Origin of the sequence: Arthrobacter sp. 'calajunan' (assembly GCF_046940185.1) — a bacterium.
GTDB lineage: Bacteria > Actinomycetota > Actinomycetes > Actinomycetales > Micrococcaceae > Glutamicibacter > Glutamicibacter soli.
The window spans coordinates 284,835-342,505 of record NZ_JBKZDY010000001.1 but is presented as its reverse complement, the minus strand read 5'-3'; the positions used below and the strand labels follow the sequence as shown (position 1 = coordinate 342,505).

The following is a 57,671-nucleotide window of genomic DNA, read 5'->3' as shown; positions in this document are numbered from 1 at the left end:
TGTTGATGATGGCGTAGGTGTGGGTTCGTGCGTGAGTGTCGATTCCGATGACGTAATCGTATTTTTCTGCCACGATGGTCATGACGGTTTCGCCTCCTCCAACCAGTTGGTAGCCGTTATGGTTGGCACCGGCGCGGGTGGAGTACTTGGCAGGCGGATCTCTAATGAGTCACACGCCCAGTCAGGGTGTGGACGACCTTGAATCGCACCGGGTTTAATAGAGGCAAGGAAATTGGAAAAGGAACACTTCTCTCTTGCCGATCAAATACACCGACGAACTCAAGACCCGCGCCGTGGACCTTGTGATCCATGCGCAGGCCGATCCAGGCACAGCTAATGGCGCCATCCGACGCGTGGCCAAGGCGCTGGGCCTGAGCAGTGAAACGCTGCGCACTTGGGTGCGCAACTACAAGAACAGCGGCGCGATGACGCCGGCCCAGTCCATTGACCTGGAAGCCGAGAATAAGCGCCTGCGCGCCGAGCTGGCCGAGACCAAGCGGGCCAATGAGATCCTGAAGAGGGCAGCGACTTTCTTCGCGGCGTGAGCTCGTGGTGCCCTTCAAAGTAATTATTGATTTTATCGATCAGCACAAAGACGAGCTCGGGGTCGAGCCGATCATCCGCGCGTTGCAAGGAACCCGCGCGCAGATCGCCGTGAGCTCGTATTATGCTGCGAAGCAACGGCCGCCGTCGGCCCGCAGCGTTCGCGACGAACAGCTACTGCCTAAACTGCGTGCGGTCTATGAGGAGAACTATTCCTGTTACGGGGTACGGAAAATGTGGCATGCCATGAACAACCAGCATGGAGATCAGTTCGGGACGATTGCCCGGTGCACCGTGGAGCGGCTCATGAAGATCACCGGGATCGATGGGGTGCGGCGCAAACGGAAGAAGCCTAAGACCCGTTCAGCGGACCCGGAATCGTGTCCGGTGGATCTGGTGGATCGCCAGTTCACCGCAGCAGCCCCCAATCGGCTCTGGGTCGCTGACATCACCTATGTTCCGACTCACGCGGGGTGGGTCTATGCCATGTTCATTCTTGATGTGTTCAGCCGTGAAATCGTGGGCTGGCAAGTGACCAACCACATGCGGGAATCCTTGGCCAGGGACGCTTTGATGATGGCCTTGGCAAGGCAATACAGGGATGGCGAGGACGTGACCGGCCTCGTGCATCACTCAGATCGTGGGGTGCAATTCCGGCCCATCAGATACGGGCAGGCGTTGGCCGAGTCCAACGCGATCGCTTCGGTGGGTGCCAAGGGCGATTCGTACGATAATGCCATGGCCGAGGCGCTCAATTCGGTCTACGAGGCGGAGCTGATCGACCGGAAGCAATGGTCTGGACAGGTTGAGGTCATGGCCGAGACCTCCAGGTGGGTTGGCTGGTACAACTCCCAGCGGCTGCATTCGGCACTCGGATACAGGCCGCCGGCTCACGTGCATCAACAGTGGACCGAACGGTCGCAGACGGACGTTGCGGCTGCTTAGAAAACCAAGTTAAAGAGTCTCTACAAAACCCGGGGGCGCCTTGCCTCATGTCAATATGCTCGCGAAAACTCACTGCGTGCCTCACCTAAAATGCTCGCGAAAATCCACTCCGCCGGCCCTCGCCCGCAGCTTGGCCCGGGTGATCAACTGGCCTTGCAGCTGGTTGATCCGCCGGGTGATCTGCGCAGGGTTCAACTCTTGATGAACGCCCGCCAGGGCTCGGGCATGGTCCTCATCCATGGCCCCGAGATCCAGTAGCCGCTGATAGGCGGTACGCGGTGCGTCGTAGGTGCGCTTGCTGCGCCCCGAACGGGCCGTGCCGTAGCCATTGGCCTTGACCATGGGCAGCAGGTGGTTCTTGCGCCATCCCACCAGTTCCCAGAGCTCGTTGAGGATCGCCAGTTCCTCAGGTCCCTCGTACCGGTAGCGGAAGGCATGACGGCGCACCCAGTCCCGGTTGCGCTGCTCGACATGCGCGTTGTCGTTGTGCTGGTAGGCCCTGGCCCTGGTCAGGTCGACGTGCTGCTGCTCGGCCCACTCGATCAGCTGGACATTGATGAACTCCCCGCCGTTATCGAAGTCCAACCCGGTCATGGGGTAGGGCAGGGACTGCACCAGTGCCTCGATGCCCGCCACGACGTTGCGGTGGGCCCGGTTCCTCACCGCACAATTCGCGGTCCAGCCGGTGAACACGTCGGTGAGGGTGATCGAATACAGGAACTCGCCCTTGAGGCTGTGCCCGCAGTGGGCGACGGTATCGACTTCGAAGAACCCGGGGGCTTGCTCCATCGGGGTGCCCGACCAGCGGATAGGGATCTCGGAGCGCAGCATCGCCCCGGGCTTGGTGGAGGACAGGGAATCCGCCGGGTAGCGTGCATCGCGCACCGGTTTGAGGTAGCGGTCCATCGTGGCCGCGGACATGTTCAGCAGCTGGTGGCGGACCTCGTCGGTGAGCAGGTCGGCGTGGGTTTTCAGCTTGCCGAACCGTTCGAGGCGTTCGAGTTCATCGGCGATGATCGCCGCGAGGTATTTGCCGCAGGACTCTCCTGCCAGGGTCCAGATCCGGGTCAGGAGGGTAATGGTGGCCGGCTGGTAGGTGCGGGGCCGGCGCTTGGGCAGCGCCACGGGTTTCTTGCCGGTGATCTTGCTGATTTCGGTGGTGACCCGGCGCCGGACGTTGGCCCTGGACCAGCCGGTCGCGGCACAGAGGTTATCCAGGAGGATGCCTTTTTCACGTTTGGTGGCCTTGGCATACTCCAGGGCGAAGCCCGTGGCGATCTGGTGGCGTGTTGTCATCGAGAGCCCCTGTTTCATTTATCCAGCAGAGCGCTGTGCTCGCGGGAGCGCCAGAGGTTTCGCGAGCAAAAATAAGTGAGGCATGGGCCTTGTTTCGCGAGCACTTTTAATGAGTCAACGCGGGGGCTTGACACTGCCCCAGCGATGGTAAACACTGGGGCAGCATACGTTTAATAGAGGTCGATTTACTCTGCCAGGTTAATCTCTCGTGCGACGCTGGCACCGATTGCGGCACCCACAACATCGAGCACACCGTGGGGCAATGCTGAATCGATATTAATCACGGCTAGCGCTTCAGCACGGTTCTCGTCTCGCGAAACCTGCATGCCGGCGATGTTGATGCCCTGCTCGCCCAGCACGTTGCCCAAGGCTCCGACAATGCCAGGTCGGTCGGAGTAGCGGACAACAATCATGTGATCCGAGATTGGAATTTCGATTTCGTGACCATTGATACCCACCAGCTTTTCGATCTGCTTCGGACCGGTGAGAGTTCCCGCTACTGCCAGCTGGGCACCTTCATTGCTTGAGCCCTTGATGGTTAGCTGGTTGCGGTATTCAGGTGAATCCGTGGTCTTGATCAGACGAGTTGCCACACCGCGCTGCTCGGCCAGTACCGGGGCGTTGACGTAGGAAACCTGGTCTGAGACCACGTCCATGAATACGCCCTTGAGTGCGGACAGTTCCAGTGCCTTGACATCCAACTCGGCGATTTCGCCAGCGACAACCACATCGATGCTGGTCAACGATCCGGTGGTGAGCGCGTTGAAGATGCGGCCGAGCTTCTCGATCAGCGGGATGCCCGGGCGGACGTTCTCGTCGATCACGCCGCCAGCGACGTTCACAGCGTCCGGCACGAGTTCACCGGCCAGCGCCAGGCGTACAGACTTAGCGACCGAAACGCCGGCCTTTTCCTGAGCTTCGTCGGTAGATGCGCCCAGGTGCGGGGTGACGGTGACGTTGTCGAATTCGAAGAACGGCAGATCGGTGCTTGGTTCGCTGACGAAGACGTCAATGCCGGCACCGGCAATCTCTTCGTTCTTGAGTGCTTCATACAACGCGTCCTCGTCAACAAGTCCGCCGCGGGCTACGTTGACTACGTAGGCGGTGTTCTTCATCTTGGCGAAGGCGTCCTTGCCGAGCATGCCCAGGGTCTCTGGGGTCTTCGGCATGTGGATGGTGATGAAGTCCGCTTGCGCCAGAAGCTCGTCAAGGGTCACCAAGGTTACGCCAAGCTGCGATGCGCGTGCCGGGGTCACGTACGGGTCGTAGGCGATGATATCCATGCCAAAGCCCTGCAGTCGGGCTGCAACCAGCGCGCCGATGCGGCCAAGGCCGATGATTCCGGCCTTCTTTTCGAACAGTTCCACGCCGGTGAACGAGCTGCGCTTCCATGCACCGCTCTTCAGTGAGGCGTTGGCGGCAGGGATGCGGCGAGCCAGCGACACGATGTGGCCGACGGTGAGTTCGGCTGCCGAGATGATGTTCGAAGTCGGTGCGTTGACGACCATGACGCCAGCTTGGGTTGCAGACTTGATATCCACATTGTCCAAGCCGACACCTGCCCGGGCGATGACCTTCAGGTTCTTGGCTGCTGCGATGGCCTCAGCATCGACCTGAGTGGCGGATCGGACGAGAATGGCATCGACGTCGGCGATAGCTTCGAGCAGCTGGGAGCGGTCTGCTCCGTCGGTCTGACGAATTTCAAAGTCGGGGCCGAGTGCCGCGACGGTTGCAGGCGAGAGCTGTTCGGCCAGAAGTACGATTGGTTTGTTGTCAGACACGGGTGTGGCACCTTTGCGATTTCATTGGGCTGGTGGCTAGCGTGGAGCCCTTCAAGGAAGAACGCCAGTATTCAGACTAGCCCTTTCGCCGGGGTCTTCAGCCTTGAATTCGCGCATGTTACGGAGCAAAGATCCGTTTTGTGAAAGTTTTCACGAACAATCGACACGAGGCGGTATCTTGTTGCACTTGCCCTTACCCAGCCACACTTTCCAATCAACTACGAGTTTCGTCGGACTATTTCGGCGCTGCACTCATAGCGCGTTCAGCAGAAGCGATATCGGTCAGCCACGCGCTGCTGCCATTTGCCCCTTTCCTCATTGGGCACTGCAAACTGGCCAAGAGATTGTTCCATGCTAAGCAAGGAGACTCAGTCTAATGCCGACTCTCCACCCGCGTGAGGCTACTGACCATCACAGACAAGAGGACTTCGGTGGACGAGCTTGCGACAAGTGTCTGATTTCAGGCAACCGTTCAGCTCTCCGCCACACCTGCTGACCGCCGCATAAACGCCGCGCAGGCAATGAGTCGTACGGCTCAGCCGGCGGACGGCACTTCGCCTGCTCTTCGATGCCCAGCATGAACATAGCAGTTTCAGCCGACATGTCCGTGAGGCCGATTGATTGTGCATTTGTGCGCGTATCGGGCGCGGGTGCATGCTAAACGTATACGTACCATTTCGGCGCTGCGCTCTATATTCAGGGAGTAGACCCGCCCCAGAACTTCTCGAGGCCGCGTCACGACAACCGAGAGGGTCCTCCGTGGCTACTCGTCACTCACGGCCCCCTTAGTACCAGGCCTCAGTTGACCATCAGTCTTTGAGTAGCTCGGCCACCAGACATATCTACGTAAGCCAGGACGCATTGAGATGTGAATTGTCTTACCCTTGGAATCCAAAATAGAACGTCTCTTGAGCTTTTCCTGAGCATCTTTGCTAAGGTACTCCCGCACTTCTCAAGTTCTTCGAACGCCACTGGTCAACATTCTTTTCACATCACGCATCAGAGAGCCCATCGTTACCAAATCGTGTTCCTAAAGACTTCAAATCTCGCGATTTTCTGGCTTTAAAACCATCTTTATAACGATTTGCTAACGATATTCATAGCGTGCAACCATGATTCTCGACCGGTGCGAAGTGATCCCCCAATGACTCGTACCTTCCCCGTCCCCCGAGTTTGCAATGCGGATAGACCCGTCGCAGGCTCCTAGCTAGTCCTATGATTTGAGGCTTTCCTTTGACCACGATCGATAACGAGGCCCCCATCTCGCCACGTCGTCCCAGCAAGAAACGCATCGCCCAGACCGTTGCAGCCACCGCCGCCCTGGCCACCGCGTTCGCCGTCGTATCCCCCGTCATTGGCGACACTGCCGCCGCCGATGCAGCCTCGACCTACAAGGTCGGCAAGGCCATTGTTTCCGATTCCATGAGCCGTACCCAGTCCTCCGGTTGGGGCAAGCACTCGTCTTCCGTTTCGTACAGCAGCACCGGCACCGAGTTCTCCGTCAATGGATCCCGTGCGCTGATCGCCCTGCCGGCTTCGGGCAAGACCAAGGCCGTCAATACCAACTACAAGCTGCAGGACGTTGTTTCCACCTACAAGGTGTCAACCAACAAGCTTGCTACCAGCGGTGCCGGCATCTACTCATCGTTGCTTGCCCGAAAGTCCGCAGCTGGTGACTACCGCGCTACCCTTCGCGTCTCACCGCAGGGCGTCTCCTACCTGGAGCTCAGCCGGTGGACCCCTGGCGGAATGAAGCAGCTGAAGACTCCCGTGAAGCTCGGTTTCAAGGTCGCTGCCAACAAGCAGGTCAACGTCAAGCTCGAGGTCACCGGCAAGCCATCGGTCAGCGTTCGTGCCAAGGCCTGGCCGGTCGGAAGCACCGAGCCTACCAGCTGGACCACTGCTGCCACCGATTCCTCCAGCGAGGCACTGACCAGCGCCGGCACCGTCGAGGTCAGCGCCTACCGCGGCAGCAACAGCCCGGTAGCCACTCTCTCCTATGACGACCTGGTCATCTCCCCGATGACTGCCACCACCACGTCGGCCCCAACGACCGTCGCCCCAACCGTCCCGACCACTCCGCCAGCCTCGTCGTCCACCGGCTACGTTGCAGGGTGGGGCAACCCGGTATGGCAGGACGAGTTCAACGGTTCGCTGTCCAAGTGGACCGTGCGTGACGATGCTACCCATGGTGTCCTGTCCTACGACCGGGCCATCATCAAGAAGGAGAACGCCACCACCAAGGATGGCGTGCTGACCATCCGCGGCAAGCGCATGGACAAGCCGGTCGTCAAGAGCGGCACCCGCGCGTTCTCCACCGGATACATCGACAGCATCGGAAAGTTCTCGCAGAAGTACGGCCGCTGGGAAATGCGCGCGAAGCTGCCACTGACCAAGGGCAACTCCAAGGGCATCTGGCCGGCATTCTGGCTGCGCCCGGATGGTGCCAAGACCGGTGGCGAGATCGACATCATGGAGGCCTACGGTACCCCGATCAGTGCCAACACCTCATTCGATCCGTTCAACCGGAGCGAAGGCACGCTGCACTACGACCAGACCGGCAAGAGCAAGACCAACTCGTGGATTCCCGTGACCGACCTTTCCGGCGGCTACCACACCTGGACCTTCGAGTGGACTCCGGAGGGCATGACCTGGCTCTTCGACGGCAAGCCATTCAAGACGGTCAAGCGTGCAGGAAACGCAGCCTACGAGAAGGCTTTCGAAACGGCGGCCAAGTTCCACATTCGCCTGAACACTCAGTACGGCTCCCCTTACTGGGGCATGCCTGACTCGACTACCAAGGACACCGCGGACTTCAAGGTCGACTACGTTCGTGCCTGGGCCTACAAGGGTTAATTCATTTGACCTTCGCCTCAGCTGTCGCACCGGCTTAGCAGCTGCGCGTCGGCTTGCTTGAGTCGCCGCTGCCGCGTGCAGTGCACCGAGTTTTGCTCGGCTGGAAATTCCAGCCGAGCAGAACTCTTTTAACCACCCGGTTCGCGTGTCCAGCACCTGAGGTGGGTCTCCCCCGCTTTCCTCGGCGTGCCGTCCTGTTCACTGCTTGGCCGCCTCTCCCAGCGGGCCGCTGACCTTGGCATACTTAGCCGGCGGCGCGATCCGCCGCCGGGGCTCGGCGCTTGCGGACCCCCTGCATCAGCTGGCTCAGGACTGCTTCCAGCCCGAGCCGCCTGCCAAACTTCACGCACACCAGGACATAGATCGGCAAGGCTACGGCCAGGTGCAGCGCGGCAACAAGGAGGCTCGGCTCGAACAGCACACGCCAGAGCAGCCCACCGGCCCCGAAGATCAGCAGGCTGAGCGCGGCCAGCGGAATCAGCTCGCGCACGGGAGCCCCAAGGCGCAGGGATCGTGCAACCTGCACGGTCGCCAGCGCGCAATCGGTCAGGGCGGCGAGCGACCAGGCGGTGATGGCGCCCATCAGCCCCCACAGCGGAACCAGCCACAGGTTGAACAGCAGGGCAACGGCCAGGGCGCTGAGCTTGTTGCCCAGTTGCCAGCGGCTCTTGCCTCCCATGAGCAGCACGCTCTGCACGCCCCCGGCCGAGACCACCAGCATCATGACCAAGCTGATGACAGCCAGCGGCAACGCTCCCCGGGCGAATCCGGCGCCGAACAGGGAGAGCACGCCTTCCCCGAAGATCGCCAGCGTGAGATAAAAGGGCCAAGCGCACCAGACCAGGAGTTTCGCGGTGTTGCTGAACAAGCGTTTTGCTTCCGCATGATCCCCCACTGCCAGGCACGCGCTGAGCATCGGGCCGGTTACCAGCCGCGCGGTATGCTCCAGCATGACGCCCAGACGCACGCACCGGTTCACCGCGCCGTAGATGCCGGCGGCGGCCGGTCCGAGGAAAACAGCCACCGCAATGACGTCGATCCACTCCAGCAGGGTCTCCACCAGGGCGCTGACGCCCCTGGCCGAGGAAAAGCCCCAGAATTTCCGCACTGGGGTATCAGGTTCCGGCACCGCTTTGGGTCCCGGGGCGGGGTAGTTCTCCGCAGAACTGAAGCGCGTGATGGCCAGCCAGGCCGCCACCCCCGCCAAGGCCGCGGCGAGCAGCACCGGAAGTGCATACGCGGTAGCCAGCTGCAGCAGGCTCCCTCCCAAGGCGATCGCCCAGGCCACCGCGCCCAGGCGCAGTGCCGGCAGCAGCACATTCTGGATGCCGCTGAAGCTGGCCACGCGCCCCATCCCGCGCATGGCGCCAAACCCCAAGTTCATCAGGGCGGCGGGAACCAGCAGCAGCGCCAGGACCTGGATCACCTGGGCCAGCCCCGGGATCCCCAGCGCCTCCTCTAGGGCGGCGGCGGCCAGCCAGAGGACGCCGCCAATCAGTGCCGCGAAGCCCGCGACCGGTATCCCGGCGATGGCCGCGGTACGCCGCAGGTGCTGGGCGGTGCCCACGGCTCGCTGGGCCGCCAGCGTCCGCACGAGCCCCGTATCGGCACCGAGGGTGACGAACACGCTCGCAATGGAGAAGAAGGCCATGATCTGGAAGAAGAGTCCGGCACCTTTTTCACCAATTTGATTGCCCACATAGAGCGTCGTCCCGAACGCAAGCGCCGCACCGCCCAAGACGCTGGCAAAGGTCAGCACCGTGGTGCGTGCCGTGCTTTGCTTCTTCAGGAAAGGACTGCTCGCCAGTGCCCGGTCACTCATGGGCGCCCACGTACCTTTGCCGCAGCAGCACCGTCAGCACGGTCGTCAAGACCGCCAGTTGGAGCACGGAAAGCCCGTAGAACGGGATCAGGCAGATGCCTCCGAGAACCGATGCGTGCAGCCACACATCCGGGACCGTGGATTGGCGCCAGGTACGCAGCAGTCCCCCGGCGAAGAAGTAGAGGAAGAGCGCCAGTCCTACGAACCCGTAGCAGAACATCAGGGTCCAGAGGAATCCCTGCGAGCCCAGCGACACCCCGATGGTGGGGTCGATGCGAGGGGTCCCGTGGCCCAGGATGGGGGCCTGCAGGCTTTGTTCCCATGTCTTCGCGTACAAGGCCAAGCGGCCGCCCGTTGAATCACTGTATTCCTGGCGTCCCAGGATCCCGCTGACGGCTCCACTGGCCACCAGCGCAACTGCCAGGGCGGCAACCCCGGAGAAGATGATGGCGACCATCCGCCAGTGACCGAGCCCCAAATGCCGGAACAGCGCGTAGGCCACGGCGATGGCCAGTCCGACGAACATTCCGCGGTTGCTCGTGGCCACCGCCGGGATGAATGAGAGCGCCAGGATTACTCCGAGGAGCACGGACAGCGCCCGGTGGCGCATCATCGCCATCCGGGCCACGATCACGGGCACGAGCATGGCAAACGCCGCTCCCCAGCTGTTGGCGTAGGGGAAGGGCGCCGCCGGGCGGACGAAGGGCTCCGGAGCGCCCCATGGCCGCTGGACCTCGGCCAGGGCCGGGGTCACGAGGTTGCGGACCAGCTCATTCGAGGTGACGGACCCCGGAAGCACTGATCCCAGCACGGTATTCAGCCTGGTTTCCGGGATCATCAACGCCAGGAAACCGAGCCCGACGATCGCGATCCAGACGATCACCAGGTAGTTGACGATGCGCTCCTTGGGCAAGGAAGATCCGGCGTTCGCCACGTAGAGCATGCTGACGCCGGCCAGCACGATGTCCATGGCACGCAGGCCGAAGCCCATCAGGTCCCCGGCGCCCTGCACATTCACCACTGCCGCAGCCACCCAGATGATGAACAGGAACCACGGTGCCACGCCCGGCAGGATGATGACCCGTTTCGAATTCAACAGGTAGAAGGCCATGATGGTGGCCAGGACCGGCGGCAGGACGGGGACCGCCCCCAGGAACCACCACACCGGGAAGGCCGCAAACAGCGCGAAGATCGGCCAGCGCGGCAGGGCTTGCCGCTGCGCTGTCCCCGGCAGCACCGCTCCCGGCGTTGCCAAAAGTTGCCGATGCGAGGTCAAATGCCTCGGCCCAGCTTCTGCATCTGCCGCACGAGCCACCCGGCGTCGACCAGTCCGGTTGACACAAGCAGCGCCGCATAGGCGCGCAGCTGTTTCCAGTCCCGCCGCAGGGCGCGTCGGGCCCACTTCCGTGCCAGCTGCCGGCGGCCCAGGGCGGCCTGGGCGAACGCGACCTGGCCGGCGATCCGCGCGGTGCCTTGGGGGCTGCGCTCGAATTCCGGGAACTTGGCGAGGATATAGCTCAGCCCGGCAGCGATGTTCTCCCAGCGGCCGGCGAAGAAGGACGGCCGGTCCCACAGCACGCCCACCAGCGGCTGCTGGGTCGAATGGATGTCCCCGAAGCGCGTGGCGCGGATAAGCAGATCGTAGTCCTCGCCGTAACCGGCAGGAAGCTGCTCATCGACCAGCCCTACCCGGCCCACCAGGTCTTCGCGCCGATACAGCATCGTCGAGGGGTGGATGGCCGTGACCCGGGAGCGCAGGAAATTATCGAAGGTCACCTGGACGGGCGGCGTGCGGACAATGTTCGTGCCGTCGGTGCGGATATCGATGCCGCTGGCAATGGCCACCGCCTGCGGCGCCTGCTGCCACGTTGCCATCTGCTGGGCCAGCTTGTCCGGATGCCAGTCATCGTCATCATCGCAGAACCCGATCACGTCCCCCTGGGCGGCCAGGATGCCGGTGTTCCGCCCGCCGGCCAATCCCGGTGTCCGCGCATTGGCCATCGTCACGAGCCTGCGGCCGCGGGGAACCTCGATGTCGCTGAGCGGGTCCACGGAAATCTTGTCGAAGACCACCACGACCTCGATCGGCCCCTCGAAGTTCTGGTCGAGAATCGACCGGACCGCCTTGCGCAGCAGCTCGGGACGGCCGCACGTCGTGATGACCGCGCTGACGGCGGCAACCATGCCGCGTTCCTCCAAAACCTGGCCTGCCTCTTCGCGATGCTGCTTCATTTCCCAAGCCCTTTCAGGTGCATGTATTTCCGGCGCGCCGAGATTCCGGCGAATATCAGTCCAAAGGCGAAAAGGATCGCGTAGCAGGCCAGGAACAGCGCGGGAGATCCCCACAGCACGAAGACCCAGCACATCACACCCGTATCCACGGGAAGGATCATAAAGGACCAGAGCACACCCTTCTGCGCTCCGGCATGCTCCGCGTTCTCGCTCCCGGCCGCCGCTGTGCGGGCCGCGTGGCTGCGGCTCAGCTGCTCGGCTAGGATCTGGCTGGTGAAATGGCCCACCGCCAGCAGCGCGAAGGCCAGGGGCAGGTAGCGCAGCACCGATTCAATCTCGAACGAACGCTGGAATCCCAGGAACACGGCCAGATGCAGGGCCGGGGTGCGGACCGCGTCGACCACATGATCAAGCCATTCCCCGGCGGGGCTGCCGGTGCCGGTGGTCCTGGCCACCTGCCCATCGGCCGAGTCCATGACGTACCCGAGCGCCAGCAGGGCCGCGGCGGCCAGGCCGGTCCCCCAGCCGGCGGGCAGCGCGACCAGCAGCAGCAACCCGGCGGCGCTGGAGCAGGCGCTGGCCAGCGTGACCGCATTCGGCCCCAGGCCCATCGCGACCGCCGCGGCGGCGAAAACCCGTGCGGCCCGGCGGTTGAGCCAGCGCGTATACGCCGGAACCCCGTCACCGAGTTTTTGCGCATGGTCCAACTCGTTCAGGACTTCCCTAAATGATGGGCGGCTTCTGGCAGCCGCCCATGCCTCTCTCGTTCCCACTGTTCCCCCAAAAATCTTTCCAGTGCATCGCTGCCCGGTCAGCTGCGAATCCCTCCGCTGCTAGAGCAGGCCGAGTTCTTCCAGTTCCATCTTCATCACGTCTTGTGCTTCCTCGCCGCTGACCAGCTGAGCTTCGAGCTCGAAGCTGGCATCCGGAGTCGAGGCATAATTCGAATGGACCTCGGCGGCAACCACGTTGGTTCCCTCGTTCAGGGCGCTGGCCGGGACCACGACTTCAAGCGGTGCGTTCAGTGCCGTGCTGGTCCGCGGCGCCGCCGTCGCGTACGTCCGGTTAGTCAGGGCTGTGGTCGGCAGATTCTTCCGCGCTACCTCCACGCCGTTGACATAGACGGCTATGCCGTCATCGGATCTGGTGGTGATCTTCATTTCCTGGACGTCCGCCAGCTCGCTGACCGTGAAGCTCTTGCCAAAGTAGCTGGTCAAGGGCTTGGTCCCGTCCGCGGTCAGCTCGGTCTCGATCGCCGTGCTGCCCCAGCCCAACGGGGCGCGGCCCTGGGCCCACCCGTCCCCGGCGGCAACCGCCGACATCCAGTTCGCCGCGGGAGCCGTCGTTTCGAACCGATAGTTCCAGGTCGCGCCGGGTTCAATCACCATCGCCGGCTCTGCTTCCGGCGGCGCGGCCGGCGGATCGGGCTGCTGCCCCAGATTTCCGGTCAGCTCCAGGTCGAAGGACGAATTCGGGGTGCTGCGGTAATTCGAGTGGACCTCCGCGCTGACGACGTTGTTGCCGTCCTGCACCGCCCAGCCGGGGACGGTGACTTTCACCGAGTTCGCCAGCGCGGTGCTGGTGCTGGGTGAGGTTGTCGCGTACGAGTTGTAGGCGACGGTTCCGGCACCCATATTGGATCGAAGCACTTCGACTCCGTTGAGGTACACCACGATCCCGTCATCGGCCCTGGTCTCGAATTCAAGATTCGCGACCTTGCTTGCGTCTGCGACATTAAAGGACTTGCGCAGGTGATAGGACAGCGGCTTGGTGCCCTCTGCGGTCAGCGTGGTGCCCAGGCCTGTCGTGCCCCATCCCAGCGGCGCCTTGCCCGAGGCCCATGCTGCATCGTTGAAGGCTGCAGTGGTCCAGTTGGCCGGCGGCGCGCTGTTCTCAAACCGGTAGGTCCAGTTCTCGGCTGGCTGGATGTAGTCGATTGATCCCACCGGAACGGTGTCCACCGTCGCCCGGAACACCTTCGAGGAGGCCGAGCGGTTTCCCGCCGCATCCACGGCGCGAACGAAGTACCGGGCATTGTCAACATGATCGAGCTCGATGCTCGTTCCGGTGGTCGTGGCAATCGTGCGGTCCCCACGCAGCACCTGGTACCGGGTCGGCGATCCGCTGGAGGCGGTCCACGACAGGCTGTCCGTGGTCCCGTCGCTCACGGCTTTGGCCGCCCCCGGTGTCCCCGGAGCCGTTGAATCATTCAGCGCAAACCGGGCAAATCCGCCGGACCATTGCCCTGCCCCACCGGTGCGGACCGAGGAAACAAGGTCACCGCCGCTCCAGAGCACCCCGCGGCTGTCCACGAAGTTGCCCCAGATGCCGTAGCCTCCGCGTCCCTTGATCACCGGATTGAACTGCGGCAGGTAGGCCCCGGTGCTGGCATCCCAGATGCCCACCAGGTTGATCTTGTCAGCTATGGTCCAGTTGGGGCCCGGTCCCGGCCACACCGTTCCGTTCGTGTAGTTCCAGTGGCCGCAGTGGCATCCGGCGTAGATCAGGCCGTTGTGGCCGGTCACGTCCTGGAAGTCGCCGCCGGCGCGGGTGATATTGGTGGAGAGCCGCTGGAACGTGGAGGGATTGAAGCTGAACAAGTTGTGCTCGGATCCTCCGAGCCAGACCCGGCCGCCTTCCTCGGCCACCCCGAACTGGAAGTGCGCCGAGGCGCTGGGCGTCCAGTTCCAGGTGTCGACTGCCGCCCCGGAGCTGGTCCGGATTGCGGCCGCCGCATCGGTGGGAACGCCGTTGGATGCTGTGAAGTACCCGGATGCGTAGAGCCGGTTGCCGTCCTTGGACGGAGCCACGTCGAGGACCGTGCCGTTGAAGGCCGGATTCCAGCTGCGGTCGGCCGTCCCGTCCGCCACCGAGACGCGGGCGGCGGATCGCGCGTAGACCGCGCTGGTATTCGTGCCACCGGTCAAGTGCGTGAACGCGCCGCCAATGTAGAGCCATTGGCCTTGCACGCCCAAGGACCTGACGGAGACCGCGCCGCCGGAGATCCGGTTTTCCATGTTCAGGGTCCATGACGTCGAGGAGGCCCCGGTCGCGGGGTTCAGCGCGACAATCCCTGCGGTGGCCTTGCCATTGGCCGAGGTGAACTCGCCGCCGGCCACCAGCAGCCCATTGGGAAGCGCGGCCAATTCCTTGACCTGCCCATTGAGCACGGGCTTGAACCCCGGCAGGAATTCACCGGTGGTCACGTCGAAGGCGGCAATATATGGTTGCTCTACCCGGCCGGTGCCGCCGGAATTCTTCTGCACGTAGCGGAAGTTGCCGCCAACGAACACCGTGTTGCCAACCTGGGCGAACGTTTGGGCCTCGGTGCGCAATTCACCGCTGCCCGAAACCAGCCCGTTTACGCCCCAGACGGTGGGCATGGCCTCGGTCGACTGCATGGAGCGCTGTTCGTACTTCGGCGTGCCGGCGTCGGGAATGGCAGCAAAACCGGCGTCGGCCTGCACCAGCTTGGGCCGCAGGTACATCTGCGTGAAGGGCCGCGCATTGCCCACGCCGGCGGCAGCGGACCACAGGTAGCTGCTGCTCGCCGTTGTGCCGGCAACGGACGAGCCGAAGGCCCATCCCTGGGTCCAGCCCTGCGTTTGCGCCTCGCTTGTGACGACCCTGGAGGTGCCTTGGCCGGAGCCGAAGGATGCGGTGGTGCCGCCGCTGCCCGTGAGGGCGTCGAACTTGTAGCTGGTTACGGGGGTCTCGGATGAGAACGCCCATGTCCAGCGTTCCCGCTTGCTGGTTTGGAATCGGGCTTCCTGCCAGCTGGTGCCTTCGGTATTCACCGCCCGGCGCAACCGGATTCCATCGCTTAGGGTTTGTGCCGATTGGCCATTGAGCAGGCCGTCGATGGTCGTCGAAGACAGCTGCTTGGGCGCGAATGCCGCGGTGCCGGTGACCGCGGAACGCACCTGGGCGGTGGTTCCAAGCCCCTCATACGTCTCCTTCCAGCCTTCACGGCCGCGGCCGACTAGAACCCAGCCACCGCCGTCCGTGACCTGGTCGCAGTAGAACTGCTCGGGCGCGGCCATGGCCGGAGTCTGCAGCCAATAAATACCGGAGTCAGCCGAGGGGTCGACCTTCTTGGCTTCCCAGCAGGACGCTGCGGCATTGAGTTCGCTAGATCCGTCAAAGGTCGGCGTACCGGCGGCTTGTGCCGGTGGGCTGATGACGCTGAGGCTCGCCGCGACAACAGCGGCAATGGTTGCAGCGCAAAAAGGCAAGCGCAGGCCTGCCGGCCGAGCGGATTTCGTTGCACGTTTCATGGTCTCTACCAAATCTAGAATTAGCAGTTGGGATCTTCAGGGAAAAGATGGTCGACTACCAGGAGCTCGCCATCGTGCTCCTGGAGATCGTAGATGTTCACCGCGGTGCGCGTTCCCGGCTTCGTTTTCGCAGTGACCACGAAGCCGTCGGATTCGGTGACCTGGATATCGCTGGAATCGAGGCACATGTAGACCCGATGCGTCAGGACATCGTCAATCATCAGATCCTCGACCTTTGGTTCCCCGACGATCGAGATCTCACCGGATTGCTGCCAGTTGTTGGTGGCATACTCCGTGAACTGGGCTTCAAGCTCGCCCAAGGCGGCGCCCATGGCAATGCCGGTGTAGTCCGGAGGCGTCGGAATGGGCGCCTCCTCGCTCAACATCTTCTTGCCGAAGTTCGGTGACGTCATCTGCGCGGTCTTTTGGATGAATCCGTCGGTCACCGCGTTTTCCTTGGATTCTGTCTTGCGTGATTTCTTCGGCCACGTCTTCGGTGGCTTGTCGTCCTTGCCAGAAACCTTGGAGGGCTTGAGCGATGCCGAGGCCGAACTTGCCGCTCCTGCGTCTGAGGCTGCAGCCTGCCCCGATCGTTCGGAGGAGCCTTCAGCTTCCCCCGTCGATGCCACCGGCGCCTTCGCATTGGGGCTTGCAGATGCGGCGGTGGCCGGATCTGCGGTCGCCTGGGTAGCCGAGGACGTCGGCGACTGCGCGACACATCCCGTCAAGCCGGCCACGAGCAACGTCACGACGCATACGCGCGAGACCTGGAATCTCTGGCTGGTTCTCATGGCTGCAGCCGATTCTGTATTGCGCGCGCATTGCCTGCAAACTTCGCAGCGAAGGACCTCGTCTTGGCCTTGGCGCCATGCCGCGCTCCGGAACCGTGTTCGCCTGCCGGCGTAGCTCTCCTGGAGCGCAACATGCGCCAAGCCTTCTTCACCAGCTGAGGGTTCCGTGGCTCCTGCATCATCTTCCTGATTTCAGCCTCCAGGGATTGGGTGGCGTTCTCCGGATCGCTGATCCTCGGGCATTTCTGGAATTGTTCCGGATTCTGCAATGCCGCTTCAAGGGAGGTGCGCAATTGGTCCTCCGAATGCACGGCGACCGCTTCCCCGTGCAGCTCCATGGTTTGCGTGAAGGCGATCTGGTGCCCGTCAACGACTTCATGCTTTTCCGGCCATCGGGGTACGGCAATAGGCAGTGCTCCAACTTCACGCGCATCCAATATGGATCCGGGCCCGCCCTGGACAATGACCACTTTCGCCCCTGCGTAGAGGTCCAGCAATTCGTCTCGCGACATGCGGCTGATCCCGAGGGCGTTTTTCGGCGCACGGCTGGCTCCGTGTTGTACGAGGCAAGTCGGACGTTCTTCTTGAATCTCCAGCCAGTCATCCACCCAGTCAATGAGCCTGTTGAAGAGGTGGAGATCCGTCCCGACCGAAACGACGATCTCGGGCTGGACACCATCCAAGGTTTGTTGAAGGGGTGTCATAGCAAATGTCCAATGTTCACGGCGTCAGGATAGAAACGCTTTTGCTCATCCCATTGGACGCAGAACAGATCGCTCAACGGGTAGCAGATGGTGCCACTGATCGTGGGCAAAGTAATGCGGTCGAAGCATTCAATATAGACAGTTCTGATTTTCAAGAACTTGCATACGATGAAAAATGGAACGCTGACCCCGGCGCCGTTCGAAATGACCAAATCAGGCCGGCTCCTGCGCAACGTTGGCCACGCGAGCCAAAAGTTCTTGATGGCGTTCACGGCATTTCTGGTCGTCGGAAAGTAGGCCCAGGTGATGTCCTCACCGTCCAATGACGACATCACCTCGGTTTGCTTGAATGTCACCCACTCGCGTTCCTGCTTATCCCACCACGATCTCAATGAGAGTAATTGGGCAAGGTGACCGCCCGGCGATGTCACAAGTAATACTTTCATCTGCTCCCCCTTTGCAGAATTTATGTACGAAAGGTCCTGGACGCCTAAAGTGCGTCTGCTTTTTCCGTGACGCCCATTTCCAGAGAGCCAGGTTTGGAGGGCCTTTCGCTGTGCCCCTTATGCTTTTGCATGAAAACCAGGCAAATTGATTCCTGGTCGATTCCGTCAAAGAACTCCAGACGACGGTTTACCGCTGCCAGCGGCGTCGCCTGATCGACAATCAAGATGATCGAGTCCAGGAAACTGTCGCAGAGCAAAGCGACCCGAGTATCCTGCACAGCAGGTGGAATTCCAATAAGTACGGCATCCATGCCGGTCCACGAGCTTCGTTCGGATGCGTCGGGCCAGCCGCGGTCGAGCATCTCTGGCGGGACAGATGCCAGAGAAAGACTGTGGCTTCGCTGCCCTCTTGCATCCAGGACTCGTGAGAGCAGCGAGCGGATCCGTGCCTCTTGTGTTCTGCCAAGACTCAGCACGCCCATGGCTTTGTTGTGACTTGTCCCCCGTTGCACAGCTCCCATTTGGGATCTGACAATCCACCGCATTCCTTCAAGATCGGATGGATGACGCAACGTCAGCACCGGCCAGCCTGTTGATTGAGCCAAACGCTTCGCATTGCCTGTTTCCCGGCTCAGGCGATCCCTCACAACGGCGGCAATCAATCCCAGCACGAGACCGCCCGCCAAGCCGGCAGCGGCGTATAGTGCCATGCCCGAATAGGATCGATTTTCAGCAGGTTCCGCGAACCCGATAATTCGCCCAGGATTCTCTGCAACCAGCGATAGATCATTGCGTTGATTGATCAAATCCGAGAGTGCCAAATCGGTGGACGAACCGCCATTTCCGGCCTGGGTCAAGCTTTCTATGCGCTTGTCGATGGCCCTGATGTAGGTGTCCGCCACTTGTGCAGCACCCTCGGCGCGGAATTCCAGGTAGGCGGCCGCCAGGGCATTCGCCTTAGCAGCGGCGCGGTCAGGATCCGTATCCACCACGGTGACGGTTAGTACCTGTGATCCCTGAGGCGCTTCGATACTGGCGTTCTCCGTCAGGGACGCCGCGCTGGCGTCTTGCCCCAGATTTTCCGCTGCCCGTCGTGCAACTTCGCCGGAGCTCAGAATGGCGCGTTCGGTGGTGATGTTGATTTGCTGGCTCGCGGTCGCCGACGAAAACGGGTTCGTAGTCAACGGGTTAACGGTAAGTACTGTTTTTGCCGAATAGCTTGTTCCGTTAATTAGTCCGAAGGCCAGTGCTGCAATCACGGTGATTGTCGCGACGATGCACACCGTCTTCCATCGATAGGCGATGCGCCGCCATAAATCCGATAGCAGCAACTGCTGCTCATTTTCTTGCAATGTGTCCCCCAAACACAGCGGTGACGTGGTTTAGCTAAATAAAAAAGCCGTACACACGTTATTTAATTTCCCAAGTGCTTTCCAGCATATGCACCCCTCCCTCGACCAGCACGGGCAGGTAAGTACTCTATTTACACTCGTTTCGTCAGGTGGTGTACTCGACAACACCCTAAATCTCCCTATACACGAGTAGCTGAGTAGTCCCGAGAGGTATCAGGGCAGTCCTCCTGCGTGCACTCCTTTTCCATAAGAACTACGTTTTGACTACTCAAGCGAGGTTAGTGAACTATAGTCCGCTCGCCCCAGTGAATTGGTGAGGGACTGCAACGAAGGACGAGATCCTGGATACGCTTCGCGCACTTTAATCCTGAAATTCTGTATTGACAGAATCGCAATCCCGTGAGTCGTCATGCAGACGAATCGGCATTCGACTAAGCCCTCGCTACCGGATTCCGGCGTTACCTTGCGGGGCCCTTACGGACGCTCAGGATGCCAGCGCCACGGCGAACCATTGCAAGACGTGGAAAAGCCCGATTCTCATCAGGTCCTATCAGGAGTCACTTCGAAGTGTGCTTAAGGCCGCGAACCGTCGTACCTAAGATGTGGCCGCTCCGCGCTACGATTTCAGCTTGCCGGGATGTCGGCGCTGCTCACCGCGTCACTGGCTACGGGCTACCCGCTCAAAGTTTTCCAAAGCCAGACGAAGCTTTGTCGATGACGTGTGCAACGTATACGGAAGGTACTCAATGTCAACGCCAACCTCGTCGAATCGTTCTTCGAGGTCCAGCCCCTTGGGTGTTCCACGCCAGTCATCGCCCTTGAAGAAAACGGTAAACCGAAGCGAGTTCCATGTATCTAGTTTGTCGGGCAGGGTTTCCAAGATTGCTTCGTCGACGAACTCAATACTTTGGACGATCGCCAGCCGCTCATCCTCCGGAATGAATGGATCGATCCCCTTGTTCTCTTTCAGCATCTTGTCGGCCACAACACCAGCAATAAGGTAGTCGCAGCGTTGCTTCGCCTGCCGCAGAATATTCAGGTGCCCAATGTGGAACAGATCATAGGCGCCAGCTGCGTAGCCGACACGCAAGGATTGCGGCCATTGCCTCTCAGGTACCTGGCCGTGAATTGCCGGAACCGCCGTCCTATTGGCGGTGGCGTCCACCGCGGCACTGAACGTCTCACTAGCCGTCCCCACGGCCAGCGAAGTAACAGATTTTTCCAGAAGCTTTCGATCTGGCGCCTTTTTTGGCAAAGATACGCCGCGAACTTCTGCGACCGGATGTCCATCGCCCAATATCGTCATGTGATTTCAATTCCCCCAGGTAACGCTGGGCCAAAAAGCCACAGCAGCTTCCAACCACAGTAGATTTCAGGGGCGAATTTTACATCGGTTTCGAATACTCGAATTTTGCTTCTAAGCCTAATGTTTTCAAAGGGGAAGCACTCTAGGGATTACTCGAAAGTGGGGCCATTCGGGTTTCTCCGCGCGCCGCAAGGCTCCTCTGGTCCATCCAACTGAAATTGCCTATCCCACCCCAGCGGAGTGCACCTCGAGACGTGTGGCCGGATGCTCAATGGGCCCTCTACTGCTTGTCGCTCAGGATCAATGGAGTTCACGAATGAATTCCGTCGAAGACCGCAGTCGCCCCGCCGAGCTACGTTCACGACCTTCAAGTTTCCAAAACCAGAAGGTACCCACAAATGACGTGATCGCGCGGAATGGACGCGGTCGTGCGTGAAATTCCCCTTATGCTGGGATTGCCTCGGAGAATGAATCGTCCCCGGTTTCATGCCGTTCCTATCTGAGGGAATGGAACACCTGCCCAAGCAGTACACCCCTGAAGTCAAGACCCGCGCCGTCGCCTACGTTCTGGACCGGCTAGACCGATACAAGTCCGTCTACGGTGCCTGCCAGGTCCTCGCCCGGAGGCTGAGCATCGGCGCAGAAACCCTGCGCCGCTGGGTCATCCAAGCCCAGGTCGATGCCGGGGACCGCCCCGGCCCGACCAGCGAGGAGCTCGCCGAGATCTAAGGGCTCAAGGCCAAGGTCAAGGACCTGGAAGAGATCAACGAAATCCTCCGGCAGTCAGCGATTTTCTTTAGCTAAGGGAGCTCGACCCTCGCCGGCCCTAGTCACCGAGTTCATCGACCGGCAACGCGAGTGTGGCTACGCAGTCGGGTCCGTTCTGCCAAGCTCTGGGTTTCCAGGGGTTGAAGGTCTCTGCGCGCACTTACCGCGGCTGGAAACAACGCCAACCGGCCTCCCGTGCCATCACCGACGTCCAGATCCTCAACCTCCTGCACGATGTGCAGCAGCCTGATGAAAAGACCGGCAGGCCTAAGCCTGAGGTGCTTTACGGGCGTCGGAAGATGCAGGCTTGGCTGCAGCGCAACGGTTTCCCTGAAATTTCAAAGCACATCGTGGACCGGCTGATGCGCGAGGCCGGAATGAAGGGTATGGTCAGAGGCCGGAGGGCTGCCACCACGATCCGTACCAAGGAGAAGATTCGGGCCAAGGATCTGCTGAACCGCAACTTCTTCACCGAGCACCCGACAAAGCTTCATTGACGTTACCTATGTTCCGAAGAATAGCGGGTTCACCTACGTGTCATTCGTGATCGATCTGTTCTCCAGGCGGCTTCTGTCTTGGGCGACGTCGACCTCGCTGGATACGACGTTTGAGGAGGAAGTTCTCCGGATGGCGTTATGGCAACGCCGGCATGGTTCGAAATCTCGTAAAATCCCTATTCACGGCGTGATAGTTCACAGCGATGTCGGCAGCGAATATACCTCGCAGCGGTACACGCAGACGCTTACTGAGGAAGGGCTGATCCCATCGATCGGCACCATCGGGGATGCGTTCGACAACGCATCTGCTGACACGGTGATGGGGTTGTTCAAGAACGAGGCCGTGGCCAGGGATTCCTCATTTCGTTAAGATCCGTTAGCGACGAAAACAGACGCGGATGACGTGCTCATGGATTGGGTGCCCTGGTACAACCGGGCCCAAGTGCATTCGACCCTCGGCTATCGGAGCCCGATGGAATTTGGGGAACTCTATTATGATGAAAACACCGGCGCACTACCCGATGTTGCCGCTCGAAAATTAGCGGCATGATTTTCCGGGACGATTCATCCAGTGGCAAGTTCCATACTTCACGGAAACGATGGCAGCGACATCGCATCTCATACCGTCGATACTTCCACGACTTGCGCGAATCAATTCCTTGAACTCCATAGCCAAACTCCAATGGAACAAGAAAAATACTCAGTTATTTCCTGATTCCACGTAATTTATGACCTAATGCTTGCATATAACCGTATGCTGGGCATGCCCCGGAGAATTGCTGATTCGGCGGCATCCACGCTCGCGCGTCGTCAGACGCATCATTGGGGGATGAAATGGGCTTTGTCATAGGGATGACACGCCGCTTTATAAAGACACTCAGCCGGACCGCGCGGATCGCCGCGGCGGCTTGTTCTGCTGTGGCACTGGTCGCCATCGGATTGACGGCGGTTCCCGCAGTTGCGGTAACACCCGGTTGCGGCCCGGACGCCAACGCCATCGTCTGCGAGAACTCCAAACCGGGGACGTCCTTCGAAGAATGGGACATCGACGGTGCAGGGGACGATTCGATCCAGGGATTCGCCACCGACATCAGCGTCAACGTGGGCCAGCGCGTCGATTTCAAGATCGACACGAATGCCAGCGCCTACACCATCGACATCTACCGCACCGGCTGGTACCAGGGATTGGGCGCACGCAAGATCACATCCGTCCAGCCCAGCGCGCAGCTCCCCCAGCGACAGCCTGAATGCCTCAGCGATGTCACCACGGAATTGACCGACTGCGGCTCCTGGGCCGTCTCCGCCTCGTGGAACGTCCCGGCTGACGCCGTCTCCGGCGTCTATCTGGCCAAGCTCACCCGCAACGACACCAGCGGGTCCAGCCACATCACCTTCATTGTGCGCAACGAGGCAAGCACCTCCGACGTGCTGGTGCAGACCTCCGATCCCACATGGCATGCCTACAACCTGTACGGCGGCTCGGATTTCTACTCCGGCGCCGAAAACGGCCGAGCCTTCAAGGTTAGCTACAACCGTCCCTTCGCCACCCGTGCAGGCCTAGAGGCCCGCGACTTCTACTTCGGCGCCGAGTACCCGCTGGTGCGCTTCCTCGAGCGCAATGGCTACGATGTCAGCTACTTCTCCGGCGTGGATACGGACCGGCACGGGCAGCTGCTGAAGAACCACAAGGTCTTCGTCTCGGTGGGGCACGACGAATATTGGTCGGGCAAGCAGCGCAAGAATATCGAGGACGCCCGCGATGCGGGCGTCAACCTCCAGTTCCTCACGGGCAATGAAGGCTACTGGCGCACCCGCTACGAGACGTCGCCCACTGACCAGAAGGACTACCGCACTTTGGTCACCTACAAAGAGACCTGGGCCCACAGCAAGATCGATCCGTCCGCCGAATGGACCGGAACCTGGCGCGACCCGCGCTTCGCCTCTACCGCCAACGGCGGCGGCCTTCCCGAAAACGGATTGACCGGCACCGCCTACGTGGTCAACAGTGGGGATTTGCCAGTGACGGTGGATGCCGAAGAAGGCAAAATGCGCCTGTGGCGCGATACGCCGCTGGGATCGCAGAGCCCCGGGACCAAGACCGAGCTGGCGCCGCACACGGTGGGCTACGAATCCAACGAGGACCTGCCCAACGGCTTCCGCCCGCCGGGATTGATCCACCTGTCCACCACCACCGGCCCGGTGCCCGAATACCTGCAGGACTTCGGCAATACCGTGGCCGCTGGCAATACCACCCACCATACGACCATGTACCGCGCGGCCAGCGGAGCGCTGGTCTTCTCTACCGGCTCCGTGCAGTGGACCTGGGGCCTGGACCAATGGCATGACGGCAACGGCGCGCCCGCTGACTTCCGCATGCAGCAGGCCCAGGTGAACCTGTTGGCCGACATGGATTCGATGCCGACCACCTTGATGGCCGGGTTGGTCATGCCGACCGCACCCAAGGACACCACGGCGCCCACCGTCAACGTGACCACCGCGCCCACCGGTTCGGTGCGCAACGGAGAGAAAATCACCGTCAAGGGCACAGCCAGCGACACCGGCGGCAGGGTCGCCGCCGTGGAGTACTCCTTCGACGGTGGTACTACGTGGAAGGCCGCCCAGGGATCGAGCAACTGGAGCTTCACCGCGGTGCAGGAAGGCAGCGGCGAGGAGCAGCTGCTGGTGCGCGCGGTGGACGACTCCGCGAATTATCCCCAGCAGGCCACCGAAGTGCCGCTGCAGATCACCGGGCCCTACAGCGTCTTCGGCCAACGGGTGCCGGCCACCGCTGATGCCGGCGACTCGGCGGCAGTGGAACTGGGTCTGCGCTTCACCGCGCAGACCGACGGGTACGTGACAGGGGTGCGCTTCTACAAGAGCCGCGCCAACACCGGCACGCACACCGGTACGCTGTGGTCGCTGAACGGCACCGAGCTAGCTACCGTGACCTTCTCCAACGAATCGGCCGAAGGCTGGCAGACCGCCAGCTTCGCCAAGCCGGTGGAAGCGCGCGCCGGAGACGAGTTCGTGGTGTCCTACTACGCGCCGAACGGGCACTACTCGGCCGTCAGCCAGGACTTCGCCTACCGCGGGGCCGAGGCGAACCCGATCAGCGCCGCCGGCGGCTTCGGAGTCCCCTCCGCGGGCCTATTCGTCAGCGGCGCAGGGTTCCCCACGCGGGACTGGGACCGGGCGAACTACTTCGTCGATGCGGTCTTTGAGACCGGTGAATCCATCAGCCTCAGCGCCTACGGCCACTCCCCTGTAGACACCGCACGCAGCGTCCCGACCACCACACCCATCACGGCTACCCTGTCCAAGAAGGTGGATCCCGGTTCGGTCCAGATCACGCTGAAGGACGGCTCGAACACGGCAGTCCCGGGCAGCACCTCCTATGACGCGGCCGCGCGCAAGGCGGTCTTCACCCCGCAGGCGGAACTGGCCAAGGGAACCGCCTACACGGCGCAGGTCACCGCCACCGATACCACCGGCAACCCGGTGAGCAGCGGCGGCACCTGGAGCTTCACCACGGTGCTCGCCACGCCAACGGATCCCAACGACTGCCCGTGCGGCCTGTACCCGGATGCGGAAGTTCCCGCCGTGCCGTCGGTCAATGACGGCCGGCCGGTCACCCTGGGCACCCGCTTCTCCGCCACCGAAGACGGACAGCTGCTCGGACTGGAGTTCTACCGCAGCCCGGGTGAAACCGGCGCGCACACCGGATGGCTGTACTCCGCCTCCGGAGAGCAGCTTGCCGAAGCCACCTTCCCGGATGACTCGGCCGTCGGGTGGCAGTACGCCGCCTTCGACACCCCGGTGGCCATCTCCGCGAACACCGAGTACGTGGCGGCCTACCGCAGCAACGGCATCTACCCGGTCTCCCCCGGTGCACTGGGCAGCTCGATGCAGGTCGGCCCGCTGCGCACCAGCGCTACGGCAGGGCACTACACCTACGGCGACCAGTTCCCGAACTCGATGGTCTCCAGCAGCTACCTGGTGGACGTCCGCTTCCAGCCGCAGGGCAAACCCGTCAGCCTCAGCGAGCGCACCCCTGCCAGCGGCGTCTTCGACGCCCCGGTCGACTCGCAGATCACCGCGGCCTTCAGCCAGCCACTTCAGGCCGGAGCGCAGCTGGAGGTCAGTTCCTCAGGCAACGCCATCGCCGGAACCACTGCGGTGTCACAGGATGCGAAGCAATTGACCTTCACTCCGGCCGCGCCGCTGCCAGCGGCCAGCGTCATCACCGTCGCGCCGAAGGACATCTCCGGCGTGGACACCGGTGTGGCGCAGATCCCCGCCTGGACCTTCCGTACCGCGGGAGGCGGCGAGCAGCTGCGCACCTTCCTGGGCGCCCAGCAGCCGGCCAACCTCGATCCGTCGGATTCCGCGGCGGCCGAGCTGGGCATCCGGCTGACCAGCAGCCAGGACATCGAGGTGCAGGCGCTGCGCTATTACCAGGGCCCGCTGGGATACGGCGAGCACACCGGCAGCGTCTGGGACGCGCAGGGCAACCTGCTGGGCACCGCCCGCTTCCCTGCCACCACCGCCCAAGGATGGCAGACAGCGTTCCTGAGCACCCCGGTCACCCTGTCCGCGGGCGCCGAGTTCACCGTCTCCTACCAGGCGCCCAAGGGCGGCTACGTGTACACCGGGGCGGACTTCGCCAATGGCAAGAGCGACGACGTCCTGTCGCTGAAGGGCTCCAACGGCGTCTTCAGCTACGGCGCCGGGAGCATGCCGAGCAGTTCCTGGAACAACAGCAACTACTTCGCCGACTTGGTCTACCGCAGCCTGTTGGGCTCCGGGCAGCCCAGCGAATCGCCGTCGCCGAGCAGCTCGGCGCCCACCGACCTGCAGGTTGCCTCCCGCAGTCCCGAAGCGCAGGCTTCGTCGGTTCCGACCAGCTCGCCGGTGTCCGCCACGTTCAACCGCGCGGTGGCGGAGGGCTCGGCCCTGTCGCTGAAGCAGGGCGGAACGGCCGTGGACGGCACCTCGGCGCTGGACGCGCAGCGCACCACGCTGACCTTCACCCCGCAGGCCCCGCTGCAGGCGGATGCCGTCTACACCGTGGAATTCTCCATCAGCGGTGAACCGGACGGATTCGTCAACCCGTCTTCCTACTCCTTCAGGACTGCGGCGGCGCCGGAGGATCCAGCGGACTGCCCGTGCGGACTGTTCGGCAACACCGAGACGCCAACCGTCCCGGCCATTGCCGACGGAACGCCGGTGACCCTGGGCACCAGGTTCTCCTCGGATGTCGAAGGCAAGCTAACCGGACTTGAGTTCTACCGGAGCATCGGGGAAACCGGAACGCACACCGGCACGCTGTACTCGACCTCTGGCGAGGTGCTGGCAACCGTCCAGTTCCCGGACACCAATGTCTCCGGCTGGCAGTACGCCGCCTTCGAGACACCGGTTCAGATCCAGCCGAACAACGACTACGTGGCCGCCTACCGCAGCAACGGCACCTACCCGGCCACCCCGGGCAAGTTCGCCGCGGCCGCGCAGACCGGGCACCTGAAAACCGGCGTGCAGGCAGGCCACTACAGCTACGGCACGGGCTACCCGGCCTCCACGGTGACCACCAGCTACCTGGTGGATGTCCGATTCGTCCCGAAGGCCGCGCCGGTCACCGTGACCGAACGCAGCCCGGAAGCCGGGACCTCGAACATCGCCCTGGACAGCACGCTGAGCGCAACCTTCAGCCAGGCGCTGGACAGCGGAGCCTCGCTGAAGGTCAGCGGCCCGGACGGCGAGATCCAAGGGACCTCGCAGCTGAGCCAGCAGGGCACCACGCTCACGTTCACCCCGGCCGCTGCCCTGCCGGAAAGCAGCGTGCTGACCGTGGCACCCCAGAACATCAGCGGGATCGACTCAGGTGCGGTCACCATCGCCCCGTGGACCGTCCACACCGCCGGTGCGGAGATCCAATTGGACTCCTTCCTGGGCGACCAGGTTCCGCAGACGCTGGATCCCCAGGATACCGGCGAGGTTGAACTCGGAATGCACCTGCAGGCCTCCGCGGACCTCACTGTCCACGCCATCCGCTACTACCGCGGCAGCACCGGATCCGGGGCCTCCAGCGGAAGCCTGTGGGACTCCCAGGGCAACCTGCTGGCCACCACGTCCTTCGGGCCGGCCGCAGCTCCGGGCTGGTATACCGCGTACCTGAGCGCGCCGGTGGCGATCAGCTCCGGTGAGCAGTTCACGGTCTCCTACCACGCGCCAAATGGCGGATATGTTGTCACGGGTGCGGACTTCGCCAACGGCAAGAGCAACGCGGCATTGAGCCTGTCGGGCAGCAACGGGTTGTACGCCTACGGCTCCGGAAGCAGGCCGACCAGCTCCTGGAACAACAGCAACTACTTCGCGGACCTGCTGTATTCGGTGACCTCGGCTCCGGCGGCACGACAGGCTGTGGGAGAACCTTCAGCCGCGGAGCAGGCCTCCGACACGCCGGCCGAAAGCACTGCACCACAGACCCAGTCACCGGAGGCATCACAGCCATCCGAGGCTGCTCAGCCAACCGAACCGGCTGCTCCCACCGTGGATGCCACCGAAGCACCCACCCCGACGCCGAGCGACACGTACAGCGCCGTGCAGCAGCCCTCCAGGCCGCCTGAAGCTTCGGAACAGTAGGAGACCCGCGGCCCCCGCGAACGCGGGCACCGCCTGATCATGCGTCACCATAAAACATGCGTGGCCGGGGAGAATCATTCTCCCCGGCCACGCATTCTTTCGTCCCCCGCTCCCTGAACGCCGCCAGGGCAGCTAGCCGGCCGCCCTCACGACCGACGGCGACCACGCGTGCTCAATCAGCAACTCGGGTTCCGCCTCTACGCGGGCATCAATGGCATAGACATCGCTGTCGCCCACTGCCCCGGCGCGCGGAACACCGAAGAGCAACCGCTCGTTGTCCAGCCATTCAAGCTGGTCGTCGAAGCCGTCGCGCAAGCCGATAATGGTTTCCTTGCCTGTGGCCAGGTCCAGCACGGCAATGTCCCAATGCACGGTCGCCCCGGAGCCGGTGCGCCTCTTGTAGGCGACGCGGCTTCGGTCCGGGGATACCGAGGGGCACTCGGCGTTCTCGATCACCGAGGACAGGGTCCTGGCGGAGAAGCTCCCCTTCATCAGCCAGGTTTTCCCCCCGGAAGCGACGGTCACGTAGAACTCGTCTTCGGAGGCGAAGCTGACACCCCAGACGTTGCGGTCCACGGCCGTGAGTTCTTCGCCGTCAACCATCATGGTGAAGTCTTCGAGGTTTCCGTACCCGGTGCCGTCAGCCCTGTTGACCGTGGTCTCGGTGGAGAAGCTCCCGGCTGCGTAGGAATGGCCTGTCACAAATGACGTGGTTGCCACCAGGCCGCCGTCGGAAATGCGGGTGCGGCTCGGGATGCCCGGAAGCGGCAGGGTTTCAACAAGATTCCCCGCGGTATCGAGCACGTCGTTTTCGAAGGTCGTGGGAATTCCGCGACGCGTTTTCATGCAGGAAACCAGTCCTGCACGTTCGGCAACTCGGTCGCAGGAGATCTCCGTCAAGGCGCGCTGTCCCGACGGCGCATCCAATGCGACGGCAGCCATGGCTCCGTAGCCCTCACCCATGGCGGTATTGCGGAAGACGATGCGGTCGCCCTCCGGCATGGTTTCGCGCAGCGCTGCCGCCGAGGCGCCGGTGGTGCGTTCCTGATAGCGCTGGAAGGCCTGCACGCTGTAGGTGCCGGCAGCTCCGAGCACCAGCACCGCAATGGCAATCAGGACCAGGGTGCGTTTCTTTCCCAGACTTTTGGGCTCGGTATCGCTCATATGTTCTCTTCAACTGGCTGGGACGCTTTTCCGAGCAAAAGATACCAAGCCAGCGGGACCACAAGCAACAACAGGCCCGCGACGCCCAGCAGGGCGAGCTCCGCCCCGAACATCACCCAGAGCACGCCGAAGCCCGTGGCGGAGAGCAAGCGGGCAACTGCCACTACCGTCTGCGCCGCGCCGATGCCGGTGGACACGGACCCCTCCGGCGAGAGCTGGCCGGCCAAGGCCGCCAGCACGCCGTCGGTCGCCGCATAGAACAGCCCCAGGGCGGCCAGCGCGGAAACGATGAAGATCAGCGATCCTCCCCCGCTGGCGCACAGGTACGCGAGGGCCAGTGCGAGATGGCCCAAGACGAAAACCGCGGCCCGGGAGGTACGGTCTGCGAGCTTGCCCAGCGGGATGGCCAGCAGCAGGAACACCAGGTTTGAACCGACGAACAGCAGCGGGAACCAGAAGTAGTCCATCGTCCCGTGGGACATCAGTGCCAGGTACACGAACCCGTCTCCGACCGTCAGCAGTCCGAGCAAGCCCGCCGCGCACAGCATCCTGCCCATCCGCCCGCGCGAGAGCATCCGCAGCATGGGCCTGATTTTCAGTGCCCGGATGTTCCGGACCGGTGCCTCCACCGGGTCGGCCTGGGCCTGAGCCGCAGGAACAGGCTTCGCACCCAGCTTGCGGTTGGGCACCACCAGCACGAGTACTGCAACACCGAGAATCGCCACGGCCAAAGACAGCACGAACACGGCCCGGTATCCGTCCGGCACCAGGAGCAGGACGACGAATGCCAGCATCGGGCCCACCGTGGCGCCGATGGTGTCCAGCAGCCGGTGCAGGCCGAAGGAGCGCGCCAGGTGCTCGGGCTGGGAGGCCTGCTGGATCATTGCATCGCGAGGTGCCGTGCGGATCCCCTTGCCCACCCGGTCCACGCCGATCACCGCCGCGATGCCGGCGAAGCCCGTGGCGAACAGCAGCCCGATACGGGCCACCATTGACAGCCCGTAGCCTGCGACGGCGACTGGCTTGGGCCGGCTGGTCTGGTCGGCGGCGTACCCGGCGGCGATGCGGACCAATGCGCTGGCCGACTGGTTCAGGCCTTCGAAGAATCCATAGGCGATCATGGACAGTCCCAGTGCACCGGTGATGTACATGGGAAGGATGGCGGCGACGGATTCCGAGGAGATATCCGTCAGCATGCTCACGATGCCCAGGGCAATGACCGTAGGAGAGGCCTTGAACGCCACCTGGGCGGCCCCCGAGGTATTGGACGCTTTCTTGCTTCTCCAGTCCGAGAGGCTCAGGTACATTCCCTAGTCCTCGACCTTGAAGACGCCGGCGGCGTTGATTTCGGTCAGTCCGGTGGGCAGCTGGTGCAGCGTCACCGTGGCCGTGTCCTGGCCGAATCCTGCCTGCAGCCGGGTGCTCCCGTCAGCGTCGGTACTCGTGCTCGCCAGCCACTGGAGATCCTTGAAGTGCGCCTCGTAGAACGCGAGGACTTCCTCTACGCTCTGCTTGCTTCGCCCCTGGACGCCAACCATGACCAGCGAGGACTGCGCCTCGACCGAGGAGCGTTCAATGGTCGTGGATGACGGCAACGGCATGGCTTCCTTGGGGAATCCCTTGGTCAGCTTCCCTTCCGCTGCCCCCGGCTTCGGGGCCTTCGACAGGGCGGGCTTGCGGGGTTCGGCACTTGGCATCGCGCTGGCAGTTTTCTCAGGATCCTCAGGAAGCTCAAGACGCTCGTCGGTTTGCGTCGGCTGGGGATTCCAGCTTGGACGCGTCGCCTCGACCTTGTCCGACGTGCCCTCTAGCTGCGATGATTTCGCGTCGTCAGGTCCCGACTGTTTTGCCGATGGCGCCGTCGACGCTTCGACGTCACCTGACGGCGAGTCGGCCCCCTTGGCAGCGTCCTCGGCGGCGGCGCTCGATGGTTGCCCGACCGGCGCCAGAGTCTCCGGACGCCCCATCCAGTCCAGCGTAAAAGCGAGCACAAATAGTATTGCCGCCAATGACAGGATCACGGCAATCAAAGACTTGAATTTCATTATTCTCCCCCATGGATATCCCGATCCCCCACGAATGCGGAATATCACCAACACAAGACTAGAACGCATCCTGCCCCGCTGTCGCGCGTGGCAATGCTGCATGACACTCGATTACTACTTGCAGCTACGCTAATCCCACCTATTTGCCACGTTCTTCAACGATTCACATTGTGAAAGTTGCGCGCTGAACCTATCCTCAGAACTTAGAGGAGCCCAACACCGCACTTGCTGGGCACCCATGGCTAATACGGGGCCATACTTGGGGGAAATTACATGTCACATATTGAAAACACCGCTGATGTTTCTGCGGGGGCACGTATCGGTGCCGACGCACGAATTTGGCACTTGGCGCAGGTCCGCGAGGGGGCCGAGATCGGCGCAGGCTGCAACATCGGTCGAGGTGCCTACATCGGCCCAGACGTCATCTTGGGCAAGAACTGCAAAATCCAGAACTACGCGTTGGTCTATGAACCGGCACGCCTTGAAGACGGCGTATTCATCGGGCCAGCCGCCGTACTCACCAACGACCTCTATCCGCGCGCCATCAATACCGACGGCTCGCTAAAAGACGGTTCGGACTGGCATGCAGTCGGAGTCACCCTGCGCGAAGGAGCGTCCATCGGCGCCCGCGCGGTATGCGTCGCGCCTGTCGAAATCGGTGCCTGGGCCATGGTTGCCGCTGGCGCTGTAGTCAACAAGGATGTTCCGGCACATGCACTGATGGTCGGCGTTCCCGCCAAGCAGATCGGCTGGGTAGGAAAATCAGGCCACCGCCTCGTCCTCGACGGCGAAGAATGGGTCTGCCCCGCTACCGGCGAACGCTACCGCGTCGCCGACGAGCAGCTTGCTCCCATCGGCTGAATCAGCCCCGCCTTACATACCTACGTCATACCAGCCCCTGACGTCTGCAGTGGAGTCCTGCGGCCGCGCCCTGGCTGGATTTGCAAGGAGTCAGAAGTGTACTCAACTCATCAGAAAATCAGCCTCGGCGGCATCGTCGTCGATCTGATGGACCAGCCAGCCGCAGTCAAGCAGATCATTGATCATGCCCTGTCCCCCGAGGAATCCGTCGGGCCGCTCTCCGTGGTATCGGCGAATCTGGACCACATCGTGCAATTCGGCAATGACAGCCGGTGGCGCGGAGTACTGGGAGATTCAACTCGAATCACCCGGCCGCTGCGCCCGGGCAGCGACCCGGTGCACGACGCTGCGGAGCGCGGCATGCACTGGTTGACGTTGCTCGACGGCGCCCCCTTGGTAGTCCAGGCCAATCAGATCACCAAGCAGTCTTGGCCCCGTCTGGCCGGCAGCGACCTCATCGGCCCGATCCTCGACGCCGCCGAGCAGGAAAATCTCTCCGTAGGGTTCCTCGGAGGCCAACCACGCGTGCAGCAGCAACTGGCCGCGACGCTGCCGGTAGACAGGCCGCGGCTGAAGGTCTCGGGATTCTGGGCGCCATCACGGGCCGACATCGAGAACCCGCAGGCATCTTTCGAGCTGGCCGAGCAAATCCGCCTCTCGCAGACCGACATCCTGGTTGTGGGTCTGGGCAAGCCACGCCAAGAACTGTGGATGGCCAGTTACGGGGCGCTGACCGGGGCCAAGGTGCTGCTGGCGTTCGGCGCCGTGGTGGACTTCCTTGCCGGCGTGGTCAAGCGATCGCCGGCCTGGGTGAGCGACAACGGGCTGGAATGGGCGTGGAGGCTCAGCTTGGAGCCACGCCGGCTGGCCCAGCGCTACTTGGTCAACGATCCTCCGGGGCTGCTGAAAATCCGCCGCGAACGCGCCTACCTCACGGGACGCATCGAGCCCCGCGAAATCGAGAATCTTCCGCAAGTCCTGGAGCGGCTGCAGACCAAGCCGGGCAAATTCTGTTCCGCCCAGGAACATGCGGACGTAAGCATCCTGATTGTCACCTTCAATAATGCGGATTCGATCCAGGATCTAATTGACAGCCTGCGCAGCGAAGCCCAGAACTTGCATCTGCGGGTTGTGATTTCCGACAACGGGTCACGCGATGAGACGCTCTCCATTCTCAAGGAACACGAAGATGTCCTTGTCCTGGAGAACCGTGCCAACCTCGGCTATGCCGGAGGAATCAACATGGCCCGTACGCTGATCGGCGATTGCGATGCAGTGCTGGTGCTGAATCCCGACCTGACGGTCTCCCCCGGAGCCATCGCCGCACTGACCGCGCGCATGCGCCGGTCAGCCGCGGGAATCGTGGTGCCCAAGCTCCTGGAATCGGACGGGACAACCTACGTATCGCTGCGCCGCGAGCCGAGCTTGACGCGTGCGCTGGGCGACGCGCTGTTCGGAGCCAAACTTTCGTCCAGGCCCGGGTGGACCACCGAGATCGAGTTCGACCCGGAAAGCTACGCCCACCCGCACCAGATCGACTGGGCCACCGGCGCCGCATTGCTGATCGATGCAAAGGTCGAACAGCGGCTCGGTTCATGGGACGAGCAGTTCTTCCTGTACTCGGAGGAGACTGACTACTTCCACCGCGCACGCTCGGAAGGGGCGAAAATCTGGTATGAACCGGCGGCGGTGATGACCCACCAGATGGGGGGTTCGGGAGCTTCGCTGGAGCTCAACGCGCTCATGGCCGTAAACCGGGTGCGCTATGCGCGCAAGCACGGGACTCCGCGACATGCCTCCACCTTCCATGCCCTCGTGGCGTTGCACCATGCGGCGCGGCGCAACAAGCCTGCGCATCAGGGCCTTTTTTTGCGAGTCGCGGATGAGAGTTCCTGGCAGTCGCTGCCCACCGGAACGCAGCCAGTCGACGGCGGAGCTTATTTCCCCCATGGGACGGTGATCATCCCTGCCCACAACGAAGCAAAGGTTATTGCCCGCACCTTGACCCCGCTGGCGCCGCTGGCGGCGGCCGGCACGATCGAAGTCATCGTGGCTTGCAACGGCTGCACCGACAACACGGCGGACATCGCGCGCAGCTTTGCCGGAGTGCGGGTGATCGAATCCACCGTCCCGTCAAAGGTCGTGGCCTTGAACCTGGCGGACGAGTCCACCGAGGTCTTCCCCCGGCTGTATCTGGATGCAGACATCACCTTAACGGTATCGGCGTTGCGCATGACCTTCGAACGCCTGAACCAACCAGGCGCGCTGTCTGCTCGTCCTGCCTTCGAATACGACACCACCGGCGCTGCATGGCCGGTTCGCTCCTTCTACAGGGCGCGCCGCAGGCTGCCGTCGACCAACAGCGCGCTGTGGGGCGCCGGGGCGTACGCCATGAGCGCGTCGGGACGTGCACGGTTCGAGCAGTTCCCGGAGTTCACCGGAGACGACTTGTTCGTCGACCTCCAGTTTGGAGCCGAGGAAAAGCAGATAGTACCGAGCATCCCGGTCAAGGTCTCGACCCCGCGCACCGTCCAGGCGCTGCTGGGCATCCTCAGGCGCAACTACCGCGGGCAGGCGGAGATGTCTTCGGATGCCGCAGTCATGGCCGTTGGGCCGGGAACACTGCAGACTGCCAGGGAACTGGCGCGTTCAATTGCGGGGCCGCGCTCGGCATTTGATGCCGCGGTATATGCGGGCATGGTTGTCTCCGCTCGACTGAAGAACAGGCTCGCTAGAACCACAGATGTCTCGTGGGAACGGGATGAGACCAGTCGCGGCTGAACCCCCGTACGCGGTCCTTGGTACTGGGCCTCAGGGCCCCTACTGAGGAGCGTTGAGAACCCGGGCCCAGGCGCTTGAAACTGCAAGATTGCACTTCGTGCCCTGGCCCGGGTTTCATGCGCATGGCCGCTACCCGACAATGCGTGTCGAATTCAGGCAGTTGATGATTCCCACGCGACGGGGCGTGGTTCAGCAGCTGGCGCCGGCAATCTTGTACAGGTGGATCGTATTGCCATCGACGAATTCATCCGTGAACTTTCCGCCTGAAGTCCGGATCGTTCGGCTTTCGCCGACGACTTCAATGGTACGTGGCAGTTCGCAGGACACGTTGAATTCCGTTTGCTGCTCCGCGGCTTGAGCCGATCCGGCAAGGATGTACATGTCGCTTCCGACGGACTTGGCCGCGGCCTTCGTCGGCCCGTTGACGGTCATTGCCCCTTCCACGGCTGGTGCATTGATCACTGGAGCCATTTTCTCCACTTCTGCGTTGATCGCTGCGATGTCGCCGCTGAGCTCGGTTCCGCAGTCGCGCAAGACGTGTTGCGACTGGCAGGTGCCCCCGAAGCTGTGGTTGAAGTAGATGATGCCTCTGGCTCCTGCGATGATGCTCTGCCATACCGCCGCGCGAATTTCCTGGCTGGTAATCGAGCGCGGCCCGTCGGCGAAGGGAAGGCCGATTTCAACGAATCCCCAAACTGGCTTACTGGCCTCGGGCTCTACCAAGCTTCGTATTCTCTCAACGGTCCACCCGTAATTGGCGGCCAGCCGGCATTCGTCCCCGGTCATGTCCCGCGGAGTCTCGAATCGCTTGCCACCCTCATGCTGGCTGCAGATATTCGGATCCGTGAACCAATAGTTGTCGGCGGACACGATGTCAGCGTACGAATTTACGAATGTCTTTCCCGGCTCATCCGGGTCCCAGAACGTGACGCCCTTGCCAAAATTGGCGTACACTGCCAAGTCTTTCGGGGCCTTGGCCAGGGATTTCTCCATGACGGTATATCCACAGCGGCTGTCCTCGGGCTCGCAGACGGGCGCTTCCCCGGGCCAGGACCCGGTCCAGACACCATCTCCTGATTTCGCCCACATGTCCACCTCGTCAGGCAGCACGAACCCGTTCTGATGTTCTGTGGGAAGACTGGACAGGACATACATGTCGTTGTTCCAGGCCATGGCGGTGTCCGAATCCGGGGTGACTTCAATGTAGGTATTGATGCCAAAGGACTTATCCGCTTGGACGCCTGCTTCATCGGTCAGGCTCTCATGCCAAAGTGCCAGCGGGAAGAATCCGGCGTCATCAGGCAGCCCATTGGTGAACTGCGAATAGTATTCGCCGCCGCCGTCGACGGCCCGCTGGGCACCCTGCGGCGCAGGCTCGTTCCCCGTGGCCGAACTACAGCCGGACAGGATCAGCAGTCCCGCCGAAAAAACTAGCAGGGTTTTAGAAGGGGCAGCGGCCATCTGCGTGCGCTTGTTGTCCATACGTCGCCTATCGTGATTCCGTGTCGTTTAGGGCCAGCCGAGCTTGCGCCGGGTAAAGTCGTAGGCGAATCCCACACCCACAACCGTGAGGAATCCGAAGAGCAGCAGAGCCCACTTCGTGCGTGGCATGATCGTCTGCGGGACTACCTCTGCCGGATAAACATCGGTGAGGATGTAGGCGCTGTCGATGATCTTCATGTTTGTTTGCGGTTGGGCAGCCAAAACGACAAGCTCGTCAGTAATGGAATTGAGCTTCTGCAATGCCGCCTCGTTGGTATCGGCAACGACTTCGACGCTGATGATTGCGTCCGTCATGTATGTTTGCCACTGGCCGCCTGCGTTGGAGACGTACGCCGCCGAGCCGGAGGAAATACCAGTTCCATAGATCGGCGCCGAAACTGTCTCGATGGCATCGAGCCCGTGCAGGCCGTCGTAGCGGTGCTCGACCATCGTGGCGAACGGGATCAGGTCCCGTGCATCGGATCTCAACGAGTTTCCACCTACCGATGATGCTGGAGGAAGGAAGACCACGTCTCGTTGGGCCCAGACAACACTCGGAGTGGCCTTGATTGCCATAGCTACAGGTACTGCGACGAGCAGCACCAGCATCGCAGCCGCCGTGGCCAGCAGGTGCGCACGGTGCTTCGACACCGAACGCACCGGGATCATGATCCGGGCATAGGTGTTCTCTTCACCAGCCAAACGGACGTAGGCGGCAGCAAGGCCAAGAACCAGAAAAAAGACACCAGGCGCTTGCGGAAAAGAAAACGCATCAAAAAATGCCATGAGCGAAGCGCCCACCGTGATTGAAGCCGCCAGCCCCACCCCAACTTGGCTTTCCAGCTGGCTCATCTTTGCCTTGCGCACGGCGAAAATGCAGTAAACGGATGTCAACAGCAGACCGAGGAAACATAAGATTCCAACGATGCCAATCTCAAGAAGCAGCTGGAGCAGTTGGTTGTCCAGGATGCGGTAGGAGGGAAGGAACGTTCCAAAGCCTCTGCCGAACCACGGATGCATTGAAAAGATCTCGAAGGCTACGCCGTAACTGTCGGTGCGCGAGTTGACGCTTGAATCCACTGCGGAAAACATGTCGCCGATCGTCCGAATCAGCTGTGGGAAAGCAACCGCGGCGGCTCCCATCCCGGCAATCATCGAGGCGATGGCAATGCGCCGGACCTTGCTGTCCCAGAAGGGGAACATCGCAATGAAACCCAGCACCAGGCCGATGAGCGCCGATCGGGTCAGTGAGATCAATGCGGTGAGAACCAGCAGCATGACTGGCAACAGGCGCCGGACCATCCGGCGGGTTTGGTCTCCCACACACAGGGCCAACGCCAGCGGCAGGATGGTCGTGATCACCGACGCGAATTCCAGGGCGTGCCGAGCGGTGCCGCGTGGGCGCATGTATCCCCCGCGCATGTCGATTCCACCGTCGCCGCTGGCAAGCCCCGGAGTGGGAATCCGGTCGATGAGCACTGTACCGGTCGCGAATTGGTAGACCCCCAGCATGGCCACCAGCGCACCGGCAAAAACCAGCCGGCGAATCAAGACCATGAGTCGGTCGAAACTCGGAATTCCGTCCGCCGCAACAAAAAATACCCCGGCGTAGCTTGCAAGTTTGATCAGGCCCGTATCGGCGGCGTTTCGATCCATCATGGGAACTGTCATGGTCGCGGCCACCACCTCGCTGGCAAGGACCGCGACGCAGAACAGGGTGAAGGCGATGACTACCGGATTGGGGAACCGCGCACGAGTGGAGCGGCGCGCTCGGAACCACAGCCACCAGACCAATAGTCCAATGGAAAAAACGACCGATGGCGTACCTGATCCGCCCAGCTGGGCAACTACCCGGTCGCTGGGAATCAGGAACATCAGCGCGACATAGACGGTCAACCCTGTCACGGCATCGGACTTGACGCTGGTTTTCGTCGTTTTGGCCGGTACGGTCTCGGATGCTGGAGGCGCAATCGTCAACATCGGCTAGAACCCGTTGAAAGCTTTCAAGCTTCGCACTTGGAGAATCGAGGCGTCGATGGGGCGCTGGCTACCGGAACCGCTGCTGTCCGGCATTTCCACGGATTCCGGTTCCGGCAGCTGGCTGTCGTCCTCGGTTTCGACGCCGGCGGGAGCAGTTTCGTTCTTTGAACCCTGGCGTCGGCGCCGCGGAGTCTTTCCGCCGCCGGTGGGACCGTCCATGCGTTTCGCACTGCGTCGCGCCAGCAGCTTGTCGATGGCGGCTGCAAGCAGCAGCGTGCCTACGCCGCCGGCGCCGGCGGCGACCGCCATGAGCTGCAGCTGCTTTTTGTTTTCTTCCTCCGGCTCGGCGTCCTTGGCAAGAGTCATGATGCCGATTTGCGCATTTGCTTGGACCTCCAGCTGGTCCTGCAGACCCACAAGGGTTTTCGGAACCTGGGCTACCACCTGATCCAGCAGGGCCATGGTCGCGTCGGCTTCGGGAGCCACGGCAGTGATGTTGATAATCGGTCCAGTGGTTGTCGCGTCCGGTTCCAGCGCGTACCCGTAACCCTCTTGATCGCCGACCATGGCCTTTTGGGCTTCCGCAGAGTTCATGCTGATGACCAGGACGTTTAATGCCTGGCCCAAGCCGCCGAGGTAAAGATACGGGTTATCCCCGTCCGCCACCGATTTTTCCGGCGGCAACAGGATCACGGTGGCCTGTGCCTGGTAGGTAACAGGCGTGACCATGTAAGCCCCGTAAACCATGCTGGCTGTTGCCAGCAATCCCGCGAGTACGATATACCATCGATGGATCAAACTGCGCAGCATGTCATTAACAAACATATTTCCCCCAAAATTTTGCCGCCACGGCGGCACCCCCATGCCACACGATCCCCAAATATCAGTGGCGATGCCGAACGAATCATATCCGTCGGCCTCTTCGAGTCTACGTGTCGGTGAGCACGCAGTCATCAATTTCGGCCAAAAGTTGCTGTGCCCGCCGTTCCCAGGTGTGTTGCTCGGCGATCTGGCGCCGTTCCTGCCGCTCCGCAGGCTCAAGTCCGCTGGACACCGCTTGACCGAGCAGATCCACGAATTCGGTGTTGGACTGGGCAATCAGCACGTGCTCGGTGGCAAGCCATTTCGAGGAAGGCAGGTTCGTGGAAATGACCGGAAGTCCCGCGGCCAGGTAATCGAGTGTCTTCAAGGGAAAACTTGCCTGGTTGAACTCATTGTCCGCATAGGGAGTGATCCCGACCCGGCAATGGGACAGGAATTCGGCAACTTGCTCCGAGGGAATCTGCCCCGCCCACTGCACCCCATCGGACGCGAGAAATTCCTCCATGCGTGCCCGCCACGCCGGATCGCTGCCCCTGAGCGGGCCGGCGATGCGCAATGCAATGCCGGCATCCCGGATCGCCTCCAGCAAATCCAAATCCAGCCGGTCATTGAGCTGCCCAACAAGCCCGGCGGCAGGCTTCCCTGCGTCGGGAAGCAGATCCTGGAGCCTGCAGCCGTTGGGCAGGAGCCTGGCACCGCATTCGGGATCCAGCTCGATCAGCTGCTGGACAAGAGTCGGAGACACGGCGAAGACGATTTCGGCTTCCGCCAGGTTTGCCCGCAATCTCTTGATCACGCTGCCTGCGGGCAGGCCCATCAGCTGCTCGCCGGCAATCCAGTCGTCGGTGACATACAGGATCTTAGTGCCGTCCAAGTCCTTCGGGAATGATGCTGTAGCCGAGGCATTGATGATGACCGGCGTCTCATTGGACCGGGCCTTCACGAATCGGCGGATCCGTGGCAGCGGAAGCAGATCGTAGAGATTACGCAGGGCGGCGAAGCGTACGCCTCCCGAAACCTGCGTGCGGATTCGGGTCACCGAATTCTCCAACTGGTCGACCACCACCGGTTTCAGCGACACTCCCCTGCCCTCGGACAACGAGGAACGGATGGTCCGTGGAGGATCAATCCACAGGACCTCGGCCTCCCCCGACAGGGCACCTGCCAGCATGTGGTCCGTGCCCTTCAAGTCATCCCAAAAAGTCCCGGGCACGAAAACGACAACGCGTTGCGAAGCGCCGGGTCGATGGCTGCGCTCCACCAAGAGCTTGCGGGAGTTGAAATCATCCATGACGACCTTGCGCTGTACACGCTGCCATATGCGTTCGGCAAGGTAGCTTCCGAAGTACGTGCCGGCCCGTACCGCTTCCTGCCAGGATGCCTGGCGACGGGCGAGTGCCCCCGCGTAGATGCCTTCCATGGTGGCCGCAGCGGCCTGCAGCGAATAGCGGTCCTGGACCAGGCGGCGTCCAAAGACCCCCAACCGGCCGCGCAACGGTTCGTCGTCGAGGATCCGGTCGAGTTCCGCGGCCAGAGCCGCTTCGCCCCGTTCGGTACCCTCGCCGACCCCGTACCATCCCTGCCATTCGAATTCATCGAGTGACGACTCGTCCAGCAGCTTCCAAAATCCGTTCTCGCCCTGGACGATCAGCGGCTTGGCGAAACTCAGCGACTTCAGGGCCGAGCCGCCCATGCCCAGCATGATGTCCGCCGCTGCATAGGCTCCGCGTGGATCGGACATCCGGCCGCACGTGATGATCGTCCCGGGGCGCGCCTGGTTGACCGCTGCGGCCCGGGCGGCAACCAGGTCTTCGGCCGATCCGTCGCCCACGATCGCCAGTGTCACCTTCCGGTGCTCCGACAGCTTGCCGACGTGCTCGATCGCTGCCAGGATACCTTCGAGCTTCAGTTCCGGAACCAGCCGGGAGACGACCACGAGCAAAAGCCTGTCCTGCGGAATCCCGTGGGCACGGCGGAATTCCCCGCCCAATGCCGCATCAGCCCGGTTTTCCTCGGTGTCGATGGGCGGTTCAAGCAGAGAAACCTGCGAATAGCCTTTGCGGGCCCTTTCGTCCCGGATCTGTTCGGTACCGACGGTCAGGGCCATGTCGCGCGGGATGAAGTCGGCGACCGCCATGGACATGACGGTCGAGACGCTGGTTTTCCCTTCCAGCCCCTGCACTGCAAGCCGGCACTCCAGCGAGGGCGGCCACTCGAACCCGTGCAGCACGTCCAGCTGGCGTTCGACGGCCAACCGGCGCAGGTCTGCAACGATCGACGGCGTAGGCCGGAAACGCGGTCGCGGCGAGGCGATGAACTCCAGGCCGCGCTCCTTGATGCGCTCGACCAGCGGGCCAGGCCACCCGTAGACGATGACTTCGTGCCCTTCGTCCTGAAGCTGCGAGGCAATGTCGATGGCATTGAGCTGGCTTCCGCCCATTTCAAGGTCATGAGGATATACAAGGATTCTCACGCTGTCACCGTCGTTTCGTCATTTCGCGAGATGTTCCGGATTGCGGCGATTTCGCCGCGCTGCTGCCACAGCAGCAGTCCCAGAACTAATAAGGTAAAGAGCCCGCCCAGTGCCAGGGACATCAACGGATGGACGTCCAACTCCCCGGCAAAGTAGCAAACCAGGCCGGTGGCCAGCCCGCCGAGTCCAGGTCGCCAAAACGCCTTGAGCAGGAACAGGAAGTGCACCCCCAGGTTGCGCAGCTGTCTCAGGTAGATGGGAAGAATGATCACGAACCACACCAGCGTCTGCGCGGCGGCCAGACCAACGATCCCGCCCAGTTCAGCGCCGATCCACAGCGCGGGGACCAGAAGGATGAGCCCGATGAGCTGTACCGTGAAGACCACCGACGTCCGTCCGGCAACCACCAGATAGTCGTAGACCAGCTCGCAGAAAACCCTGGCCAGCGCGGCGATGACGAGCCACATCAGCACCGCTGCAGCCGGCATCCAGACCTCTCCGTAGATCAACCGGACCAGGGGTTCTGCCGCGCCGGCCAGGGCCGTGAACACCGGGATGCTCGCGCTGGCCACCACGGCGAACAAGCCCCGCAGGGTGTTCTGCGAACGCTGCGGATCATGTTGCACTGCGGCGAAGACCGCCGGGGCCACCCGCCTCAGCGGCTGGGAAACAATATTCAGCGGCCAGCTGGAAAGGTTGAAGGCCAGCACGTAGAAGCCCAGGGCAATGGTCCCCAGCAGGGCGCCGGCCATGAGTTGGTCCGCGTAGCCGACCAGGAAGACCACGATGCTGGATCCCGCCAGCGGCAGCCCGAACTTCAGCAGCGCCGAGGCCTTCTGGCGGTCGAAACCCAATCGGTAGCGCATCGGGGATGCAGCGAGGAACATTATGCCGGACAGTACGCTGCCCACCAGCCGGCCGATCGCCAACGCCATGGCCCCCAGCCCCATCAGGGCCAGCAGGACCGATACGATGGCTCCAACCCAGACGTTAACCTGGTCGATCACCATGCGCGGGCGTTCGAGGAAGGAACGCTGGAGCAAGGCCGCGGGTCCGGCCACGGCGCCGTTGATCAAGACGGACAATATCAGCAGCCGGACCACCTGCGTGGCCTCCGGGTCCCCCATCAGCGAGGTGAACTGCGGCGCCGCCAGCCAAGCCAGGGCGCAGAACACGGTGCTGCCGATCAGCGATAGCGTATTGACCGTCGGAAAGATCAGCGCGGGGTCGCTCGGCCAGCGTACGATGGCCAGCGACACCCCGAGCTCGTTGAAACTCAGAACGGCCATCAGTGCAACCAGCGCGATGGCGAAGGTGCCGAATTGCTCAGGTCCCAGCACGCGGGCCAGCACGATGCCGATGCCCAACGTCCCAAGCCGTGAAATCAGGGTATTAGCCAGGCTCCAGCCGAAGGCTCCACCGGCTGACGGGCCAGGAGCCTTGGCGGTCTTGCCCGATCCAAGCCGGTGTTGAGCCATGGTCAGAGAACCTGCCTGAGTTCCTGCACCACCCGCTGCTGCTGTTCCTCGGTGATGTGCGGGTACAGCGGCAGCGACAGGATTCGCCCGGCGGCCTGCTCGGCCACGGGGAAGGAGCCTGCGCCGTAGCCCAGGTGCTCGAATGCAGGGGTCAGGTGCACCGGATCCGGGTAGTGGATGCCGGCGCCGATGCCCGCCTCGTTCAGTTCGGCCAGCACCCGGTCGCGTTCCTCGACCTGGATAACGTACAGGTGCCACACGTCCTCGTTGCCCTCGGCCTGCTGCGGCAGGACAACACCGCGATGGTCCGCCAGCAGTTCAGAGTAGCGAGCTGCAGCCTCGCGGCGCAGCTGGTTCCAGCCGGCCAGGCGCTCCAGCTTGGCGCTTAGCACCACCGCCTGCACCGCATCCAGCCGGGAATTGCGTCCCACTGCCTCGTGCACGTACTTCACGCGGCTGCCGTGGGCCGAGAGCAGGCGGACCCGCTCGGCGAGCTCGGGGTCGTTGGTGAGCACCGCGCCGGCGTCGCCGGCCGCGCCCAGGTTCTTGCCCGGGTAGAAGCTGGTGCCCGCAACGCGGCCCAGGGTTCCGGCATTGCGCCCGAAGCGGGTGGCGCCCTGCGACTGCGCCGCATCCTCGATGATCACCGCGCCGCAGGCGGCAGCGATGGGCTCAAGTTCCTCCACGAAGGCGGTCTGGCCGTACAGGTGCACCGGGATGATCGCCTTGGTCTTCTCGGTGACCGCTTCGGCCACGGCCAGCGGGTCGATGAGCAGATGCTGGGGGTCCACGTCCACCGGAACCACGGTGGCTCCGGTCAGGCTCACGGCCTCGGCCGTGGCCACGAAGGTATTGGCCGGGATGATGACCTCATCCCCCGGGCCCACGCCGGTGGCGCGCAGCGCGAGCTCCAGCGCGTCGGTGCCGTTGCCCACCCCGATGCAATGTCCGGCGCCGAGGAAACCCGCATAGGCCTGTTCGAAGCCGCTCACCGCGGCGCCGCCGATGAATGCGGTGTTCTCGAAGATCTTGGCGAGGCCGGCATTAACCTGTTCCTGGACTTCGCGCTGCTGGGCCTTCAGGTCGACCAGTGGAATGGGTGCGTGGGTCGTCAGCGAGTTGTTGGTCATCGAGTGGCTTCTTTCAGGCTTGCGTTCAAAAGTTTTTCAGTGTGCGGGGCCGGGTGCGGCCCGGCGTTTCCCGTGCCCAGCGGTCGGGCCGGATTTCCGGCCCAGGTCTGTTCCGCCGGCAGGTTCGCGATCAGCGCCGCGGCCATGCCTAGCACTGCGCCGCGGCCGATGCTGAGGTTTTCGCGGACCGTGCTGTTGGTGCCCAGGTAGGCTTCGCTGCCAACGTGCACGGTGCCGGCCAGGGTGGCGCCGGCGGCCAGCGTGGCGTAGTCCCCCAGCACGTCGTCATGGGTGAGCACCACCCGCGGCATCAACACCACATGGCGTCCGATGCGCACGTCGCTGGTGGCCACGGTGCCGGCCAGGATGATGCTGCCGGCGCCCACGGCGACCGTGGAGCCCAGCACCGCGTGGACGCTGGCATGGGTCGCGTAGCGTTCCTCGGGCAGGTCCAGGCGCCGGGCGATGGCCGCCCGCGAGGCGCCCTTCCCTGCGCAGATCAGCAGCTTTTCGCTGCGCCGCACGGCCAGGTCCAGTCCGCCGAGCACCGGCACCCCGTTCACCGAGGTGCCGTGCAGCGCTGTATTGTCATCCAGGATGCCGAGCACCTGGTGGTCGCCTGTCTGCCGGATGGATTCGAGTGTCTCCCGGGCCAGCCCGCTGGCGGCCAGGAGCAGGATTTTGGCCATGCTAGGCTCCGGCGGTGGTCAGCGCGCTGGCGGAGAGCACGCTGGAGATCACGCGGTCCTGTTCCTCTTCCCGAAGGTCGTGGTACAGCGGCAGGATCAGCGTGTTGGCGGTCAGCCGCTCAGTGACCGGCAGCGCAACCGTGTACCCGCTGTGCCCGGCGTAGGCAGGCTGCAGGTGCGAGGCCATGATGCCGCGGCGTGCGGAGATCCCGTCCTCGGCGAGCTTGGCCAGCAGCCCCTCGCGGTCCAGCGGGAACGGGCGGCTCACCTCGATCCAGAATGACTGGTAGTTGGAGGTTCCGTACTCCGGGTCCTGCACGAAGCGCAGCCCCGGCACCCCTGCCAGCTCCTGCTGGTAGCGTGCGGCCAGTTCGCGCCGGCGCACCACCATCTGCTCGAGCTTGGAGAGCTGGACCAGTCCCACGGCCGCCTGCATGTCGGTCATCCGGAAGTTGTAGCCGATCTCCCCGTAGCTTTCCTGCGGGGCCAGCGTGGAGCCGTGGCGGGCCGCCGCGGAGACGTCCATGGCGTGTTCGCGCAGGCGCCGGGCGCGCTGCGCCCACTGCTCATTGTTCGTGGTGAGCATGCCGCCCTCGCCGGTGGTGAGCAGCTTGCGCGGGTGGAACGACCACGCCGACACGTCGGCGCCCACGCCCACGGGCGCGCCGCGGTAGGTCGAGCCCGCACCGCAGGCGGCGTCCTCGACCAGCGCCAGCCCGCGCTCGTCGCACAGCCGCCGCAACGGCTCCAGGTCCAGCGGCATGCCGCCCTGGTCCACGGCGATGATGGCGGTGGTCTTCGGTGTCAGTGCGGCTTCGATGGTCTGCGCGCTGACATTTCCCGTGGTTTCCTCGACGTCCGCGAACACCGGGCGCGCGCCCAGGTAGGTCGGGGCGTTCGCGGTGGCGATAAACGAGAATGACGGGAGAACCACATCATCCCCTGCCTGCACCCCGGCGACTTTCAAGGCCAGGTGCAGCGCGGTGGTGCAGTTCGAGGCCGCTACCGCGTGCCCCACCTGCTGATGTTCGGCAAATGCCTGTTCAAATGCTGCGGTGCGCGGGCCTTGTGCGACCCATCCCGAGGCGATGACCTCTGCTACCGCGTCGGATTCGGCCGTCCCCAGCCATGGCTTCATGACGCTGATGCGATCCATGATTCTTCCCCCAAAAAATCGGTGTTCGCGTGATTATTCACAAATGTAGTGCGTACGCGGTGTTTTGCCTAGTGGCTTGCGGCAACCGGCTTCTTCAGCAGCCGACCGGCGGCGACTTCCTCACGCAGCGGCTCCCACCAGGTGACCAGCCGGCGCAGTCCCTCTTCCAGGCCCACGGTGGACTCGAAGCCGAGGTCGCGGCGGGCCGCGCTGGTGTCGGCCAGGCGGCGGACCACCGAGTTCACCGAGCGCTCCGGCCCGTACTCGATATGCAGGTCCGAACCCATGACCTTCAGCAGCGTTTCAGCCAGCTCCTTCAAGCTGGTTTCGGTGCCGCTGGCCACGTTGTAGATGCCTTCGCGGATCGGGCTGGCCGCGGCCAGCAGGTTGGCGCGGGCGATGTCCTCGGAGAACACGAAGTCCATGGTCTGCGAGCCGTCGCCGAAGATCAGCGGCGGCAGCCCGTCGGCAATGCGCTCCATCCAGCGCACCAGCACCTCGGTGTAGGCGCCGTGCACGTCCATGCGCGGTCCGTAGACGTTGAAGTAGCGCAGCAGCGTGTAGTCCAGCCCGTACATGGCGTGGAAGCTCTTGAGCAGGCCCTCGTTGAAGGTCTTGGCCGCGCCGTACAGCGTGTCGTTGTTGTACGGGTGGTGGCGTTCGGTGGTCGGGAACTCCTCGGCCATGCCGTAGACCGACGCGCTGGATGCGGCGATGACCTTCGGGATCTTGGCCTCCACCGCCGCCTCGATAACGTTGTAGGTTCCGTTGACCATGACGTCCACGGCCAGGCGCGGCTCCTCGGCGCACTGGGTGATGCGGATGGCCGCCTGGTGGAAGACCACGTCCTTGCCTTCGGTGACCTCGCGGACCAGTTCGCGGTCGGCAATGTCGCCCTCGATGAGGTTCACGCGGCCGCTGGACAGGGCTTCGGTAATGTTGCCGCGGCGTCCGCGGACCAGGTTGTCCAGGATGTCCACCTGTTCGGCGCCGGCAGCCAGCAGCTGGTCGACGATTTCCGAACCGATGGTGCCGGCGCCGCCGGTAACCAGGAATTTCTTGCCTTCAAGGCGTGCCAGTGGCTGGGTCATGATGCGTTCTCCATTGCGGAAGTCTCGGTGCTGAACTGCGGTGCGGATCCGTTGGCCAGGCTTGCGCTGGCGTCTTCCAGGACGCGCAGGACGCGCAGTGCGGATGCGCCGTCGGTGGGTGCGGGCTTGTTGCCGCGGATGCTGGCTGCGAACTGCGAGACCATGAGCCCCAGCGGTTCGAATTCGGATAGGGCCGGCGACCAGGTGTCTCCGAGCCGGTAGGAGATCGTGGCTCCCTTGCGGTCCTCGGTGTCGGTGCGGATCATTTCTTGGCGGTCCAGGTCCACGCCGCGGTCGAAGATGCTCAAGCGCTGCTGCGGGTTCAAGTCGTCCCAGATCAGGGTCTTCTTGCTGCCGCCGATCACCATCTGGCGGATCTTGGTCGGCGAGAGCCAGTTGACGTTCACGTGGGCCAGCGCCCCGTTGTCCAGCGGCATGCTCAGGTAGCCGATGCAGGACTTGCCCGCCTGCAGCGGGTCTGCCCCCTGTGCGGTGACCGACAGCGGGCGCAGGCCTCCGGGAAGCACGAAGTCCAGGATGGACAGGTCGTGCGGGGCAAGGTCCCAGAACACGTCGACATCCGGCTGGACCAGTCCGAGGTTGATGCGGGTCGAATCGATGTAGAGGATCTCCCCCAGCTCGCCGTCGGTCAGCAGGTCGCGGATCTTCAGCACCGCCGGCGTGTAGCAGTACGTGTGGTCGGCCATCAGGATGGTTCCGGCGCCGGCCGCCGCCTGCACCATTTCCCGTCCGTGCACGCTGTTGTCCGCCAGCGGCTTTTCCACCACTACGTGTTTCCCCGCGGCGATGGCCTGCATGGCGATGGCGTAGTGGGTCCGCGCCGGCGTGGCGATGGCTATGGCATCGATGTCGTGGTTGGCCAAAAGTTCATCCAGCGATCCGGCGACCGCGGGCTCTCCGGTCTTGCGGGCCAGTGCCCGGGCGCGTTCCAGGTCCATGTCGCAGATGGCGACAAGTTCCCACTCACTGCTCATTGCAAAGTTTCGCGCCAGGTTAGGTCCCCAGTATCCTGCACCGACCACCGCGACTCGCAGTGCGGGGTTGATGCTTGTATCCGGTGCGATGCTCATTTAGTAGGCTCCATCTGGCTTGATCATGACTTTAAAGGTGCGCCACACGATGCGCAGGTCGCTCAGGACCGTCCAGTTTTCTGCGTAGTACAGGTCCAGGCGGATGCTTTCGGCCCAATCCAGATTGGATCGTCCGCTGACCTGCCACAGCCCAGTGACGCCCGGCTTCAGGTACAGGCGACGGTGGTCGTGTCCCGTGTAGGCTTCGACTTCCTTGAACAGCGGCGGCCGCGGCCCGACGACCGACATCTCGCCGCGCAGGACGTTGATGAACTGGGGTAATTCGTCGAGCGAGTGCTTGCGCAGCAGGCGACCGATGCGGGTCACCCGGGGGTCGTCCTTGAGCTTGAACAGCGGCCCGGCGCCCTCATTCTGGGCTTCGAGCTCCGCCAGGCGCTCCTCGGCGTTTTCCACCATTGACCGGAACTTGAGCATGTGGAACGGAAGTCCGTCCAGGCCTGCGCGTTCCTGCTTGTAGAAGATCTTTCCCGGGCCGTCCAGGCGGATCAGCAAGGCGATGACGAGGAATACCGGGCTCAGGCCCAGCAGAGCCAGCGAGGCGAAAACGATGTCGAATCCGCGCTTGAGCAAGAACCGCCACCCGGTGAACCGGGCCAGCTCGACGTGCAGCAACGGCATTCCGTCGACCGGGCTGGTCCGCACCCGGCGGCTGGCGACGTTGGTGAGCGAGGAGACGACGATCAACTTGGTGCCGGTCTTCTCCAAGCGCCATCCGAGTTCCTGCAACGCGGAGTTTCCTCCGGTCAGCGGGCCGGCCACCACCACGGAGTCCGCTCCGTAGCGAAGGACCTCATCCTCGATGGCTCCGGTGTCGTAAGACAGCGGAAGCGTCGGATCTGCCATTCGAAGAACCTGCTCGGAGTCTTCGTCCTGTGCGCCGTCGAGCAGCACTCCCACCACGCGGTAGGCAGGGCCGGACTGCTTGGAGATCTGTCGAACCACGTACGGCGCGTCCTTGATCTGTCCGTACACCAGCACGTTGCTCAGCGCGAAGCCGCGCTGGCGCTGCCGCGCCAGCCATTGCCGCCAGCCCCAACGCCCCAGGAGCAGCGCTCCGAGGCCAACCGGCAGGCTCAGCAGGATGAACAACCTGTAGTCCAGGTTTCCAGTGATGAGGGCGATCAGCCCAATGCCGCCGGCCACTGCTGCGGTTGCGTAGACCAGGAATTTGTATTCCTGCATGCCTACGGCAATCCGTCCGGCAGCGCGGGTCTGGAAGAAGACCAGGCTGAGAATCCAGGCCAGTGCTACGACGGCCCCGGTCAGCGCGAAGTGCTGCGACAGCTGCTGGGCTTCAGGATTCAGCTGGCCACCGGCCAGGACGAAAACCTCCGGCAGGATGCTGGCTACGGCGATGATGACAAAATCGGTGACGGCAAGGCGTCGAACGTAGCGACGCCCGTCGACTGCTGCGGTTGATGCTGCTGCCGGCTCTGCCGGGCGGGTTGCACCGAAGAGCTTCGATGATCCAAAGTTATTGCTTTCAAGGCGTCCGCTAATCTGCGACATTACCGTACCCCGCTACCTGCGAAGATTCCGTTGCGCGGGCGCAGGCGCGTGAAAGCCCCCCAAAAAATACACATGTCGTGCAATCCCCCAAAAAGATGCAAATTCCCCAGTTGAGAGCCGCTTCCCCTTGCGTAGTCCCGCAACTCTCGTTGATCCGAGCTTATGACGCAAGGTACTTAGTCGCACGAGTGGAGGAACACTCGAATCCTGTGAAGAAACCTTGAGAAGGTACTCGTCTGATACCTAGGAGATACCTAGAGAACACTTGCGCCGCTAAATGCCGTTAAATACAAAACAGGTCCCATACCAGTGATCGGGGGAGATCCGGTATGAGACCTGTTTCGCATAAGGGGCGAACGGTTGCGCTGGGGGGTAATCCTTGCGGATTCGCTAACCGCCGCCCCGTCTAAGGGAAGGAGTCCTCAGGGATATTAACCACGTGCATGGTCCCCAGTTCTCTCGTGGACAGTCCAGGATCCATGGATCCGGCGCTGCTCCCTAACAATAGAGACTACTGAAACCCGATAATCCTCCGCACGCGTGTTTCTTACTTCAAGATTGCTTGAAACACGTAGTCAGCTTACTGGGCTGTCCCAAAATCAAGTTCGGCGACGACCAGCTCGGAGCGTTCGGAAATACCCAGCTTCGAGAAGACCCTGTAAAGATGGCCCTCAACCGTACGCTGGGAAACAGTTAACACGCGCGCGATTTGCGCATTGTTTTTTCCTGACAGCGCCAACTGGACGATCTCTGCCTCCCGAGCGGTCAGCTCGGTCAGCGCGAGAGCACGCGCAACATATTTGTTCGGATTGATCCGTTGCTCGTTAACTACTCGCGATGCCTGGCGAAGCAGGGTTCCGCACGTACGCGACTCCCCCGCCTCCGAATAGCGCACCGCAGCACGTGCCAGCGCTTCGACGCCAATGAGCACTTCCTGGCTTCTGAACGCCTTCTGGGCGAGCTCTTCCAACGGCTGAGGCTCGCTCTGGGCGCGATACTTGCTCAGCTGCAGCAGGAGCTGCGACTTCGTGCCTTCGTGTTCATCGCAGAGCTCAATCAGGCGTCTGAGGTCCTTGCTGCCGGCAAGTTCTTCATCTGGCAGATGCGAAATCTTGTGGGCCAGAGCCATCCGTTCGAAGACAGGGAAGTCCTTGAGCTTCTCACTGCCTTGGGGCCTGCCGATTGTCGCGGCAGAAGCCCTGGCGAAGACTCGCTGGCGCGACGGGGTCTCCCCGATGAGCTCAGGCGGCTCTGGTTTGCTTTCCAGAGCTCCGGAAGCCGTGCCTGTCCCGAGACTTCCCCCAAGCTCATGAGCCATGGCGTGCAGGTTTCTCGCGAACGTCAGCACCTGGGCGGGATCTCCGAATCGCAACTCCGTGACCGCCTCCGCAAACCTGCGAAGGGCAGACTGGTTGCGTCCCTGCAACAGGTCGGAAAGACCCAGCATGAGAACTACGGCACCTTGGTGTTGTACACCGAAGCGTTCTCCGCCGTAGCGATAGGTGTCCAGCAGTTGCTGCGCTTTCTGGTTCTCCCCCAGCTGCAACAGGTTCCAGCACTGCAAGAACATCAGACGGGTTTCATACAGCGCCCGGGTCTTCGGGGCATCGGCGATCAACTCGATGGCTTCCTGGGCGATGGACAGCGCTCGCTCGGAGTGCCCCACAACGCTTTCGGCGTCGCAGTACATCAAGCGGGCAATGATTTGGCCTTCGTCCGGGAAATTTGGATCATTGATGATCCGCTCGAATTCCTTGGCCTCGGGGAACTGTCCGTCGATCGAGTTCACCCGCACCCACAGGTCCAGAAGTTGCTGTGCGAATTGCTGGTCCATCACGGCCTTCGCCGATTCGGCATCGGAGGGAAGGCTCGACACCCATTCCTTCCACTGGTGGATGTAGTCGCGCATCAAGGGCAGGTTGTTGCCCAGATTAGTGACGACGACCAGCAGCTGGCTGAAGGCCGAGGTCAGCAGGTGAGGCGCTTTGGCCGTTCCGACGAACCTCAGCAGGATGTTTCGCGCTGACTCGAACCGTCCCAAGCCGAGCAGTACATCCGCTTCGAACAGTGCACCGTGGCCGCTCGAATGGGCAACGTTTCCGGCACGGCAAAGTTCCCATGCCAACGGATAGTTGCCCTCATCCAAGGCAGATGATGCAGCATCCAGAATCCGCTCAGTTGGGAAGGATTGTCCCACTTCGAGGCCCCAGAGCACGTGCGACGCTGACTGTTCCATACCCAGTTCACTCGTGCACTGCTGCCATGAATCGTACAGCTCCGCACTTCGCTGCGCAGGAACCATCAGGCGCAGCACCCGGCGGTGAAGCTCGGAGGCCAACGCCACGGTGTCGTCCGGCAGCTCATGCAGCTGGCCGGCGTCAATCATCCGACGGTACTCAAGCCGTCCGCCGTCGAGAACGAGCTTAGGCGCCGGTCCGCCCAAGGCCAATAGTTCCAGCGTGCGCCGTTCGTCTTCGGTGCTCAACCGTTGGATCTCGCTGACAAGATTCGTCAGCCGCGAGTCAACACCGATGGTGTCCTGGCTCAGGAGCCAGATGCCCTGTGGTGCGCTGGGACCGTAGTCCATTTCCTTGTCCTGGATCAGCAATCCCTGTTCCAAGCTTGAAGCGATCAGGGCCTCGACGAAGCTCGGGTTGCCTCCCGACAGCCGGTGGATCGTCCCGACTGAGCTTTCGCTGAGGGTGCCCCCGAGCATGGATTCAGCAACGGTCCGGATTCCTGAAACATCCAGCGGCTGCACAACGATCGTCGACATCAACGGCGACTGGGCCAGCTGCCCCACGATCGATTCCGATTCCAAGACGCCTGCGCCGAGCGCGATGAGCTTGATTGCCGCGTTCTCCATCAGGGTTGAAAGCACGAAACAGCTCTGGGCATCCAGGTACTGTGCGTCTTCGACAACAACAATCCGCGGCTGGTCGCTATCAGGCACGCTGGCCAGTACGTGGTTGATCTCGCGCAGCACCTGCACAGGTTCGTCCACTGAAGCCAACGCGTCAAGATACGGCGACAATACCCCGTAGGGAACCGCAGCAAGCGTCGGGCTGCAGTAAAGCGTCATTGCGGGCTCGCTGAGTCCGGTGCTGGTCATGACCGCGTCAACCAGGCTGGTCTTTCCCATGCCCACGCCGCCGAGAACCAAGGCACCGCTTGGTTCCGGCGTGCTGACCACGTGCAGCAGGTCCTGGTACTCGCTGGATTTACGTCGGCTCTTGTAGTCTATTGCGTTCACAGCTGTCCCGCCGCACGTCGGCTGGCACGATCAAGTGCAGTCAGTTCTTGCCTATTGCGAACCTGAAGCTTCGAATACACCTGGTACAGGTGCCCTTCAACGGTCCGAATTGAAACGCCGTTGATGCGGGCAATTTCAAGGTTCGTTTTCCCCGAGATCGCCAGCAACGCGATCTGCGACTCGCGCTTCGTCAGGTCTCCGGCCCACGTTGGGGCACCGGTCTTCCCAGATGCCAGCGCATCGGACCTGCTGTTGTCAGCGAGGTACGCAGGACGCTTTACAGTGCCCACGAGCTTTGCCAACTTCCGCTGGTCCTTGGTTGTCAATGACGAAACCAGTGCATTGCCGGATACCGCACCCATCAGAATATGTCCGGAAGCCACCAGATTGCGAAGCACCGCAAAAAGGTCCGCCGATTCTCCATGGTGCTTCTCCGAAAGCTCCGCGTACATTTCAGCCGTAGCCCCTTGGCAGTTTGCGGCCACCGCGCCCAAACGGGAATCGGGATCCGCATAGCCCAGCCGAAGCGCGCAGGCCAACGCGCCCATCTCCAGGGTGAGGTAGCCGCCAGCGCGAGACTTATCGGCAAATGACATCAACTTCGCAATCGCCTGTTCAGGCGATCCGATGAGGGCCAAGCTCATGGCCGAAAAGACTTCGGCCACCCAACTGTGGAAGTTCACCTGCGACGAGGTCGAGATGTCGTCCTGTTCCTGGCTGAGCAGTTCCGCCGCCTCGCTCCGTCGCCCCAGGACCATCAGCGAATGGGAAACCACGGCTTCCATCGCAATCTTCCCTGCGGTTTCTTCCTGCTGGCGCGCCTGAGACAGGCACGGTTCAAGAATTTTCAGAGCACGTTCGTGATCGCTTTGCAGTGCGAACAGGATGCCCCGTGCACTCTCGGCCCGGGCGATCAGCTGCGGATATGCAAATTTCCCCGCCGCGAGTTCTGTCGCCCTGACGAGCGCCTCGGAATATTTTCCGCACAGCATTTCAGTCATGAGCAGCTGCTCTTCGATCTCTGCCAGGTCTTCGGCGCACATTCCCCCGTAGGAAGCCATTCCCAGGCGGCGGTTTCGCAGCTCGTTGCCAATATGGTCGACAACTGTCTGGGCGTCCGTCTGGCGTGCGCGCGCCGCGCAATTCGTCGACTGCAGGGCCATGGCACGCAAGTGCAGTCCCCGGGTCATCCATCCCTCCAGCTGCGCCGGAGTGTCGTCGATATGGCAGTCTTCCGACCCTGCATTAACTTCTGCCTGGGCAGAATCAACCAGCTGGGTAAGCAAGTCGAGCTCTTGCTGGGCGCGCAACAGCCGGTCCTGGGACCATGCATCATTAATGGCAGCCAGAAGGTTCTCGTGTGCAAGCCGGATGAGGCTCACGGCAACCGGGACGTCGCCCTGCTGAAGCAATACGCCAATGTGCAACTTCAGGATTCGGATCCGGGCGAACGGCGCCACAACCCATTTCCCGCTGGCGTATCCGCTGCGCGAATACTCTTCAGCGATGTCGAGCAACGTGGAGTTTTGCCCCAGATCCGACAATAACGACATCGCCGAAAGTGCCACGGCGGTCTCTGGATCCTTGTGCAGGTGTGCCACGACTTCGTTGCTGCGACGCTCCATCTCCGGATCGATGTTCTGCCGAAGCATCAGGCGCAGCAATGGAACCGCAATTATGACGCGGTGGTCCGCCTGCGGCACGACCTTCACGTGGTCCTTGGCGATCAACTGATCCATGGCCTTGGTCTGTTCTGCACGGTGCACCATGTCTCGGGAGACTGCACCACCCATGGCAAGTGCATACAAGAGTACTCGTTCGGAATCTTCAAGCCCCGAGGTCATAGAATTGAACATGGTCTGCACTGCAGGACCATTGCCAAGGTCCAGATCCCGAAGAATCCAGGTTCCGGACTCCTGGCTCAGCTGTCCGTTGGCAATCCAGATCCGCGCCAGCTTGAGAATCAATCCGCGGTTGCTGTCGGCGAGATACTGCAACGTCGAAGCAGCGAAGGCGGAGATTGGCCCTTGAAGCTCGGACTCCAGAAATGCCCGCGTCTCCAAGGTGCTCATCCGGCTGATGCTTACATGCTCCATCTGCCCGGTACGGAACAACGAAAGCAGATCCTGTGGAAGGTCATGTATTTCGTCGCAGATGACGATGAGCTTGATCTTGTGCATCGCAGCAAGCTGGGCAAGCAACGACCCGGATTCCTCATCGATGAGCTCTGGCTTGCCGAGCAAGACCACGGATGGCTTGCCATCCGGGCACAATTCCCGCGCAAGCCCATGCACGAGTTCATGCCGGCTCGGCTGTTCAGCTGTTTCAAGCTGCGCCAGCAGGAAGGCCAGAACGCCCATGGGCATCTTTTGCCCGAAGCTGCTCCCGTTGAGTCGAATAAGTTTTTGCGGATCAATGAGTTGGCTGTGCGCAGCTTCCACGCTTGCTCGGCGCCCGCTGCCCGATGGTCCGGAGACTACCGCTCCGGACTTTGCAGGATTCTCTAGGATCCTGCCGATCTCGGTAATTGCATCGGTTGGAGTTGCGACCAATGCGTTGGTCTCGCCCCAGAGCCTGCGTGAATTCCGAGTATCGTCCCCAATAAGTACTCTCGAGTACTCCATTTAAAAACCGCCCCAATCGGTTCATTCCCCAAATATGACTGCGGATGGATCCCCCGACCAATCCGCGTGTTTTCATCCTAGGCTCGCAGTAGATAAAAATCACCATATTTCAGGCCGCTGCGGCAATTCCAAGTACAACTACGCGATAAATCAAGTACTAGTGCACCGAATCCCCGAAACCTCTGAATTTGGCGGGCGCCCTCGCGATAAGGTCCTGACTAGAAGATTTGTAACTTCCATCAAGTTTGCGAACCCTTCTTTTACTTGCGCGCTGTCACGAATCCCTCGAACACAGGGCGACTTACTCGTTATTTACTGAGTTACGTGGTGTGTCCGATAGTTAGTCGACCATTTGATTGGCATCCGACTTTGCCTTGAGATATTCCGCCAGACGAACTAAGTACGAAGACGGGCTGTACCCGGTTCCTCGGATCTTTTCGAGACTAAAAGTACTATTCCTAGGACGTGGCGCTGCCAGGTCAACTGAGCGTGAGTACTCGCTTGCGGACGTTGGCTTCACCTGCTCTGGATCGTGTCCAGTGAGTTCATAGATCGTTCTCGCCACTTCGAACCAGCTGGTAGCCGGACCGTCGCATTGAAGATGGTAGACACCACCAAGCTGCCCCGTATCGATCAGGTGCAGAATGGCTCCAGCCAAATCCTCTGCAAAGGTCAGCCTTCCGAATTGGTCGTCAATCACCTGCGGCGAGATGCCGCGCATTGCTAGCTTGAACATCGTGTCGACGAAGTTCTTGCCATCCCCGACAACCCAGCTCGTTCGCACCACCGTGTGTTCGGGGTGTGAGGAAACTGCGGCCTCGCCGGCGGCTTTGCTTTGGCCATATACGCCCAGTGGTGCAAGGGGATGGTCTTCGGCCACGTACTCTTCTTTTCCGTCGAAAACGTAGTCCGTGGATACGTGAACAAGCTTCACATCATTCTGGGTGCAGCGGGCCGCCAGATCCGTGACAGCTGTGGCGTTGACCCGCCAAGCATTTCGCCGGCCGTGAGGATTTTCGGCCTCATCCACGGCTGTCATGGCCGCGGCATTAATGACATGGCTGTACGTAGACCAAGGGAAACCGTCAAGGAAATCAGGCCTTTCCAAATCGACCTCGGCGCGAGTGAACACCTCGATCCGCGGATCCTGCTGGCCCATTTGTGCAAGCGCACGTCCCAATTGCCCGTTGCCGCCGAAGACCGCAATTTTCTTTGGCAACACCGGCTTGGCTTTGTCCAACATCGGATGGTTCCGATCCGCGTCGGAGATCACCGCTTCTTCGATAGTAATCGGCCAAGCGATTCCCAAAGCGGGATCCGCCAGGTTGACGTAGCTGTACTCCGAGCGGGCCTGTTCGGTCCAGTGCTCAGTCACCAGGTACGAATAGACCGTTCCTTCTTCAAGAGTCTGGAATCCGTTGGCGACACCTCGCGGAATGAACAATGCAGAGTCTGGCCCGACAACTGCGGTGTGGACTGCGCCGAATCCCGGACCGGGGCGCAAATCCACCCAGGCTCCGAAAATCTTGCCGGAGAGCACCGAGATGTACTTGTCCCAGGGCTCTGCATGAAGCCCCCGGGTCGTTCCGCGCTCGGCGTTAAAAGAGACGTTGTTCTGCACCGGGCGAAAGTTGGGAAGCCCCGCGGCAACCATTTTTTCGCGTTGCCAGTTTTCCTTGAACCACCCACGCGCGTCTCCGTGCACGGGCAGCGTCAGTTCCAGCAGACCCGCGATCTCGGTTGGTTGGACGATCAGCTCTTTGGCC

38 protein-coding genes and 1 pseudogene (2 of these 39 cut by a window edge) are annotated in these 57,671 nt (G+C 62.3%); 9 read left to right on the top strand and 30 right to left on the bottom strand.

Annotation, left to right across the window (positions count from 1 at the left end):
- Nucleotides 1-82, bottom strand: a pseudogene (locus RF641_RS01545) (IS110 family transposase); it reaches 964 nt to the left of the window's first position.
- Between the two features lie 172 nt (nucleotides 83-254).
- Here RF641_RS01545 and RF641_RS01540 point away from each other — a divergent pair.
- Together RF641_RS01540 and RF641_RS01535 are read left to right on the top strand one after the other, a co-directional pair.
- Nucleotides 255-545 (top strand): transposase, encoded by a 291-nt coding sequence (locus RF641_RS01540; protein ID WP_424572288.1) that lies wholly within the window; start codon nucleotides 255-257, stop codon nucleotides 543-545.
- Nucleotides 546-549: 4 nt separating this feature from the next.
- Complete coding sequence (locus RF641_RS01535) at nucleotides 550-1,488, top strand: IS3 family transposase (protein ID WP_424572287.1); 939 nt, start codon at nucleotides 550-552, stop codon at nucleotides 1,486-1,488.
- Between the two features lie 81 nt (nucleotides 1,489-1,569).
- On the opposite strand, the gene RF641_RS01530 is transcribed toward RF641_RS01535, so the two are convergent.
- Nucleotides 1,570-2,784 (bottom strand): integrase catalytic domain-containing protein, encoded by a 1,215-nt coding sequence (locus tag RF641_RS01530; protein WP_424572286.1) that lies wholly within the window; start codon nucleotides 2,782-2,784, stop codon nucleotides 1,570-1,572.
- 185 nt (nucleotides 2,785-2,969) lie between these two features.
- On the bottom strand, nucleotides 2,970-4,565 hold the full coding sequence (serA, locus tag RF641_RS01525; RefSeq protein WP_424572285.1) for a phosphoglycerate dehydrogenase: 1,596 nt from the start codon (nucleotides 4,563-4,565) through the stop codon (nucleotides 2,970-2,972).
- 1,233 nt (nucleotides 4,566-5,798) lie between these two features.
- On the opposite strand from serA, the gene RF641_RS01520 reads away from it, so the two are divergent.
- The gene (locus RF641_RS01520; protein WP_424572284.1) at nucleotides 5,799-7,421 is read left to right on the top strand and encodes a glycoside hydrolase family 16 protein; all 1,623 of its coding nucleotides are present in this window, start codon (nucleotides 5,799-5,801) and stop codon (nucleotides 7,419-7,421) included.
- Nucleotides 7,422-7,665: 244 nt separating this feature from the next.
- On the opposite strand, the gene RF641_RS01515 is transcribed toward RF641_RS01520, so the two are convergent.
- The 10 genes from RF641_RS01515 to RF641_RS01470 all read right to left on the bottom strand — a co-directional run bounded on the left by RF641_RS01515 (nucleotide 7,666) and on the right by RF641_RS01470 (nucleotide 20,135).
- Nucleotides 7,666-9,243 (bottom strand): lipopolysaccharide biosynthesis protein, encoded by a 1,578-nt coding sequence (locus RF641_RS01515; RefSeq protein WP_424572283.1) that lies wholly within the window; start codon nucleotides 9,241-9,243, stop codon nucleotides 7,666-7,668.
- Nucleotides 9,236-10,498 carry an O-antigen ligase family protein gene (locus RF641_RS01510; protein WP_424572282.1) on the bottom strand — a complete coding sequence of 421 codons (1,263 nt, stop codon included), beginning with the start codon at nucleotides 10,496-10,498 and terminating at the stop codon, nucleotides 9,236-9,238. The genes RF641_RS01515 and RF641_RS01510 overlap by 8 nt, the downstream gene beginning before the upstream one ends.
- Before the next feature lie 17 nt (nucleotides 10,499-10,515).
- The gene (locus tag RF641_RS01505) at nucleotides 10,516-11,475 is read right to left on the bottom strand and encodes a glycosyltransferase family 2 protein (RefSeq protein ID WP_424572281.1); all 960 of its coding nucleotides are present in this window, start codon (nucleotides 11,473-11,475) and stop codon (nucleotides 10,516-10,518) included.
- Complete coding sequence (locus RF641_RS01500) at nucleotides 11,472-12,182, bottom strand: CDP-alcohol phosphatidyltransferase family protein (RefSeq protein ID WP_424572280.1); 711 nt, start codon at nucleotides 12,180-12,182, stop codon at nucleotides 11,472-11,474. The genes RF641_RS01505 and RF641_RS01500 overlap by 4 nt, the downstream gene beginning before the upstream one ends.
- Nucleotides 12,183-12,308: 126 nt before the next feature.
- Complete coding sequence (locus RF641_RS01495) at nucleotides 12,309-15,752, bottom strand: fibrinogen-like YCDxxxxGGGW domain-containing protein (protein WP_424572279.1); 3,444 nt, start codon at nucleotides 15,750-15,752, stop codon at nucleotides 12,309-12,311.
- Between the two features lie 20 nt (nucleotides 15,753-15,772).
- Complete coding sequence (locus RF641_RS01490) at nucleotides 15,773-16,543, bottom strand: hypothetical protein (RefSeq protein WP_424572278.1); 771 nt, start codon at nucleotides 16,541-16,543, stop codon at nucleotides 15,773-15,775.
- A complete protein-coding gene (locus tag RF641_RS01485; RefSeq protein WP_424572277.1) occupies nucleotides 16,540-17,247 on the bottom strand; it encodes a glycosyltransferase in 708 nt (235 codons plus the stop codon). Before RF641_RS01485 ends, RF641_RS01490 begins: the two co-directional genes overlap by 4 nt.
- On the bottom strand, nucleotides 17,244-17,693 hold the full coding sequence (gene pssD, locus RF641_RS01480) for a PssD/Cps14F family polysaccharide biosynthesis glycosyltransferase (RefSeq protein ID WP_424572276.1): 450 nt from the start codon (nucleotides 17,691-17,693) through the stop codon (nucleotides 17,244-17,246). The genes RF641_RS01485 and pssD overlap by 4 nt, the downstream gene beginning before the upstream one ends.
- A gap of 44 nt (nucleotides 17,694-17,737) precedes the next feature.
- Nucleotides 17,738-19,045 (bottom strand): Wzz/FepE/Etk N-terminal domain-containing protein, encoded by a 1,308-nt coding sequence (locus RF641_RS01475; RefSeq protein WP_424572275.1) that lies wholly within the window; start codon nucleotides 19,043-19,045, stop codon nucleotides 17,738-17,740.
- Nucleotides 19,046-19,703: 658 nt separating this feature from the next.
- Nucleotides 19,704-20,135, bottom strand: a complete 432-nt coding sequence (locus RF641_RS01470; protein ID WP_424572419.1) for an adenylyltransferase/cytidyltransferase family protein — start codon at nucleotides 20,133-20,135, stop codon at nucleotides 19,704-19,706.
- A 702-nt stretch (nucleotides 20,136-20,837) separates the two neighbouring features.
- Here RF641_RS01470 and RF641_RS01465 point away from each other — a divergent pair.
- From RF641_RS01465 to RF641_RS01450, 4 genes are all read left to right on the top strand, one after another.
- Complete coding sequence (locus RF641_RS01465) at nucleotides 20,838-21,080, top strand: transposase (RefSeq protein WP_424572274.1); 243 nt, start codon at nucleotides 20,838-20,840, stop codon at nucleotides 21,078-21,080.
- Nucleotides 21,081-21,259: 179 nt separating this feature from the next.
- Nucleotides 21,260-21,616 (top strand): IS3 family transposase, encoded by a 357-nt coding sequence (locus tag RF641_RS01460; protein ID WP_424572273.1) that lies wholly within the window; start codon nucleotides 21,260-21,262, stop codon nucleotides 21,614-21,616.
- A gap of 37 nt (nucleotides 21,617-21,653) precedes the next feature.
- On the top strand, nucleotides 21,654-21,986 hold the full coding sequence (locus RF641_RS01455) for a DDE-type integrase/transposase/recombinase (RefSeq protein WP_424572272.1): 333 nt from the start codon (nucleotides 21,654-21,656) through the stop codon (nucleotides 21,984-21,986).
- Between the two features lie 548 nt (nucleotides 21,987-22,534).
- Nucleotides 22,535-28,255, top strand: coding sequence for a DUF4082 domain-containing protein (locus RF641_RS01450; protein ID WP_424572271.1), 5,721 nt, complete (start codon nucleotides 22,535-22,537; stop codon nucleotides 28,253-28,255).
- Between the two features lie 132 nt (nucleotides 28,256-28,387).
- Here RF641_RS01450 and RF641_RS01445 read toward each other — a convergent pair whose 3' ends face one another.
- Genes RF641_RS01445 through RF641_RS01435 form a run of 3 tightly spaced genes read right to left on the bottom strand, consistent with a single transcriptional unit; the run spans nucleotide 28,388 to nucleotide 31,464 of the window.
- Nucleotides 28,388-29,419, bottom strand: a complete 1,032-nt coding sequence (locus RF641_RS01445) for a hypothetical protein (RefSeq protein WP_424572270.1) — start codon at nucleotides 29,417-29,419, stop codon at nucleotides 28,388-28,390.
- Nucleotides 29,416-30,726, bottom strand: a complete 1,311-nt coding sequence (locus tag RF641_RS01440; protein ID WP_424572269.1) for an MFS transporter — start codon at nucleotides 30,724-30,726, stop codon at nucleotides 29,416-29,418. Before RF641_RS01440 ends, RF641_RS01445 begins: the two co-directional genes overlap by 4 nt.
- Before the next feature lie 3 nt (nucleotides 30,727-30,729).
- Nucleotides 30,730-31,464, bottom strand: a complete 735-nt coding sequence (locus RF641_RS01435) for a hypothetical protein (RefSeq protein WP_424572268.1) — start codon at nucleotides 31,462-31,464, stop codon at nucleotides 30,730-30,732.
- Nucleotides 31,465-31,737: 273 nt separating this feature from the next.
- Here RF641_RS01435 and RF641_RS01430 point away from each other — a divergent pair, with 273 nt between their 5' ends.
- Nucleotides 31,738-32,325 carry a DapH/DapD/GlmU-related protein gene (locus tag RF641_RS01430; RefSeq protein ID WP_424572267.1) on the top strand — a complete coding sequence of 196 codons (588 nt, stop codon included), beginning with the start codon at nucleotides 31,738-31,740 and terminating at the stop codon, nucleotides 32,323-32,325.
- Nucleotides 32,326-32,421: 96 nt separating this feature from the next.
- Nucleotides 32,422-35,106, top strand: a complete 2,685-nt coding sequence (locus RF641_RS01425) for a WecB/TagA/CpsF family glycosyltransferase (protein ID WP_424572266.1) — start codon at nucleotides 32,422-32,424, stop codon at nucleotides 35,104-35,106.
- Between the two features lie 189 nt (nucleotides 35,107-35,295).
- On the opposite strand, the gene RF641_RS01420 is transcribed toward RF641_RS01425, so the two are convergent.
- The 14 genes from RF641_RS01420 to RF641_RS01355 form a co-directional block, all read right to left on the bottom strand.
- Nucleotides 35,296-36,588: a hypothetical protein gene (locus tag RF641_RS01420; protein WP_424572265.1), complete on the bottom strand. Its 1,293-nt coding sequence runs from the start codon at nucleotides 36,586-36,588 to the stop codon at nucleotides 35,296-35,298.
- 27 nt (nucleotides 36,589-36,615) lie between these two features.
- Nucleotides 36,616-38,568 carry an O-antigen ligase family protein gene (locus RF641_RS01415; RefSeq protein ID WP_424572264.1) on the bottom strand — a complete coding sequence of 651 codons (1,953 nt, stop codon included), beginning with the start codon at nucleotides 38,566-38,568 and terminating at the stop codon, nucleotides 36,616-36,618.
- A 3-nt stretch (nucleotides 38,569-38,571) separates the two neighbouring features.
- Entirely contained in the window at nucleotides 38,572-39,393 is an 822-nt protein-coding gene (locus RF641_RS01410) for a hypothetical protein (protein ID WP_424572263.1), read from the bottom strand.
- A 103-nt stretch (nucleotides 39,394-39,496) separates the two neighbouring features.
- A complete protein-coding gene (locus RF641_RS01405; protein ID WP_424572262.1) occupies nucleotides 39,497-41,863 on the bottom strand; it encodes a glycosyltransferase in 2,367 nt (788 codons plus the stop codon).
- Nucleotides 41,860-43,341, bottom strand: a complete 1,482-nt coding sequence (locus RF641_RS01400; protein ID WP_424572261.1) for a lipopolysaccharide biosynthesis protein — start codon at nucleotides 43,339-43,341, stop codon at nucleotides 41,860-41,862. The genes RF641_RS01405 and RF641_RS01400 overlap by 4 nt, the downstream gene beginning before the upstream one ends.
- Nucleotides 43,342-43,343: 2 nt before the next feature.
- Nucleotides 43,344-44,471 carry a DegT/DnrJ/EryC1/StrS family aminotransferase gene (locus tag RF641_RS01395; protein ID WP_424572260.1) on the bottom strand — a complete coding sequence of 376 codons (1,128 nt, stop codon included), beginning with the start codon at nucleotides 44,469-44,471 and terminating at the stop codon, nucleotides 43,344-43,346.
- The gene (locus RF641_RS01390; RefSeq protein WP_424572259.1) at nucleotides 44,468-45,160 is read right to left on the bottom strand and encodes a NeuD/PglB/VioB family sugar acetyltransferase; all 693 of its coding nucleotides are present in this window, start codon (nucleotides 45,158-45,160) and stop codon (nucleotides 44,468-44,470) included. Before RF641_RS01390 ends, RF641_RS01395 begins: the two co-directional genes overlap by 4 nt.
- Nucleotide 45,161: 1 nt before the next feature.
- A complete protein-coding gene (locus tag RF641_RS01385) occupies nucleotides 45,162-46,316 on the bottom strand; it encodes a DegT/DnrJ/EryC1/StrS family aminotransferase (RefSeq protein ID WP_424572258.1) in 1,155 nt (384 codons plus the stop codon).
- 68 nt (nucleotides 46,317-46,384) lie between these two features.
- Nucleotides 46,385-47,407, bottom strand: a complete 1,023-nt coding sequence (locus RF641_RS01380; protein WP_424572257.1) for an NAD-dependent epimerase/dehydratase family protein — start codon at nucleotides 47,405-47,407, stop codon at nucleotides 46,385-46,387.
- Nucleotides 47,404-48,498, bottom strand: a complete 1,095-nt coding sequence (locus RF641_RS01375; RefSeq protein ID WP_424572256.1) for a Gfo/Idh/MocA family protein — start codon at nucleotides 48,496-48,498, stop codon at nucleotides 47,404-47,406. The genes RF641_RS01380 and RF641_RS01375 overlap by 4 nt, the downstream gene beginning before the upstream one ends.
- A complete protein-coding gene (locus tag RF641_RS01370; protein WP_052772322.1) occupies nucleotides 48,499-50,028 on the bottom strand; it encodes a sugar transferase in 1,530 nt (509 codons plus the stop codon).
- A gap of 580 nt (nucleotides 50,029-50,608) precedes the next feature.
- Nucleotides 50,609-53,281: a LuxR C-terminal-related transcriptional regulator gene (locus RF641_RS01365; RefSeq protein WP_424572255.1), complete on the bottom strand. Its 2,673-nt coding sequence runs from the start codon at nucleotides 53,279-53,281 to the stop codon at nucleotides 50,609-50,611.
- Complete coding sequence (locus tag RF641_RS01360; protein WP_424572254.1) at nucleotides 53,278-55,722, bottom strand: helix-turn-helix transcriptional regulator; 2,445 nt, start codon at nucleotides 55,720-55,722, stop codon at nucleotides 53,278-53,280. The genes RF641_RS01365 and RF641_RS01360 overlap by 4 nt, the downstream gene beginning before the upstream one ends.
- Before the next feature lie 523 nt (nucleotides 55,723-56,245).
- Nucleotides 56,246-57,671, bottom strand: the 3' portion of a protein-coding gene (locus RF641_RS01355; RefSeq protein WP_424572253.1) for a sugar nucleotide-binding protein. The gene runs 8 nt beyond the window's last position; the window shows 1,426 of its 1,434 coding nt (coding positions 9-1,434); its start codon lies beyond the right edge, outside the window; its stop codon occupies nucleotides 56,246-56,248.

Excerpts from the sequence above, each read along its gene's own strand:
- RF641_RS01380 (WP_424572257.1), bottom strand. The coding sequence starts at position 47,407 with ATGACCCAGCCACTGGCACGCCTTGAAGGCAAGAAATTCCTGGTTACC.
- RF641_RS01385 (WP_424572258.1), bottom strand. The coding sequence starts at position 46,316 with ATGGATCGCATCAGCGTCATGAAGCCATGGCTGGGGACGGCCGAATCC.
- RF641_RS01440 (WP_424572269.1), bottom strand. The coding sequence starts at position 30,726 with ATGTACCTGAGCCTCTCGGACTGGAGAAGCAAGAAAGCGTCCAATACC.
- RF641_RS01400 (WP_424572261.1), bottom strand. The coding sequence starts at position 43,341 with ATGGCTCAACACCGGCTTGGATCGGGCAAGACCGCCAAGGCTCCTGGC.
- RF641_RS01370 (WP_052772322.1), bottom strand. The coding sequence starts at position 50,028 with ATGTCGCAGATTAGCGGACGCCTTGAAAGCAATAACTTTGGATCATCG.
- RF641_RS01420 (WP_424572265.1), bottom strand. The coding sequence starts at position 36,588 with ATGGACAACAAGCGCACGCAGATGGCCGCTGCCCCTTCTAAAACCCTG.
- RF641_RS01390 (WP_424572259.1), bottom strand. The coding sequence starts at position 45,160 with ATGGCCAAAATCCTGCTCCTGGCCGCCAGCGGGCTGGCCCGGGAGACA.
- RF641_RS01375 (WP_424572256.1), bottom strand. The coding sequence starts at position 48,498 with ATGAGCATCGCACCGGATACAAGCATCAACCCCGCACTGCGAGTCGCG.
- RF641_RS01485 (WP_424572277.1), bottom strand. The coding sequence starts at position 17,247 with ATGACACCCCTTCAACAAACCTTGGATGGTGTCCAGCCCGAGATCGTC.
- RF641_RS01435 (WP_424572268.1), bottom strand. The coding sequence starts at position 31,464 with ATGAAATTCAAGTCTTTGATTGCCGTGATCCTGTCATTGGCGGCAATA.
- RF641_RS01395 (WP_424572260.1), bottom strand. The coding sequence starts at position 44,471 with ATGACCAACAACTCGCTGACGACCCACGCACCCATTCCACTGGTCGAC.
- RF641_RS01465 (WP_424572274.1), top strand. The coding sequence starts at position 20,838 with ATGCCGTTCCTATCTGAGGGAATGGAACACCTGCCCAAGCAGTACACC.
- RF641_RS01505 (WP_424572281.1), bottom strand. The coding sequence starts at position 11,475 with ATGAAGCAGCATCGCGAAGAGGCAGGCCAGGTTTTGGAGGAACGCGGC.
- RF641_RS01530 (WP_424572286.1), bottom strand. The coding sequence starts at position 2,784 with ATGACAACACGCCACCAGATCGCCACGGGCTTCGCCCTGGAGTATGCC.
- RF641_RS01515 (WP_424572283.1), bottom strand. The coding sequence starts at position 9,243 with ATGAGTGACCGGGCACTGGCGAGCAGTCCTTTCCTGAAGAAGCAAAGC.
- RF641_RS01410 (WP_424572263.1), bottom strand. The coding sequence starts at position 39,393 with ATGTTTGTTAATGACATGCTGCGCAGTTTGATCCATCGATGGTATATC.
- RF641_RS01495 (WP_424572279.1), bottom strand. The coding sequence starts at position 15,752 with ATGAAACGTGCAACGAAATCCGCTCGGCCGGCAGGCCTGCGCTTGCCT.
- RF641_RS01430 (WP_424572267.1), top strand. The coding sequence starts at position 31,738 with ATGTCACATATTGAAAACACCGCTGATGTTTCTGCGGGGGCACGTATC.
- RF641_RS01415 (WP_424572264.1), bottom strand. The coding sequence starts at position 38,568 with ATGTTGACGATTGCGCCTCCAGCATCCGAGACCGTACCGGCCAAAACG.
- RF641_RS01445 (WP_424572270.1), bottom strand. The coding sequence starts at position 29,419 with ATGAGCGATACCGAGCCCAAAAGTCTGGGAAAGAAACGCACCCTGGTC.
- RF641_RS01490 (WP_424572278.1), bottom strand. The coding sequence starts at position 16,543 with ATGAGAACCAGCCAGAGATTCCAGGTCTCGCGCGTATGCGTCGTGACG.
- pssD (WP_424572276.1), bottom strand. The coding sequence starts at position 17,693 with ATGAAAGTATTACTTGTGACATCGCCGGGCGGTCACCTTGCCCAATTA.